This is a genomic window from Pectobacterium sp. 1950-15 (assembly GCF_037136835.1).
In the GTDB taxonomy this organism is placed as follows: domain Bacteria; phylum Pseudomonadota; class Gammaproteobacteria; order Enterobacterales; family Enterobacteriaceae; genus Pectobacterium.
Genome location: NZ_JBBBQR010000008.1, coordinates 1 through 57,671 on the forward strand (window position 1 = coordinate 1; position 57,671 = coordinate 57,671).

General features: G+C 53.1%; 47 protein-coding genes and 6 tRNA genes (1 of these 53 running past the window's edge). 41 read left to right on the forward strand and 12 right to left on the reverse strand.

The window, feature by feature from the left end:
- Positions 1–35 precede the first annotated feature (35 nt).
- The 6 genes from WCT94_RS10655 (at position 36) to yjfF (ending at position 5,265) form a co-directional block, all read left to right on the forward strand.
- Positions 36–112, forward strand: a tRNA-Asp gene (locus WCT94_RS10655).
- A gap of 8 nt (positions 113–120) precedes the next feature.
- A tRNA-Trp gene (locus WCT94_RS10660) sits at positions 121–196 on the forward strand.
- 441 nt (positions 197–637) lie between these two features.
- On the forward strand, positions 638–1,594 hold the full coding sequence (gene ytfQ / locus WCT94_RS10665) for a galactofuranose ABC transporter, galactofuranose-binding protein YtfQ (RefSeq protein WP_336869549.1): 957 nt from the start codon (positions 638–640) through the stop codon (positions 1,592–1,594).
- A 191-nt stretch (positions 1,595–1,785) separates the two neighbouring features.
- On the forward strand, positions 1,786–3,303 hold the full coding sequence (ytfR, locus tag WCT94_RS10670) for a galactofuranose ABC transporter, ATP-binding protein YtfR (RefSeq protein ID WP_336869550.1): 1,518 nt from the start codon (positions 1,786–1,788) through the stop codon (positions 3,301–3,303).
- On the forward strand, positions 3,293–4,303 hold the full coding sequence (ytfT, locus tag WCT94_RS10675; protein ID WP_336869551.1) for a galactofuranose ABC transporter, ATP-binding protein YtfT: 1,011 nt from the start codon (positions 3,293–3,295) through the stop codon (positions 4,301–4,303). Before ytfR ends, ytfT begins: the two co-directional genes overlap by 11 nt.
- Positions 4,303–5,265, forward strand: coding sequence for a galactofuranose ABC transporter, permease protein YjfF (gene yjfF, locus WCT94_RS10680; RefSeq protein ID WP_182100878.1), 963 nt, complete (start codon positions 4,303–4,305; stop codon positions 5,263–5,265). The genes ytfT and yjfF overlap by 1 nt, the downstream gene beginning before the upstream one ends.
- A gap of 20 nt (positions 5,266–5,285) precedes the next feature.
- Here the strand turns inward: yjfF and hdfR are convergent, their stop codons facing one another.
- Complete coding sequence (hdfR, locus tag WCT94_RS10685) at positions 5,286–6,113, reverse strand: HTH-type transcriptional regulator HdfR (protein WP_319849797.1); 828 nt, start codon at positions 6,111–6,113, stop codon at positions 5,286–5,288.
- 120 nt (positions 6,114–6,233) lie between these two features.
- On the opposite strand from hdfR, the gene WCT94_RS10690 reads away from it, so the two are divergent.
- On the forward strand, positions 6,234–6,572 hold the full coding sequence (locus tag WCT94_RS10690) for a DUF413 domain-containing protein (protein WP_180743829.1): 339 nt from the start codon (positions 6,234–6,236) through the stop codon (positions 6,570–6,572).
- Positions 6,573–6,628: 56 nt separating this feature from the next.
- Here WCT94_RS10690 and WCT94_RS10695 read toward each other — a convergent pair whose 3' ends face one another.
- Positions 6,629–8,155: a YifB family Mg chelatase-like AAA ATPase gene (locus WCT94_RS10695; RefSeq protein ID WP_336869552.1), complete on the reverse strand. Its 1,527-nt coding sequence runs from the start codon at positions 8,153–8,155 to the stop codon at positions 6,629–6,631.
- Between the two features lie 407 nt (positions 8,156–8,562).
- Here WCT94_RS10695 and ilvL point away from each other — a divergent pair, with 407 nt between their 5' ends.
- From ilvL to WCT94_RS10730, 7 genes are all read left to right on the forward strand, one after another.
- A complete protein-coding gene (ilvL, locus tag WCT94_RS10700; protein ID WP_071531109.1) occupies positions 8,563–8,661 on the forward strand; it encodes an ilv operon leader peptide in 99 nt (32 codons plus the stop codon).
- A gap of 140 nt (positions 8,662–8,801) precedes the next feature.
- Positions 8,802–10,448 (forward strand): acetolactate synthase 2 catalytic subunit, encoded by a 1,647-nt coding sequence (gene ilvG / locus WCT94_RS10705; RefSeq protein WP_336869553.1) that lies wholly within the window; start codon positions 8,802–8,804, stop codon positions 10,446–10,448.
- A gap of 57 nt (positions 10,449–10,505) precedes the next feature.
- Positions 10,506–10,766 carry an acetolactate synthase 2 small subunit gene (gene ilvM, locus WCT94_RS10710; RefSeq protein ID WP_010294673.1) on the forward strand — a complete coding sequence of 87 codons (261 nt, stop codon included), beginning with the start codon at positions 10,506–10,508 and terminating at the stop codon, positions 10,764–10,766.
- Between the two features lie 25 nt (positions 10,767–10,791).
- Positions 10,792–11,718 (forward strand): branched-chain amino acid transaminase, encoded by a 927-nt coding sequence (locus WCT94_RS10715; RefSeq protein ID WP_205566976.1) that lies wholly within the window; start codon positions 10,792–10,794, stop codon positions 11,716–11,718.
- Positions 11,719–11,787: 69 nt separating this feature from the next.
- Complete coding sequence (gene ilvD / locus WCT94_RS10720) at positions 11,788–13,638, forward strand: dihydroxy-acid dehydratase (RefSeq protein ID WP_205566977.1); 1,851 nt, start codon at positions 11,788–11,790, stop codon at positions 13,636–13,638.
- A gap of 5 nt (positions 13,639–13,643) precedes the next feature.
- A complete protein-coding gene (gene ilvA, locus WCT94_RS10725; protein WP_336869554.1) occupies positions 13,644–15,188 on the forward strand; it encodes a threonine ammonia-lyase, biosynthetic in 1,545 nt (514 codons plus the stop codon).
- A gap of 93 nt (positions 15,189–15,281) precedes the next feature.
- Entirely contained in the window at positions 15,282–16,025 is a 744-nt protein-coding gene (locus tag WCT94_RS10730) for a DUF2461 domain-containing protein (protein ID WP_336869555.1), read from the forward strand.
- Positions 16,026–16,037: 12 nt separating this feature from the next.
- On the opposite strand, the gene WCT94_RS10735 is transcribed toward WCT94_RS10730, so the two are convergent.
- Complete coding sequence (locus tag WCT94_RS10735) at positions 16,038–16,823, reverse strand: lysozyme inhibitor LprI family protein (RefSeq protein WP_336869556.1); 786 nt, start codon at positions 16,821–16,823, stop codon at positions 16,038–16,040.
- Entirely contained in the window at positions 16,820–17,710 is an 891-nt protein-coding gene (ilvY, locus tag WCT94_RS10740) for an HTH-type transcriptional activator IlvY (RefSeq protein ID WP_320743068.1), read from the reverse strand. The genes WCT94_RS10735 and ilvY overlap by 4 nt, the downstream gene beginning before the upstream one ends.
- 185 nt (positions 17,711–17,895) lie before the next feature.
- Between ilvY and ilvC the strand changes: the two genes are divergently transcribed.
- Positions 17,896–19,374, forward strand: coding sequence for a ketol-acid reductoisomerase (gene ilvC, locus WCT94_RS10745; RefSeq protein WP_010283900.1), 1,479 nt, complete (start codon positions 17,896–17,898; stop codon positions 19,372–19,374).
- A gap of 113 nt (positions 19,375–19,487) precedes the next feature.
- Here ilvC and putP read toward each other — a convergent pair whose 3' ends face one another.
- Positions 19,488–20,972 (reverse strand): sodium/proline symporter PutP, encoded by a 1,485-nt coding sequence (gene putP, locus WCT94_RS10750; RefSeq protein ID WP_336869557.1) that lies wholly within the window; start codon positions 20,970–20,972, stop codon positions 19,488–19,490.
- Positions 20,973–21,168: 196 nt separating this feature from the next.
- On the opposite strand from putP, the gene putA reads away from it, so the two are divergent.
- Positions 21,169–25,137 (forward strand): trifunctional transcriptional regulator/proline dehydrogenase/L-glutamate gamma-semialdehyde dehydrogenase, encoded by a 3,969-nt coding sequence (putA, locus tag WCT94_RS10755; RefSeq protein ID WP_336869558.1) that lies wholly within the window; start codon positions 21,169–21,171, stop codon positions 25,135–25,137.
- A gap of 82 nt (positions 25,138–25,219) precedes the next feature.
- Here putA and ppiC read toward each other — a convergent pair whose 3' ends face one another.
- Complete coding sequence (gene ppiC / locus WCT94_RS10760) at positions 25,220–25,501, reverse strand: peptidylprolyl isomerase PpiC (protein WP_015842110.1); 282 nt, start codon at positions 25,499–25,501, stop codon at positions 25,220–25,222.
- A 160-nt stretch (positions 25,502–25,661) separates the two neighbouring features.
- Between ppiC and rep the strand changes: the two genes are divergently transcribed.
- Entirely contained in the window at positions 25,662–27,689 is a 2,028-nt protein-coding gene (gene rep / locus WCT94_RS10765; RefSeq protein ID WP_336869559.1) for a DNA helicase Rep, read from the forward strand.
- Between the two features lie 11 nt (positions 27,690–27,700).
- Here the strand turns inward: rep and ppx are convergent, their stop codons facing one another.
- Positions 27,701–29,197 (reverse strand): exopolyphosphatase, encoded by a 1,497-nt coding sequence (gene ppx, locus WCT94_RS10770; protein ID WP_336869560.1) that lies wholly within the window; start codon positions 29,195–29,197, stop codon positions 27,701–27,703.
- Between the two features lie 6 nt (positions 29,198–29,203).
- On the reverse strand, positions 29,204–30,496 hold the full coding sequence (gene rhlB / locus WCT94_RS10775; RefSeq protein WP_319849811.1) for an ATP-dependent RNA helicase RhlB: 1,293 nt from the start codon (positions 30,494–30,496) through the stop codon (positions 29,204–29,206).
- A 118-nt stretch (positions 30,497–30,614) separates the two neighbouring features.
- Here rhlB and trxA point away from each other — a divergent pair, with 118 nt between their 5' ends.
- The 18 genes from trxA to WCT94_RS10865 all read left to right on the forward strand — a co-directional run bounded on the left by trxA (position 30,615) and on the right by WCT94_RS10865 (position 47,598).
- The gene (gene trxA / locus WCT94_RS10780; protein ID WP_010283883.1) at positions 30,615–30,941 is read left to right on the forward strand and encodes a thioredoxin TrxA; all 327 of its coding nucleotides are present in this window, start codon (positions 30,615–30,617) and stop codon (positions 30,939–30,941) included.
- A gap of 495 nt (positions 30,942–31,436) precedes the next feature.
- Positions 31,437–32,696 carry a transcription termination factor Rho gene (gene rho / locus WCT94_RS10785; protein ID WP_043881843.1) on the forward strand — a complete coding sequence of 420 codons (1,260 nt, stop codon included), beginning with the start codon at positions 31,437–31,439 and terminating at the stop codon, positions 32,694–32,696.
- Positions 32,697–32,902: 206 nt separating this feature from the next.
- On the forward strand, positions 32,903–34,000 hold the full coding sequence (gene wecA / locus WCT94_RS10790; protein ID WP_336869561.1) for a UDP-N-acetylglucosamine--undecaprenyl-phosphate N-acetylglucosaminephosphotransferase: 1,098 nt from the start codon (positions 32,903–32,905) through the stop codon (positions 33,998–34,000).
- Positions 34,001–34,021: 21 nt separating this feature from the next.
- Positions 34,022–35,068 carry an ECA polysaccharide chain length modulation protein gene (gene wzzE, locus WCT94_RS10795; RefSeq protein WP_336869562.1) on the forward strand — a complete coding sequence of 349 codons (1,047 nt, stop codon included), beginning with the start codon at positions 34,022–34,024 and terminating at the stop codon, positions 35,066–35,068.
- A gap of 70 nt (positions 35,069–35,138) precedes the next feature.
- A complete protein-coding gene (gene wecB, locus WCT94_RS10800; RefSeq protein WP_336869563.1) occupies positions 35,139–36,263 on the forward strand; it encodes a non-hydrolyzing UDP-N-acetylglucosamine 2-epimerase in 1,125 nt (374 codons plus the stop codon).
- 293 nt (positions 36,264–36,556) lie between these two features.
- Positions 36,557–37,819: a UDP-N-acetyl-D-mannosamine dehydrogenase gene (gene wecC / locus WCT94_RS10805; protein WP_336869564.1), complete on the forward strand. Its 1,263-nt coding sequence runs from the start codon at positions 36,557–36,559 to the stop codon at positions 37,817–37,819.
- The gene (gene rffG, locus WCT94_RS10810; protein ID WP_336869565.1) at positions 37,810–38,883 is read left to right on the forward strand and encodes a dTDP-glucose 4,6-dehydratase; all 1,074 of its coding nucleotides are present in this window, start codon (positions 37,810–37,812) and stop codon (positions 38,881–38,883) included. Before wecC ends, rffG begins: the two co-directional genes overlap by 10 nt.
- A 42-nt stretch (positions 38,884–38,925) precedes the next feature.
- Complete coding sequence (gene wecD / locus WCT94_RS10815) at positions 38,926–39,657, forward strand: dTDP-4-amino-4,6-dideoxy-D-galactose acyltransferase (protein ID WP_336869566.1); 732 nt, start codon at positions 38,926–38,928, stop codon at positions 39,655–39,657.
- A 4-nt stretch (positions 39,658–39,661) separates the two neighbouring features.
- Positions 39,662–40,792, forward strand: a complete 1,131-nt coding sequence (rffA, locus tag WCT94_RS10820; RefSeq protein ID WP_336869567.1) for a dTDP-4-amino-4,6-dideoxygalactose transaminase — start codon at positions 39,662–39,664, stop codon at positions 40,790–40,792.
- Position 40,793: 1 nt separating this feature from the next.
- On the forward strand, positions 40,794–42,044 hold the full coding sequence (wzxE, locus tag WCT94_RS10825) for a lipid III flippase WzxE (protein WP_336869568.1): 1,251 nt from the start codon (positions 40,794–40,796) through the stop codon (positions 42,042–42,044).
- Complete coding sequence (locus tag WCT94_RS10830; RefSeq protein ID WP_336869569.1) at positions 42,041–43,126, forward strand: TDP-N-acetylfucosamine:lipid II N-acetylfucosaminyltransferase; 1,086 nt, start codon at positions 42,041–42,043, stop codon at positions 43,124–43,126. Before wzxE ends, WCT94_RS10830 begins: the two co-directional genes overlap by 4 nt.
- Positions 43,123–44,511 carry an ECA oligosaccharide polymerase gene (gene wzyE, locus WCT94_RS10835; RefSeq protein WP_336869570.1) on the forward strand — a complete coding sequence of 463 codons (1,389 nt, stop codon included), beginning with the start codon at positions 43,123–43,125 and terminating at the stop codon, positions 44,509–44,511. The genes WCT94_RS10830 and wzyE overlap by 4 nt, the downstream gene beginning before the upstream one ends.
- Complete coding sequence (wecG, locus tag WCT94_RS10840) at positions 44,511–45,260, forward strand: lipopolysaccharide N-acetylmannosaminouronosyltransferase (protein ID WP_336869571.1); 750 nt, start codon at positions 44,511–44,513, stop codon at positions 45,258–45,260. The genes wzyE and wecG overlap by 1 nt, the downstream gene beginning before the upstream one ends.
- A 285-nt stretch (positions 45,261–45,545) precedes the next feature.
- Positions 45,546–46,937: a bifunctional threonine/serine APC transporter ThrP gene (gene thrP, locus WCT94_RS10845; RefSeq protein ID WP_336869572.1), complete on the forward strand. Its 1,392-nt coding sequence runs from the start codon at positions 45,546–45,548 to the stop codon at positions 46,935–46,937.
- A gap of 139 nt (positions 46,938–47,076) precedes the next feature.
- A tRNA-Arg gene (locus WCT94_RS10850) sits at positions 47,077–47,153 on the forward strand.
- 121 nt (positions 47,154–47,274) lie between these two features.
- Positions 47,275–47,350, forward strand: a tRNA-His gene (locus tag WCT94_RS10855).
- Positions 47,351–47,392: 42 nt separating this feature from the next.
- A tRNA-Leu gene (locus tag WCT94_RS10860) sits at positions 47,393–47,479 on the forward strand.
- A gap of 42 nt (positions 47,480–47,521) precedes the next feature.
- Positions 47,522–47,598 (forward strand) — tRNA-Pro (locus tag WCT94_RS10865).
- A 122-nt stretch (positions 47,599–47,720) separates the two neighbouring features.
- Here the strand turns inward: WCT94_RS10865 and WCT94_RS10870 are convergent.
- Positions 47,721–49,028 carry a histidine-type phosphatase gene (locus WCT94_RS10870; RefSeq protein WP_336869573.1) on the reverse strand — a complete coding sequence of 436 codons (1,308 nt, stop codon included), beginning with the start codon at positions 49,026–49,028 and terminating at the stop codon, positions 47,721–47,723.
- Positions 49,029–49,275: 247 nt separating this feature from the next.
- On the opposite strand from WCT94_RS10870, the gene purB reads away from it, so the two are divergent.
- The 6 genes from purB (at position 49,276) to WCT94_RS10900 (ending at position 54,795) form a co-directional block, all read left to right on the forward strand.
- A complete protein-coding gene (purB, locus tag WCT94_RS10875) occupies positions 49,276–50,640 on the forward strand; it encodes an adenylosuccinate lyase (protein WP_336869574.1) in 1,365 nt (454 codons plus the stop codon).
- Positions 50,641–50,649: 9 nt separating this feature from the next.
- A complete protein-coding gene (locus WCT94_RS10880; RefSeq protein WP_336869575.1) occupies positions 50,650–51,192 on the forward strand; it encodes a GNAT family N-acetyltransferase in 543 nt (180 codons plus the stop codon).
- Positions 51,189–51,980, forward strand: coding sequence for an amino acid ABC transporter substrate-binding protein (locus WCT94_RS10885; RefSeq protein WP_015842090.1), 792 nt, complete (start codon positions 51,189–51,191; stop codon positions 51,978–51,980). Before WCT94_RS10880 ends, WCT94_RS10885 begins: the two co-directional genes overlap by 4 nt.
- Before the next feature lie 137 nt (positions 51,981–52,117).
- Positions 52,118–52,789 carry an amino acid ABC transporter permease gene (locus WCT94_RS10890; RefSeq protein WP_043882002.1) on the forward strand — a complete coding sequence of 224 codons (672 nt, stop codon included), beginning with the start codon at positions 52,118–52,120 and terminating at the stop codon, positions 52,787–52,789.
- A 9-nt stretch (positions 52,790–52,798) separates the two neighbouring features.
- Positions 52,799–53,560 carry an amino acid ABC transporter ATP-binding protein gene (locus WCT94_RS10895; RefSeq protein ID WP_180779369.1) on the forward strand — a complete coding sequence of 254 codons (762 nt, stop codon included), beginning with the start codon at positions 52,799–52,801 and terminating at the stop codon, positions 53,558–53,560.
- 77 nt (positions 53,561–53,637) lie between these two features.
- Positions 53,638–54,795 carry a M20 peptidase aminoacylase family protein gene (locus WCT94_RS10900; protein ID WP_336869576.1) on the forward strand — a complete coding sequence of 386 codons (1,158 nt, stop codon included), beginning with the start codon at positions 53,638–53,640 and terminating at the stop codon, positions 54,793–54,795.
- 54 nt (positions 54,796–54,849) lie between these two features.
- Here WCT94_RS10900 and WCT94_RS10905 read toward each other — a convergent pair whose 3' ends face one another.
- The 3 genes from WCT94_RS10905 to WCT94_RS10915 all read right to left on the reverse strand — a co-directional run.
- The gene (locus WCT94_RS10905) at positions 54,850–55,611 is read right to left on the reverse strand and encodes an amino acid ABC transporter ATP-binding protein (RefSeq protein WP_241007259.1); all 762 of its coding nucleotides are present in this window, start codon (positions 55,609–55,611) and stop codon (positions 54,850–54,852) included.
- A gap of 126 nt (positions 55,612–55,737) precedes the next feature.
- Positions 55,738–56,847 carry an amino acid ABC transporter permease gene (locus tag WCT94_RS10910; RefSeq protein ID WP_336869577.1) on the reverse strand — a complete coding sequence of 370 codons (1,110 nt, stop codon included), beginning with the start codon at positions 56,845–56,847 and terminating at the stop codon, positions 55,738–55,740.
- 10 nt (positions 56,848–56,857) lie between these two features.
- Positions 56,858–57,671: the 3' portion of an amino acid ABC transporter permease gene (locus WCT94_RS10915; protein WP_336869578.1), read on the reverse strand. It continues 410 nt past the right edge of the window; only the last 814 of its 1,224 coding nucleotides appear in the window; the start codon falls outside the window, past its right edge — the gene reads right to left on this strand; its stop codon occupies positions 56,858–56,860.

The window sequence follows — 57,671 nt, forward strand, 5'->3', positions numbered from 1 at the left end:
CCCAGAGTAATCTGGTGGTTGTAGAGAAATTCGGTGGAGCGGTAGTTCAGTTGGTTAGAATACCTGCCTGTCACGCAGGGGGTCGCGGGTTCGAGCCCCGTCCGTTCCGCCACCCTATTTAGGGGCGTAGTTCAATTGGTAGAGCACCGGTCTCCAAAACCGGGTGTTGGGAGTTCGAGTCTCTCCGCCCCTGCCAAATAAAAACCCTTCACATTATTGTGAAGGGTTTTTTTTGATCTGTATTTTATGCTCGATCCTGTCTCGCACCCTTCTTCTTGATTTCCCCGTTATTTCCCGTCTTTAGATCCCGAATTAATCTAACGTATTGTTATTTAATAGATAAAATTCTTTGATGTTCCTCTGTCAGATCGTGTCGATTTAGCTGTAAATATGCACAAAATCACCGTAATACCAGGTTGTGAACTTGCTCATCCACCTTGTTCGATATTTGAACTAAAACTATCTACAACCTGAGTGAAGGATAAATCGTTTTCCATAGCGATCCTTCGGGTTGCATTCACTTGTTAGTGATATCTGCCAACATCACATCGGTAGCGCTATAGCAGAAATTTGTAGCGCTATGCTGTACCTGAAATCTGACTAAGTAGCTGTAAGACTACACAGAAGGAGTTTAAGTATGTACAGACGTTTACTGGTAGCTGTTGCTGTAAGCACGGCGTTATGTGGTGCCGTACAGGCAAAACCCTTAACTGTTGGGTTTTCCCAGATTGGTTCAGAATCAGGATGGCGCTCTGCAGAAACCAAAGTATCAAAGCAGGAAGCCGAGAAGCGTGGAATAACGTTAAAAATAGCGGATGCTCAGCAGAAACAGGAGAACCAGATTAAGGCCGTGCGCTCCTTTATCGCACAGGGGGTCGATGCCATATTTATTGCTCCGGTCGTCGCAACAGGATGGGCACCAGTCTTACAGGAAGCCAAGGAAGCAAAAATTCCAGTGTTTCTGCTTGATAGAACGATTGAGGTAAGCGATCCATCGTTGTACACCGCTGCTATTGCTTCTGATAGCGTCTATGAAGGAAAGGTGGCAGGAGAATGGCTCGTGAAAGAGGCTGCTGGCAAACCTTGTAATGTTGTTGAACTACAGGGAACGGTTGGGGCTAGCGTCGCGATAAATCGCAAGAAAGGATTTGCTGAAGGCATAGCTTCAGATCCGCAGATAAAAATTATTCGCTCACAGTCAGGAGACTTTACTCGTAGCAAGGGTAAAGAGGTCATGGAAAGCTTCATTAAAGCCGAGCAGAATGGAAAAAATATCTGTGCGGTTTATGCACATAATGATGACATGGCTATAGGCGCTATTCAGGCAATTAAAGAAGCAGGTTTGAAACCGGGTTCACAGATAAAAGTTGTCTCCATTGATGGCGTCCCTGATATTTTCAAAGCCATGATGAATGGTGAAGCTAATGCTACCGTTGAATTAACGCCTAATATGGCAGGGCCAGCTTTTGATGCCTTATTAGCGATGAGGAAGGATGGCAAAAAGCCTGAAAAATTCATTCAAACCGAATCACGTTTATTACTGCCTGATACGGCAAAACAGGAATATGAAACCAAGAAAGATCTCGGTTATTGATATTTATATTATGGATTCATCGTTGATATAAACTTTGCCAAATACCTGGCAGAAATATGAATATGGAAAAGTGGGTTTGCTATGTTTTCTGCACCGTTAAACTACGGAACAGTGAATATTGCCAGCCTACTTATCCATAATATTGCTCAGGTATGACGTAGCCTTGTTTCGTTGTCGCATAGGTGATGCTGATGGAAACGACACGGTTGTTAGATATTCGGGGCATGAGCGTTGAGTTTCCGGGGGTAAAAGCATTAGAACAGGTGGACTTCACGCTTAATCGCGGCGAAATAGTGGCGCTATTAGGGGAGAATGGTGCAGGGAAATCAACCTTAATTAAGGCGTTGACTGGCGTTTATCACCGCTCGTCTGGTGATATTATCCTTGATGGCATGGCGATTAATCCTGTTAATACTGCGCACGCTCAGTCATTGGGTATCGGAACCGTATATCAAGAGGTCAATTTATTACCGAATCTGTCCGTTGCGGCAAATTTATTCATTGGCCGAGAGCCCACACGTTGGGGCATCGTTGATCAACATAAAATCCTGCGTCAGGCCGAAGCGATCTTATTGAATTATGGGTTGGCGATTGATGTTAGCCATCCACTTGGCAATTACTCCATTGCAGTACAGCAAATTGTCGCGATTGCCAGAGCCATCGATCTTTCCGCTAAAGTTTTAATTCTTGATGAACCCACCGCAAGCCTTGATGCAAAAGAAGTTGAGATGCTACTGGATATATTGCGGAAATTGCGCGATCGCGGAATTGGCATGATATTCGTCACGCATTTTTTGGATCAGGTTTATCGCATTAGCGACCGAATTACCGTTTTGCGTAATGGACGATTAGTGGGGACATTGCCGGTCGAGGAATTACCGCGTATCGAATTAGTCCAAATGATGCTGGGACACAGTTTTGATGAAACGTTACTGAAGCGGGGTGAACACAGTGACGTTGCGGGTGACCCCATTGTGCACTTCAAACACTATGGTCGACGTGGTTCGATCAATGACTTCGAGCTTTCCGTTCGTCCAGGAGAAATTGTTGGCCTTGCCGGTCTACTGGGTTCCGGCCGGACAGAAACCGCGCAGCTGATATTTGGCATTAACGTGCCTGATGCCGGAGAAGCTAGAGTTGATGGAAAACAAGTCAGCATTCGTACGCCGCGTGCAGCAGGGAAACTGGGTTTTGGTTATTGTCCTGAGGATCGCAAAACTGACGGCATTGTCGGTGCGGCAACGGTACGAGAGAATATCATTCTGGCGCTTCAGGCGCAGCGAGGCTGGCTGAAACCCATTTCCTTGCGTGAGCAAACCCGTATCGCTGAAAAATTTATCAACCTGTTAGGGATTCGTACGCCCAGTCCAGAGCAGGAAATTCAATATCTATCGGGCGGCAATCAGCAAAAAGTCCTGCTATCGCGCTGGTTGGCAACAGAGCCACGCTTCTTGATTCTGGATGAGCCAACGCGAGGAATCGATGTCGGTGCACATGCTGAAATCATTCGCCTAATCGAAAAACTGTGTGAACAGGGGATGGCGTTACTCGTGATCTCTTCTGAGCTGGAAGAACTGACCGGTTATGCCGATCGCATTATTGTGCTGCGTGACAGACAGCACGTTGCGCATCTTGAACATAGTGAGATCTCGGTTGCCGCAGTGATGCAGGCTATCGCAGTACAAGCGGGAGCGGCCGATGACAGATAATAACGTCAAACCTGCCAAAAAAGTGCGCCTAACGTTTACCAAGGGCGTGCCACAGCTTCTGGCGCTGGTCGCTATTCTGTTGATTGATAGCATGGTCGCGCCAAACTTCTTCTCTCTCCACATTCAGGATGGACGTTTGTTCGGTAGCCTTATCGACATCCTTAACCGTGGGGCACCCGTTGCGTTGCTGGCATTAGGCATGACGTTGGTGATTGCTACCGGCGGTATCGACTTATCGGTTGGCGCAGTTATGGCGATCGCAGGAGCGACGGCGGCAACGCTGACTGCGGCTGGTCATCCACTCCCTTCTGTGCTGCTGACTGCGTTATTGGTTGGCGCACTGTGCGGGTTGTGGAACGGTTTTCTGGTTGCGGTGCTACAGATTCAGCCGATTGTTGCGACGTTAATGCTAATGGTTGCCGGGCGCGGCATCGCTCAGTTGATTACCGAAGGTCAGATTATTACCTTTGATAACGCCGGGTTGGCTAAGTTGGGTAACGGGAGCCTGTTCTATCTGCCTATGCCGGTGATTATTGCCTGCGCGGTGTTGTTGGCGCTGTGGGTTATGACGCGTAAAACGGCGCTTGGGCTATTTATCGAGTCAGTCGGTATTAATCTGCGATCGGCTCGCAACGCTGGTGTGAGTACGAAGCTGGTATTAATCGCGGCTTATGTCATATGCGGTGTGTGTGCCGCCGTAGCGGGCGTTATTGTAACGGCGGATATCCGTGGTGCGGACGCGAATAATGCGGGCCTCTGGTTGGAATTAGACGCGATTCTGGCCGTTGTGATCGGTGGCGGTTCGCTACTCGGCGGTCGTTTTAATTTGCTGCTCTCTGTCGCCGGGGCATTAATTATTCAGAGTATGAATACCGGCATCCTGCTTTCGGGCTATCGACCGGAATTCAATCTGGTTCTGAAGGCACTCGTCGTTCTGCTGGTTTTGGTTATGCAATCTCCGCGTATTTCGCTGCATCACCTGTTCAGGAGGAAAACATAATGCTGAAACGCCACTTCCCCCTGTTGATGACGATTCTGGTATTTATTGCAGGTTATTTATTCTGTCTTAGCCAGTTTCCTGGCTTTGCTTCGACGCGCGTTTTTTTTGATTTACTGACGGATAATGCGTTTCTGGGGATCGTGGCGGTTGGGATGACGTTTGTCATTCTATCTGGCGGGATCGATCTTTCCGTAGGGTCAGTCATTGCGTTTACCGGCGTGTTATTGGCCAAATTGATCGGGACATATGGAATCGATCCTTTCTTTGCATTCGCCATCGCGCTGGTGATGGGAGCCATGTTTGGCGGGGTGATGGGATGGATTATCGATACGCTCAAATTGCCCGCATTTATTATCACGCTGGCGGGGATGTTCTTTGTTCGAGGGATGAGCTTCATTGTCTCACAGGAGTCGATACCCATCGATCATCCGGTCTATAGCCAACTGGCGGGTTTAGCATGGCGCATGCCTGATGGAGGACGCTTTACCTTTCTGGCGCTGATTATGCTGATTGTCGTGCTGCTGGGGATTGTGATGGCGCATCGTACCCGTTTTGGTAACCGTGTTTATGCGATTGGCGGAAACAGCTATTCTGCGGAGCTGATGGGCGTGCCCGTCAGGCGGACGACGATTCAGATATACATGCTTTCCAGTACATTAGCAGTGCTGTCGGGCATTGTTTTTTCGCTCTATACCTCGGCGGGCTATGCTCTGGCGGCAAGCGGCGTGGAATTGGACGCCATCGCGGCCGTTGTCATCGGCGGTACGCTACTGACCGGTGGTGTTGGAACCGTATTGGGAACGCTATTTGGCGTACTGATTCAGGGCCTGATTCAAACGTATATCACGTTTGATGGCACCTTAAGTTCATGGTGGACAAAAATCGTCATTGGTTTCCTGCTTTTTGCTTTCATTGGGTTACAGAAAGCGTTAAGCACTTTCTGGTTAGCCAGACGTGCTTAAGAGCCTATGAGCTGGATGGATCATGCATTCATTAAAATAGGTGTTTTCAGCAATTGACGAATCATCGTCTGCTGATCGCTGTTTTGTAACCAAACGGCATAAAACGGGCGCACGACGGGCTGGCTATCGCCGACTATCCGCAGATTGGAATAGGTTTGTAACCAATGACTGGGTAAAAATGCGCAACCGCCAGTTGTTTCAAGAAGTTGGCGGGTCAAATGGGCCGATGTGGTTGTCAAAACGGGAAGCTGATCGCTGGCTAAGAGGCGATGTTCCTGCTGATGAAAGTCTGCGCCCCACTCCAATTTTATATAGGGCAACTCCTGTCCGGGCGGATGCGCTTCTGCCGCGAACAGCGAAAGGGAAAAATTTCCCAGCAACTGGCTCGCCAATTCCTCCATTTTGGGTTGTTCGGTGGTAATGAACAGATCCAATTGACGCTCATGGAGTTGCTTTACCAGCGAATGACGTAAGGCAATGCGTGCTTCTAGCTGCAGCAACGGGCGCTGTTGGTACAGCGATTGTAGCCAGGGCGTCAGATAGGCTTCCCACAGCGAAGCGGTAGCCCCCACTGAAAGCAGGCTGTGCTGTTGCGAGCGTGCGACCTCTTTTTTGGCGATCTGCCAGGTACCGATAAGGCTTTCCGCATAGGGCAGAAGCCGTTCTCCTGCGGGGGTCAGGCGTATATTGTTCCGATGGCGTGTGAACAGGTTAGCACCAAGCTGTGTCTCTAGCTGACGAATCCGAAAACTCACCGCTGACTGCGTCAGATACAGGGATTCGGCAGCACGGCCAAAGTGTCTTGTCCTGCTGACTTCCAGAAAGGTTTTTAGTAATTCGGTATCCACGCCCATCTCCAAAAAAATTTTGTCGTAATGATTTAAATGTTTTGTTTTACACAATGTCAAGCCTATCTAATACTCCGCGCCATAAACAACACGACCATAGAAGAATTAGGAGCGTGTAAGATGGCAGAAAGCTTCTCTACCACTCATCGTTTTTTTGATAACAAGTTCTACCCGCGTGGTTTTTCCCGACATGGCGACTTTACGATTAAAGAAGCACAACTGTTGGAGCGCCACGGTTACGCGTTTAACGAGCTGGATTTGGGCAAACGTGAACCAGTGACTGAGGAAGAAACATCGTTTGTTGCCATGTGTCGCGGCGAACGTAAAGCGGAAACGGAACTGGAAAAAATCTGGACCAAGTATCTGGAACGTGTCCGTCGCCCTAAACGCTTCCATACCTTATCTGGCGGTAAGCCACAGATGGATGCGGTGGAAGAATACACGGAAAGCGATGATTAATTAAGAATGGGGCGTTAGCCCCATTTTCTTTTGCGGTGAAGGCATCTAACGCTTCGCTATTCAAGGCTTCTGTGGAGCTGAATGAGCAATCGATCCATACTGCGATAGCTCAGTGCTTCGGCAAGATGTTTTCTCTCTATGCTGTCCCGATCGCCGAGGTCTGCGATTGTGCGTGCGACTTTCAATATCCGGTGCCAGGCGCGTACGGATAAGCCAAGTTTGTTCATCACTTCTTCCAGATAAGCCGCATCAGGCGCTTCTAACGCACAGTGTTGTTCTATTTCGCGTGAGGTGAGCAGCGCGTTGATTTTATTTGCCCGCTTCAGCTGTATCTGCCGTGCGATCAGCACGCGCTCGCGAATTGTTGCGCTGCTTTCCCCCTGATGACGTTGCTGAGATAAAACCCCTGGTGGTAGCAAAGGAACTTCGATAGAAAGGTCAAAGCGATCCAAAAAGGGACCGGAAAGTTTGCTGAGATAGCGCAGTATTTGTTGTGCTGGTAAGCGGTTATGGATGCCCTGATAGTGGCCTGATGGGCTGGGATTCATTGCGGCGACGAGCTGCACGCGTGCCGGGTAGCACACTTTGGCGCGCGTGCGGGAAATGATAATTTCACCGGACTCCAGAGGCTCTCGTAGAGAATCCAGGACGCGTCGCTCAAACTCCGGTAATTCATCCAGAAACAGCACGCCGTTGTGGGCGAGTGAAATTTCCCCCGGTTTAGGCAACGACCCTCCACCCACGAGCGCCGCCATGGAAGAACTATGGTGAGGCGCTCTGAATGGCCTGGCTCGCCAGCGCGTCATGGTGGCATCAATGTTGATGAGGCTATTGATGGCGGCGCTTTCCAGCGCTTCTTCGTCGCTTAATGGCGGCATCAGATTGCCTAGTCGGCTCGCCAGCATGGTTTTTCCTGTTCCCGGCGGCCCCAGCAATAGCAGATTGTGGCCGCCAGCGGCTGCGATTTCCAACGCGCGTTTAGCCTGTTCCTGACCGATGATATCCTTCAGGTCGAGTGCATCTTCTTCTGATTGCGGAGCCGGTACGATGTCGGAGCAACTGAGCAATTCCTCTTCTCCGCTAAGAAAAGCACACACGTCTAACAAATGCCCGGCCATGAGCGCTTCACCCTGCGGTATCAGCGTCATCTCCCGTTTATTGTCATCTGGCAGGATAAGCTGGCGGCCTGACTTGATGGCCTCTAGGGCAGCAGGAATCGCGCCATTGACGCCGCGTAGCGTGCCAGACAGGCCGAGTTCGCCAAGAAACTCGTAGCGGCTTAGCTTTTCCCCATCGATTTGTTCTGATGCCGCCAGAATTGCCAGAGCAATCGGCAGGTCGTAGCGTCCCCCTTCTTTCGGCAGATCTGCAGGGGCGAGGTTGACCGTGATGCGCTTGGCTGGAAAGGCAAACCCACAATTGATGAGTGCGCTGCGCACGCGATCGCGCGCTTCTTTGACGGTAGTTTCTGGTAAGCCTACCAGCGTCAGAGCCGGTAGCCCGCTGCTGATATGAACTTCGATGTAAACGTCCGGCGCTTGTACGCCAATCATTGCCCGAGTATAGGTAACTGCCAATGACATGCTATTTCCCCTTTGCTGATGGTTTGCATCATGTCTGGTTGGGGAGAAGAAGTAGAGTCCGCCATCATCAGCCTGCGCGACAGCGTCATAAAATAATGCTCTGTTTCAGCAATGAAGAAAATTTGTGCGCAACGCATCGCAATTATGTCGGGTGAACCGACCGCTTTACGTTATCCGACGATCGATAACGTTCGTATTCATTTGCTATGTTTCTCGCGCAATGCTCATTTTTACACCAACGAGAGAAAATAATTTGGTGCGTGTCTACCTTATGATTACGTTGTATTTTTTCCCGCATCATAGGTAATTCTTACCAAGAACGATGAAAAAAAATTGTTGTCACGCCATGTCTGACTGTGATAACTCTGTAGGCATTCGTTCGACAGAAGATTAATGAACAACCTATTATGAAAGCCCTATCCCTAGTGATTAGCCTAGTCGTGATTAGCGTGGTGGTGATTATTATCCCACCGTGCGGGGCTGCACTTGGACGAAGAATGGCTTAGAAATCAAGGCCTAATTCAAGAAAACCCCCGCACCGAAAGGTCGGGGGTTTTTTGTTGGGCGTAATCTACAACGGAAAGGAACAGAAAATGAACATCAGCATAAAATTCTGTTATTCCCATAAGATGTCGGGGAAATAACTATGAATGGAGCACAGTGGGTGGTACAAGCGTTGCGAGCGCAGGGAGTGGACACCGTTTTTGGGTATCCGGGTGGCGCGATAATGCCCGTCTATGATGCACTTTATGACGGCGGCGTTAAACACCTGCTGTGTCGCCACGAGCAAGGCGCGGTGATGGCGGCGATTGGGTATGCCCGTTCCACAGGTAATGTGGGCGTTTGCATTGCGACGTCTGGCCCAGGTGCAACGAACCTGATCACCGGTTTGGCCGATGCGCTACTGGATTCTGTCCCTGTAGTGGCGATCACCGGGCAGGTCGGGTCGGCGCTGATTGGTACCGATGCTTTCCAGGAGATCGACGTGTTGGGGCTGTCTCTGGCCTGTACGAAACACAGCTTCTTGGTTGAGTCTCTCGAATCACTGCCGGAAGTGATGGCAGAAGCGTTCGCGATTGCCAACAGCGGCCGCCCAGGCCCTGTTCTGGTCGATATTCCTAAAGATATTCAGCTGGCGATGGGAGATTTCACCCCGAACTTTGCGCCTGTTGCTAACGATGTTGATTTCCCCGAGCAAGATATTGCGCAGGCATATGCCCTGTTGGCGAAAGCACAAAAACCGGTGCTGTACGTTGGCGGCGGGGTTGGCATGGCGAATGCGGTTCCGGCACTGCGCGAATTCCTGAGTGTAACGGATATCCCTTCCGTTTCGACGCTGAAAGGCTTGGGTGTCGTGGATGCCAATCATCCCTATTACCTCGGTATGATTGGTATGCACGGCACGAAGGCGGCGAACCTGATTGTGCAAGAGTGCGATCTGTTAATCGCAGTCGGGGCGCGTTTTGATGACCGCGTGACCGGCAAGCTGAATGCCTTTGCGCCTCATGCCAGCGTTATTCACATGGATATTGACCCAGCGGAGCTGAGCAAATTGCGCCATGCCAATGTGGCGTTGCAAGGCGATCTGAAGTCGATATTACCGGCGCTACAACAGCCGCTGAACGTCAGCGCGTGGCGCCAGCAGGCGACCATGATGAAAGCGGAATACCCGTGGCGTTATGATCATCCCGGTCAGGCGATTTATGCGCCTGCACTGCTGAGAACGATCTCTGAACGAATGGATGCGGACACTGTGGTGACGACCGATGTGGGCCAGCACCAGATGTGGGCTGCGCAGCATATGACGTTCAGCCGTCCTGAGAATTTCATCACTTCCAGCGGTCTCGGCACAATGGGCTTCGGCGTGCCAGCGGCGGTGGGCGCGCAGGTTGCGCGCCCGGACGATATGGTTATCTGCATTTCTGGCGACGGTTCTTTCATGATGAACGTTCAGGAGCTGGGCACTATCAAACGAAAACGGCTGCCGTTGAAAATCGTGCTGCTGGATAACCAACGGTTGGGCATGGTACGTCAGTGGCAGCAGTTATTCTTTGATGAACGCTATAGTGAAACCGACCTCTCCGATAACCCTGATTTCCTGACTCTGGCAAGCGCATTTGATATCCCCGGCCAGCGTATCACCCGTAAAGATCAAATTGATGTCGCGCTGGATGCCCTGTTTAACAGCGAAGGACCCTATTTACTGCACGTCTCGATCGATGAATACGAAAACGTCTGGCCGCTGGTTCCGCCGGGTGCGGGTAACGAAACGATGCTTGATAAAACCGAATAGGCTCGACAACACCCAATAATGGCCGACTTACACAGAATAAGTGCTGGAGACAACAGAATGACACATCATCAACTTTCGATTCAGGCACGCTTTCGTCCCGAGGTTCTGGAGCGTGTATTGCGTGTTACCCGCCATCGCGGTTTCAAAGTTTGCGCGATGAATATGGTGCAAACCACCAATGCCGATCACATTAATATTGAACTGACCGTTGCCAGCCATCGCTCGGTGGATTTATTGTCAACACAACTAAGTAAGCTGTTGGATATTGCCTGCGTTGACATTCAACCGATGACGACATCACAGCAGATCAGCGCCTAACGCATAAAGAGTAAGGAAAAAAAGAATGACAAAAAAAGCGGATTACATTTGGTTTAATGGTGAGATGGTTCCATGGGCTGAAGCAAAAGTACACGTGATGTCACACGCCTTGCATTATGGTACCTCCGTGTTTGAGGGCGTTCGTTGCTACAATTCACACAAGGGGCCAGTAGTTTTTCGTCACCGCGAGCACATGCAGCGCCTGCGTGATTCGGCAAAAATTTACCGTATGCCGGTCGAGCAAAGCGTGGATGAACTGATGGAAGCCTGCCGTGAAACGCTGCGTAAAAATAACCTGACCAGCGCGTATATCCGTCCGCTGGTGTTTATTGGCGATGTGGGGATGGGTGTGAATCCACCAGACGGTTATAAAACCGACGTGATCATCGCGGCGTTCCCGTGGGGGGCGTATCTGGGTGAAGAAGCGCTGGAAGCGGGCATTGATGCCATGGTGTCGTCCTGGAATCGCGCCGCGGCGAATACCATTCCAACCGCCGCTAAAGCGGGTGGCAATTATCTGTCCTCCCTGCTGGTGGGCAGTGAAGCACGCCGCCACGGCTATCAGGAAGGGATCGCGCTGGATGTCCACGGCTATGTTTCTGAAGGTGCAGGCGAGAACCTGTTTGAAGTGAAGGACGGTATTATCTTCACGCCGCCGTTTACCTCTTCGGCGCTGCCGGGCATTACGCGTGATGCCATCATCAAGCTGGCGAAGGACGCGGGATATGAAGTGCGTGAGCAGGTGCTGTCCCGCGAGTCACTGTATCTGGCGGATGAAGTGTTCATGTCTGGCACGGCAGCGGAAATTACCCCAGTGCGCAGCGTAGACGGTATTCAGGTCGGCATCGGCAAACGCGGCCCGGTCACCAAAGCCCTGCAACAGGCGTTCTTTGGCCTCTTCACGGGTGAAACCGAAGATAAATGGGGCTGGTTGGATCCGGTAAATCAGTAATCAATCAAGATAATCAGGCGGTGATACGTTCCATCATCGCCCAATTCGTAATTTTTGGAGTAATAGAGCATGCCTAAGTACCGTTCAGCCACCACCACGCACGGCCGTAATATGGCCGGCGCCCGAGCCTTGTGGCGCGCCACCGGGATGACCGACAATGATTTTGGTAAACCCATTATCGCCGTGGTCAACTCCTTCACCCAATTCGTGCCCGGCCATGTGCACTTGCGCGATTTGGGTAAACTGGTTGCCGAGCAAATCGAAGCGTCTGGTGGTGTCGCGAAAGAATTTAACACGATCGCAGTGGACGACGGCATCGCCATGGGTCACGGCGGTATGCTCTATTCTCTGCCTTCCCGTGAACTGATTGCCGACTCGGTGGAATACATGGTGAATGCCCACTGCGCGGATGCGATGGTGTGTATCTCCAACTGTGACAAAATCACCCCGGGGATGTTGATGGCGTCGCTGCGCCTGAATATCCCGGTGATTTTCGTGTCTGGTGGCCCGATGGAAGCGGGGAAAACCAAGCTATCCGATCAGATCATCAAGCTGGATCTGGTGGATGCGATGATTCAGGGCGCAGACCCGAAAGTGTCTGATGAACAGAGCGAGCAGGTGGAGCGTTCTGCCTGTCCGACCTGTGGTTCCTGTTCCGGTATGTTTACCGCTAACTCCATGAACTGCCTGACCGAAGCGCTGGGTCTGTCTCAGCCGGGCAACGGCTCGCTGCTGGCGACACATGCCGACCGTAAGCAGCTGTTCCTGAACGCGGGCGAACGGATTGTCGGTCTGGCGAAGCGTTACTACGAGCAGGATGATGAGAGCGTGCTGCCTCGCAACATCGCCAATAAAGCCGCATTTGAAAACGCCATGATTCTGGATATCGCGATGGGCGGTTCCACCAATACCGTTCTGCATCTGTTAGCCGCGGCGCAGGAAGGTGAAGTGGACTTCACCATGACCGATATCGACAGGCTGTCACGTCAGGTTCCGCACCTGTGTAAGGTGGCGCCGAGTACGCAGAAATACCACATGGAAGACGTACACCGTGCGGGCGGCGTGATCGGTATTCTGGGCGAGCTGGACAGAGCGGGTTTGCTGAACCGTGAAGTGAACAACGTGCTGGGCAAAACGCTGCCGGAAACGCTGGAAGCCTACGATGTCATGCTGACGCAGGATGAGAGTGTGAAAAGCATGTATTCCGCTGGCCCGGCAGGTATCCGCACCACGCAGGCGTTCTCGCAGGATTGTCGCTGGGACTCACTGGATACCGATCGTCAGGAAGGCTGTATTCGTTCCCGCGAATTTGCCTACAGTCAGGACGGCGGTCTGGCCGTGCTGTACGGCAATCTGGCAGAGAATGGCTGTATCGTGAAAACCGCAGGCGTGGATGAAGGTAGCCTGGTTTTCCGCGGTCCGGCAAAAGTTTATGAAAGTCAGGATGATGCGGTAGCCGCTATTCTGGGTGGTAAAGTTGTGGCGGGCGATGTGGTTGTGATTCGCTACGAAGGGCCGAAAGGTGGGCCGGGCATGCAGGAAATGCTGTATCCGACCACCTACCTGAAATCGATGGGGCTGGGTAAAAGCTGTGCGCTGATCACTGATGGCCGCTTCTCCGGTGGTACTTCGGGTCTGTCTATCGGCCACGCGTCTCCTGAAGCGGCCAGCGGCGGCACCATTGCCCTGGTACAGGACGGTGACACCATCGCGATTGATATTCCGAACCGCAGCATTGCGCTGGTTCTGGATGACAAAGAGTTAGCGAGCCGCCGCGACGCGGAAGAGGCGAGAGGCGAACAGGCCTGGACGCCGCACAATCGTGAACGTCAGGTTTCTTTTGCGCTGCGTGCGTACGCCAGCCTGGCAACCAGCGCGGATAAAGGCGCTGTGCGGGATAAAAGCAAGCTGGGAGGCTAATGCTGATGGCTGTGTCACAACCTCTTCCTGCCGCGCCGGGAGGCGCGGAGTATCTGCGGGCGATCTTGCGCTCGCCGGTGTATGAAGTCACGCAGGTCACGCCGCTGGAGAAGATGGAGAAGATCTCTTCGCGGCTGGGTAATGTCATTCTGGTAAAACGTGAAGACCGACACGCGGTACACAGCTTCAAGCTGCGCGGCGCGTACGCGATGATGGCGGGGCTGAGCGATGAACAAAAATCCCACGGTGTGATAACGGCGTCAGCCGGTAATCATGCGCAGGGCGTAGCGCTCTCCTCCACCAAGTTGGGGATTAAATCGCTGATTGTGATGCCAGTGGCGACGGCCGACATTAAAGTGGATGCGGTACGTGGTTTTGGCGGCGAAGTGCTGCTATACGGCGCTAACTTTGATGAAGCCAAGGCAAAGGCCATTGAGCTGTCGCAGCAGCAGAAAATGACGTTTCTGCCGCCATTCGATCACCCGGCAGTGATTGCGGGTCAAGGCACGCTGGCGCTGGAATTGCTACAGCAGGATGCCCATTTGGATCGCGTGTTTGTGCCCGTCGGCGGCGGCGGTCTGGCGGCAGGTGTTGCCGTACTGATCAAACAACTGATGCCGCAGATTCAGGTGATCGGCGTGGAAGCGGAAGATTCCGCCTGTCTGCGTGCGGCGCTGGATGCCGGGCAACCGGTCGATCTGCCGCGTGTCGGGCTGTTTGCCGAAGGCGTCGCGGTGAAGCGCATCGGCGATGAAACGTTCCGCCTGTGTCGGGAATATCTGGATGATGTGATTACCGTCGACAGCGATGCTATCTGTGCCGCAGTGAAAGATCTGTTCGAAGATGTGCGTGCGATTGCTGAACCGTCCGGCGCGCTGGCGCTGGCGGGGATGAAAAAGTACATCCAGCAGCATCAGATTCAGGGTGAGCGTCTGGCGCATATTCTGTCCGGTGCGAACGTTAACTTCCACGGGTTACGCTACGTTTCCGAACGTTGCGAGCTGGGCGAACAGCGTGAAGCCTTGCTGGCAGTGACGATCCCCGAGCAGCAGGGCAGCTTCCTGAAGTTTTGCCAACTGTTGGGCGGCCGTTCCGTTACCGAGTTCAACTATCGCTATGCGGATGCCAAAGACGCCTGCATTTTTGTTGGCGTGCGCCTGACGCGTGGTTATGCGGAGCGGCAGGAGATCATCGCTGAGCTGTCTGCGGACGGTTATGAAGTGGTGGATTTGTCCGACGATGAAATGGCGAAGCTGCACGTTCGCTACATGGTCGGCGGACGACCTTCCAAACCGCTACAGGAACGGCTTTATAGCTTTGAGTTTCCAGAATCGCCGGGTGCGTTACTGAAATTCCTGCATACGCTGGGGACGCACTGGAACATTTCGCTGTTCCATTACCGCAGCCATGGCACGGATTTCGGCCGCGTGCTGGCCGCGTTCGAACTGGAGGAAGGCGATCGGGAATTCGAGCAGCACCTACAGGCGCTCGGCTATGAATGTCACGACGAAACCAATAACCCGGCGTTCCGCTTCTTTTTAGCGGGCTAAGCGCTGAGTTTTCCCTTAACGCCGCCGATGGTGTTTCACCGTCGGCGGCGTTATCTTTATGTCATCTGATAGCAACAGAGATGGCATTTCTTTATGGCAACGCAATTCACGGGTTTTTCTCAAGCGGGTTTAACGTTTCTTCAGCAGGTTCGTCAGTACAACGATAAAGCGTGGTTTGACGAGCATCGTGCGGTTTACGATGAGCAACTGGTTGCGCCGTTCCGCATGCTGGTGGATGAGCTCAGTCTGACGATGTTGCAGATTGACGACCATTTTGAAACGCGTCCCGCTATCGGTAAGACCCTCTCCCGTATTCATCGCGATACGCGTTTTTCTCACGATAAATCACGCTACCGCAGCCATATGTGGCTCACGTTCAAGCGGACACGCAAAGACTGGACGGATGCACCGGTGTACTTCTTTGAAATCACGCCGGATACCTGGCGTTACGGGCTGGGCTATTACAGTGCGACGCGCAATACGATGGATTTGTTCCGTCAGACGCTGCGCGGTAATCCGTCGCAGTTTCTTGAAGTAGCGAGCTGTCTGGGAGACACCTTCACTCTGGAAGGGGACAGCTACAAACGCCCGCTGATTAAAGATCAGGAACCGGAATTAGCTGACTGGTATAACCGCAAATCGTTTGCCGCGATATCTACCCGACAGGATATGGAAGCGCTGTTTTCTGGCGATCTGGTGACGGTGTTAGCTCACGGATTTACCCAGCTTGAGCCGCTCTATCATTACCTGATGAATGTCGAAACGATGAAAAAAGCCGCGCAGGAAACAGAGTCCGATACGCGGGCCTTTTCGGCGGATAAGTGGTTTGAACGCTAGCGCCAGAGATAGCTAGCGTTGCGGGGTTTTATCGCGCTCCAGCAACGTGTTAAACAGGTAACCTTCTTCCCGATTGCTGCCGAAGGTGGCGATTTGCAGATGATCATCGTCAATGCAGGTGAGCAGTATTTTCACCTGCTGACCGAAGCTGCTTTCACCTTTGCCAATGGCTTGCGTATCGCTCATCTGCCGGGCGGTGAAGTCTGAATCATCCAGCTTGTTACCGTAGCGAAATGCAATGGATGCGCCGCCTTCAATCTTGCCGCGCTGATTGGTCATGGTCAGGCTAACTGCATGATAGGGCGCTTTCTGGTCATACATTTCCCGAAAATACTCCCCCAGATCGCGATATTCCTCGGGGGAAAGCCCCGACATCACATACTCATAGCTGAATGAGCCGTGGAAACAGGATGTGCTTTTCACCGGTGTAATGGGCGAAGGGAGTGCGTGTTGCGCGATGTCATTTAGATAGCGCAGCCGGTTTAACTGCTGCTGGTAGCGTTGGCGCAAGCAGTCTTCGTCTTTGCATTGATCGCGCGTGGTCAGCCAACTGCGTTGAAACTGGTTGAGCGTTTTTTCCCACGGCGCGCTGTTGCCGTACGCGGTCAGGAACGCGCGAGAGGCCTTCCAGGCCTGCGCCAGTTCTTCGTCCAACTGCCCGAGTAGCGGGCTGGCGCAAATCAGTTTTTCCTGCACCGAGGCAGCGTTGTCGCAGGGAAAGCTGGCGGCTTGCGTATCGTGGCTGAAAGCGGCGAACATCACCCCAATGGCGATGGCTGTCGTGAAGGCGATCTTCATGGTGTGTCCTGTAATATGTCCCAAAAGGCGGCAATCAGCGGTTCGCTAAGCCGTTTTTTCTGTACGCAAACGCCGAGTTCAAGTGGTTCCATTACCTGTTCGACGAGGACGGAAACGCGGTTGCGTACCGGCTCCGGGCTGTTCTCCAGCACGACGTTGGGAATCAATGCGATACCACAACCCAGCGCGACCATCGATACCATCGCTTCATGCCCGGAGATGGTAGCGTAAATCTGCGGATTGGCGATGTGATTGCGGCGGAACCATTGATCGATGCGTTTACGCACCGGGCCGTGTTCCGGCAGGATGAAGGGAATCTGCGACCAATCTGGGTTCGCCTGACGCACCAGCGATTGCACAGGGCAAGGGAGCGCTGGGATGATCAAGGCCAGAGGCAGTTTATCGAGCGGTATGAAATCAACGCTGACAGGCAGGGCCTCCGGGCGTCCTGCAATCCCCAAATCCCCATCATTCGACTGAATTTTTTCCACGGCATCGGCAGCGTCGCCGGTCGTCAGTTTAATTTCCACCAGCGGGTGCAGCGCCCGGAAGCGATCCAGAATCGGCGGCAGGTGGCTGTAGGCGGCGGTAACGGAACAGAAAATCCTCAGTTCTCCGCTTAATGACGGCCCGTGCTGGTCTATCGTGTGGCGTAGCTGCTGGTATTGCAGCAGCGTTTGCTGAGCGAACAGCTTCAGGTGCTCTCCGGCATCGGTGAGCTGCACGGTGCGGTTATCGCGCAGAAACAGCGTCTGTCCTAAATCCTCTTCCATCCGCTGTATTTGCCGTGACAGCGTGGACGGACTGATATGCATCGCTTTGGCGGTACGGCCAAAGTGTCGGCTTTCCGCCAGATGCAGGAATAATTTGAGATCACGTAAATCCATGCGACGCAGGCCCCGTTTTTTATCTTGCTGCCGTTTTTTATCTTGCAAATAGTGCAATATGACGTTGCTAATATATCAATTTAAGCAACGCAATTCCTGTCATATGATGGGGTCATAGTGAATTCCCGTCTGGCGGGAATCCTTTCTCGAATAATAGACAAACAAAACCGTATACGGAGCACGACATGGCTAACTATTTCAACACATTAAACCTGCGTCAGCAGCTGGATCAATTGGGCAAGTGCCGCTTTATGGGGCGTGATGAATTTGCCGATGAGGCGAGCTACCTGAAAGGGAAAAAAGTGGTGATCGTCGGCTGTGGTGCTCAGGGCCTGAACCAGGGTCTGAACATGCGTGATTCCGGTCTGGATATCGCTTATGCCCTGCGTGCTGAAGCGATTGCAGAAAAACGTGCATCATGGCGCAAAGCGACCGAAAACGGCTTCACCGTTGGCACCTACGAAGATCTGATCCCGCAGGCTGACCTGGTGGTTAACCTGACGCCAGACAAACAGCACTCAGCAGTAGTTCAGGCGGTACAGCCGCTGATGAAACAGGGCGCTGCGCTGGGCTATTCTCACGGCTTCAACATCGTTGAAGTGGGTGAGCAAATCCGTAAAGACATCACCGTTGTGATGGTGGCGCCGAAGTGTCCGGGTACGGAAGTTCGTGAAGAATACAAACGTGGTTTCGGCGTACCAACGCTGATCGCGGTTCACCCGGAAAACGATCCGAAAGGCGAAGGCATGGCAATCGCCAAGGCTTGGGCTGCGGCAACCGGTGGTCACCGTGCTGGCGTTCTGCAATCTTCATTCGTTGCGGAAGTGAAATCTGACCTGATGGGTGAGCAGACCATTCTGTGCGGTATGTTGCAGGCGGGTTCTCTGCTGAGCTTCGACAAACTGGTTGCTGAAGGCACCGATCCGGCTTACGCAGAAAAACTGATTCAGTTCGGCTGGGAAACCATCACCGAAGCGCTGAAGCAGGGCGGGATTACGCTGATGATGGATCGCCTGTCCAACCCGGCAAAACTGCGTGCTTATGCGCTGTCTGAGCAGTTGAAAGGCATCATGGCGCCACTGTTCCAGAAACACATGGATGACATCATCTCCGGTGAATTCTCCAGCGGCATGATGGCTGACTGGGCGAACGATGACGTGAAACTGCTGACCTGGCGTGAAGAGACCGGTAAAACGGCATTCGAAAACGCACCGCAGTTCGACGGTAAAATCGCTGAGCAGGAATATTTTGATAACGGCGTGCTGATGGTTGCGATGGTGAAAGCGGGCGTTGAGCTGGCGTTTGAAACCATGGTGAGCTCCGGCATCATCGAAGAGTCCGCTTACTACGAATCACTGCATGAGCTGCCTCTGATCGCCAACACCATCGCACGTAAGCGTCTGTATGAAATGAACGTGGTTATCTCTGATACCGCAGAATACGGTAACTACCTGTTCGCTAACGCCGCCGTTCCATTGCTGAAAGATGCGTTCATGGCATCCCTGCAGCCGGGCGATCTGGGCAAAGCGGTAGCGGGTACCGAAGTGGACAACGCACAGCTGCGTGATGTTAACGAAGCTATCCGTAACCACCCAATCGAAACCGTAGGCCACACGCTGCGCGGTTACATGAAAGACATGAAGCGTATCGCCGTTGCGGGTTAATTTCCGTCGGTGATCGAAATAGAAGAGGGCACAGCATTGGCTGTGCCCTCTTTTTTATCAACAAACGCTTTTATCGCTGGGCTTTTGTAGCAATAGCAAACGTATGTGTTTTATCAAACGGACTTATATTTTGCTTCCGCCTGATTGAAGCGATCGGTAATCGCTTTTGAGGGCGCTTTACCCAGCAGGCTGACGATAAAAATGGTCAGGCTGTTGAAGATGAAACCTGGGATAATTTCATACAGGCCCAGCCAGGCGTAGTGTTCCCAGATCAGCACGGTTGTTGCGCCCACGATCATGCCGAACAGGGCACCGTTGCGCGTCATGCGCGGCCACAGCAGGGAAATCAAAATCACCGGTCCGAATGCAGCACCGAACCCAGCCCAGGCATAGCTCACCAGACCCAGCACGCGGTTTTCAGGATTAAGCGCCAGCGCGATAGCGATGATAGCCACTAACAGCACCATGGCGCGGCCCACCCACACCAGCTCTTGCTGGCTGGCGTTTTTGCGTAGGAAGGGTTTGTATAAATCTTCGGTGATGGCGCTGGAGCACACCAGCAGCTGGCAGCTTAGCGTACTCATTACGGCGGCCAGAATCGCAGACAGCAGCACCCCGGCAATCCACGGATTGAACAGTAGCATGGATAGCTCGATAAAGACGCGTTCGCTGTTTTGCGTCACGTTGCCTGCCTGATCTGGGTTGTTGTGGAAGTAAGCAATGCCGAAGAAGCCTACCGTCACGGCACCGGCCAGACAAAGAATCATCCAGGTCATACTGATACGGCGTGCGCTGTGGATCGTGTGGTGTGAATCGGCGGCCATAAAACGTGCCAGAATATGCGGCTGACCGAAATAGCCCAGACCCCAGCCCATCAGCGAGAGGATAGCGACAAAATTCAGCCCTCTGAACATATCCAGATTGGCCGGGTTTTTCGCTTCAATCACCATCAGTGAGCTATCAATTCCTCCAAGAGACAGGATGACGATCACCGGGGTCAGGATCAGGGCGAAAATCATCAGGCTCGCCTGAACGGTGTCTGTCCAGCTCACGGCCAGAAAGCCGCCGATGAAGGTATAGGCAATGGTGGCTGCTGCTCCGGCCCACAACGCGGTGCCATAACTCATACCGAAGGTGCTTTCAAACAGGCGCGCTCCAGCTACTACGCCGGATGCACAATAGATCGTGAAGAAAATCAGGATCACTAACGCGGAAATCACACGTAATAATTTGCTGTTATCTTCAAAGCGATGGGTGAAATAGTCAGGCAGGGTGAGTGCGTTGTGGTTTACCTCAGTGTGTACGCGCAGGCGTCCGGCGACCCATTTCCAGTTCAGGTACGCGCCTAACGTCAGGCCGATCGCGATCCAGCTTTTAGAAATCCCGGCAATGAAAATAGCGCCCGGTAATCCCATGAGCAGCCAGCCGCTCATATCGGAAGCGCCAGCCGACAGTGCGGTCACCACGCTTCCCATCCGGCGTCCACCCAGAATGTAATCGCCAAAGTTATTCGTCGCGCGATAGGCAAACAGGCCGATGAGAACCATCCCGAAAATATACAACAGAAACGTCACCAGCATAGGTGTGCTTATTGTCATTCAACTCTCCACATTCTTTTTCGTGCCGCTGTTACGGCGACGCTGTGTTTTATTGTCATCACTCAGGCCGGAACGAGGCCTGAAGGTGATAAGGGGCTGCAACCGCTCCATTTGTTAACAAGGTTGCACAAAGTTGCAACATGGTCGATATTGACGTTTTCCCGATGTGCATCTTCTAATGATAGGAGTGGACGCTATGGGCTTTATCACGATGGGTGTAAAACTCGATGAGGAAACGCGCGAACGCATCAAGGCTGCAGCACAGCGTATTGATCGCACACCGCACTGGCTGATCAAACAGGCTATTTTCCATTACCTCGAACGCCTCGAAAGTGGCCTCGACACTCCTGAAACACCGCAATGGGCGAACGTCAGCCACATTGAAGCGGAAGAGATTATGCCGCAATCTCGGGAAGAAGAAACCCACCAACCTTTTCTTGATTTCGCCGAGCATGTTCTTCCCCAGTCCGTTATCCGCGCTGCCATTACTTCTGTTTACCGCCGTCCCGAAAGTGAACTGGTTCCTATCTTGCTCGAACAAGCAAGACTTACCGATAAAATGTCGCAGTTAACGCAGAAATTGGCTTATCAACTGGCAGAGAAATTACGCGGTCAGAAAGCTGGAAATGGGCGTGCGGGCATTGTGCAAGGGCTACTACAGGAATTCTCACTTTCTTCTCAGGAGGGGGTGGCGCTGATGTGCTTAGCCGAAGCGCTGCTGCGTATTCCTGATAAATCTACGCGCGATGCGCTGATCCGCGACAAGATCAGTCGGGGAAATTGGCAGGCGCATCTTGGTCATAGCCCGTCGCTCTTTGTGAATGCTGCAACCTGGGGGCTGCTGTTTACCGGAAAGCTGGTGGCGACACACAACGAAGTGAACCTCTCGAATTCGCTGAACCGCATCATCGGGAAAAGCGGTGAGCCGCTTGTCCGCAAAGGTGTCGATATGGCTATGCGGCTGATGGGAGAACAGTTTGTTACTGGCGAAACCATCGGTGAAGCGCTGGCGAATGCCCGTGAGCGAGAGGAAAAAGGCTTCCGCTACTCTTACGATATGTTAGGTGAAGCGGCGCTGACGGAGCATGATGCTGCCGCGTATCTGGCGGCCTATCAGCAGGCGATCCACGCTATCGGCAAAGCCTCGAACGGGCGCGGGATTTACGAAGGGCCGGGCATCTCCATCAAGCTATCGGCGCTGCATCCACGCTATAGCCGGACGCAGTATGACCGTGTAATGGAAGAACTCTACCCGCGTTTGCTGACGCTGACGCTGCTGGCGCGTCAGTACGACATCGGGATCAATATTGACGCGGAGGAAGCCGATCGACTGGAGATCTCACTCGATCTGCTGGAAAAACTCTGCATGGAACCGCAACTGGCGGGGTGGAACGGCATTGGGTTTGTCATTCAGGCTTATCAGAAACGCTGCCCGTATGTGATCGACGCGCTGATTGAGCTGGCACAGCGTAGCCGTCGGCGGTTGATGATTCGTCTGGTGAAAGGCGCGTACTGGGATAGCGAAATCAAGCGGGCACAGGTTGACGGACTGGAAGGCTACCCTGTCTATACGCGCAAGGTCTATACCGATGTGTCGTATCTGGCGTGCGCTCGCAAGCTGCTGGCCGTACCGAATCTGATTTACCCGCAGTTCGCCACGCACAATGCGCAGACGTTAAGCGCGATCTACCACATGGCGGGCAACAATTACTATCCCGGTCAGTATGAGTTTCAGTGTCTGCACGGCATGGGGGAACCGCTCTATGATCAGGTGGTGGGGACGGTTGCGGACGGCAAACTGAACCGCCCGTGTCGTATTTATGCCCCGGTTGGAACCCATGAAACGCTGCTGGCTTATCTGGTGCGGCGCCTGCTGGAAAACGGCGCGAATACCTCGTTTGTTAACCGCATTGCGGATACCTCAATGGCGCTGGAAACGCTGATTGCCGATCCGATTAGCGGCGTAGAGGCGCTGGCAAAAGTGGAATGGATTATGGGGGCACCACATCCCCGCATTCCCCTGCCGCGCCAGTTGTATGGCCAGGCGCGGCAAAATTCGAGCGGGCTGGATCTCTCGAATGAGCACCGGCTGGCCTCGCTGTCCAGCGCGCTGTTGAACCACGCGACACAGCCGTGGTATGCCGCACCGATGATTGAGGGAGAAAGCGACGCGAACGAAGAAAAGCCCGTGGTGAATCCCGCCGATATGCACGATGTCGTGGGCTATGTTCTCGATGCCTCGGTGGCGGATGTTGAGCAGGCGGTAGACGCGGCGGTACATGCCGGTCCCATCTGGTTTGCGACACCGCCCGCAGAACGGGCTGCGATATTGAATCAGGCCGCCTCGCTGATGGAACGTCAGTTGCAAAGCCTGCTGGGGCTGCTGGTACGGGAAGCCGGGAAATCTTTCAGTAACGCGATTGCGGAAGTACGGGAAGCGGTGGATTTCTTGCGCTATTACGCGGGGCAGGTTCGGGATTCCTTCACCAATGATACCCATCGTCCGCTAGGGCCGGTGGTTTGCATCAGCCCGTGGAATTTCCCGCTGGCGATCTTCACCGGTCAAATTTCTGCTGCACTGGCAGCAGGAAACAGCGTGCTGGCGAAACCGGCTGAACAGACGCCGCTGATTGCGGCACAGGCGGTGCGTATTTTACATGAGGCAGGCATTCCTCAGGACGTGCTGCAACTGCTGCCCGGGCAGGGAGAGACGATTGGTGCTGCGTTGGTCAACGATGAGCGGGTACGCGGTGTGGTGTTTACCGGGTCGACGGCCGTTGCCAAAACGCTACAACGCAGCATTGCTGGCAGGCTTGATCCACAGGGACGTGTGACGCCGCTGATTGCCGAAACGGGCGGCCTGAATGCGATGATTGTCGATTCCTCTGCGCTGACGGAGCAGGTGGTGAATGACGTGGTTGCCTCTGCGTTCGACAGCGCCGGACAGCGTTGCTCCGCGCTGCGTCTTTTGTGTCTGCAAGAGGATATTGCGGATCGCACGCTGGATATGCTGCGTGGCGCGATGGCGGAGTGTCGAATGGGGAACCCTGAACGCTTATCGACCGACATCGGCCCGCTGATTGATGTGGAAGCGAAAGAGAACGTAGAACGGCATATTCAGACGATGCGGGCGAAAGGCCATACTGTATTTCAGGCTGCGCATCCGCAGGATGAGGAAACATGGCGGCACGGGTCGTTTGTGAAACCGACGCTGATCGAGCTGGGCAAGATAGACGAGCTGAAAAAAGAAGTTTTTGGTCCAGTTTTACACGTTGTTCGCTATCAAAGCCAGCAGTTGGATACCGTGATTGAGCAAATCAACGCGGCGGGATACGGCCTGACGTTGGGCGTGCATACCCGCATTGATGAAACCATCCTGCGGGTGACGGGCAAGGCGAGGGTGGGCAACCAATATGTGAACCGCAATATGGTCGGCGCTGTTGTCGGGGTTCAGCCGTTTGGCGGTGAAGGCTTATCGGGAACCGGGCCAAAGGCCGGCGGGCCGCTTTATCTGTATCGCTTGTTGGCACATCGGCCGGATGAGGTGCTCGCGAAAGGGTTCACGCAGCAGGATCGTGAGCAGGCTCCCGATGTTTCTGCCCGAGCGTCGCTGCTGGCGGGGCTATTGGCGCTGGAAGCGTGGGCGATTGCTGGTGAACGTCACGAACTGGCGACGCAGTGCCAGCGTTACAGAGAATATAGCGTCAGCGGGATAACGCGACTGTTGCCGGGCCCGACAGGGGAAAGCAATACCTATACGCTGCTGCCGCGTGAACGGGTTTTATGTCTGGCAGATACAGAGGAAGACCGCTTGATTCAGACGGCGGCGGTGCTGGCAACCGGCGGGCAGTTGCTGTGGCCGGAAGGTGAACAGGAGAAAATGCTCTATGAACGGTTACCTGCGGGGGTGCAGCTACATATTCAGTTCACATCTGACTGGCAGCAGCCCGATGTATCTTTTCATGGCGTCATTTATCACGGGGATGCCGATCGGCTACGGCAACTGAGTAAAACGCTTGCAGAGCGCGACGGCCCGATTATCCTGCCGCTGGGCTATGCGCAGGGCGATACCCACGTTCAGCTCGAGCGTCTGCTGACCGAACGTTCCCTGAGTATTAATACTGCTGCAGCGGGCGGTAATGCCAGCCTGATGACGATAGGCTAAGAAAAAAAGCGCGCCAAACCAGAAGGTCGGCGCGCTTTTTCTATTTGTGTGCGTCGGTGTAATGACTTAGTTGCGGTACAACTTAATTGCGATACAACACCTTGATTACATGGTAACCAAACTGGGTTTTCACCGGACCAAACGGTTTCAGCAATTCGCAGGAAAACACGGCCTTATCGAACGCTGGCACCATGTCGCCTTTACGAAATTCACCTAAATCACCGCCGTTGCGTTTTGACGGGCAGGTCGAGTGTTTTTGCGCCAGTTTCTGGAAGTCTGCGCCTTTTTCCAGTTGAGCAAGAATGTCGTTAGCCTGCTGTTCGGTGTCCACCAGGATGTGCAGAGCTGCTGCGGTATTTGCCATGTTGTTACCTTTTTTGCAAAAGAGATTCCTGCGCGCAATGTAACATTTGCAACGCAAGATGTGGACTGCGACGTGCTTTCCTTAATAACAAATCCCTGGTCAAGATCGATACGGCTTTCTGCTACAATCGCCTTCCGTTTTATGAGTGAGCAAGATCGTTATGCGCTTAAACCCCAGCCAACAACACGCCGTCGAATTCGTCACCGGACCTTGTCTGGTACTGGCGGGCGCAGGTTCAGGCAAAACCCGCGTGATCACCAACAAGATTGCGCACCTGATCCGCCAGTGTGGCTATCAGGCTCGACATATTGCTGCCGTGACGTTTACCAACAAAGCGGCCCGTGAGATGAAGGAGCGCGTAGCGCAAACGCTGGGGCGCAAAGAAACGCGCGGGTTGATGATTGCGACCTTCCATACGCTGGGGCTGGAGATCATCAAACGTGAATACGCCGCATTGGGGATGAAATCCAACTTCTCGCTGTTCGACGATCAAGATCAGATGGCGCTGCTGAAAGAACTGACGGAGCAGTGGCTGGAAAATGATAAGGTTTTGCTGCAGCAACTGATCTCGACGATCTCAAATTGGAAAAACGATCTGATCGATCCTGCGGGGGCGGCAGCGATGGCGCGTTCCGAACGCGACAAGCTGTTTGTGCACTGCTACTCGCTCTATCATGAGCATCTTCGCGCCTGTAACGTGCTGGATTTCGACGATCTGATTTTGCTGCCCACGCTGCTGCTGAAGCAAAACGCTGAGGTACGCGAACGTTGGCAGAACCGCTTGCGTTACCTGCTGGTGGATGAATACCAGGACACCAACACCAGCCAGTATGAGCTGGTTAAGCTGCTAGTCGGCACCCGCGCGCGTTTCACCGTCGTAGGAGATGACGATCAGTCTATTTACTCCTGGCGCGGGGCGCGTCCACAGAATCTGGTACTGCTACAGCAGGATTTCCCCACGCTTGACGTGATCAAGCTGGAACAAAACTACCGCTCATCCGGGCGTATTCTGAAAGCGGCCAATATTCTCATCGCCAATAACCCGCACGTCTTTGAAAAACGGCTGTTCTCGGAGCTGGGTTACGGCGATGAACTCAAAGTGATTACTGCCAATAACGAAGATCACGAAGCGGAACGGGTCGTTGGTGAGCTGATTGCCCATCACTTTATTAAAAAGACTCAGTATGGTGACTATGCCATTTTGTATCGTGGTAACCATCAGTCGCGCCTGTTTGAAAAAATGCTGATGCAGAACCGTATTCCGTATCGCATTTCCGGCGGCACGTCCTTTTTCTCTCGTCCTGAAATCAAAGATTTGCTGGCTTATCTGCGCGTTCTGACCAACCCGGATGATGACAGCGCGTTCTTACGCATTGTGAACACGCCCAAACGTGAGATCGGCCCGGCGACGATGAAGAAGCTGGGTGAGTGGGCGGGACAACGCAATAAAGGCCTGTTCAGCGCGAGTTTTGATCTGGGGTTGAGCCAGTCGCTGACCGGACGTGGGCTGGAATCCCTGCAACGATTTACCCAGTGGCTGGCGGAAATCGCCCGTCTGGCTGAGCGTGAACCAGTAGCCGCCGTGCGCGACCTGATTCATGGGTTGGACTACGAAAGCTGGCTATATGAAACCTCGCCCAGCCCAAAAGCGGCGGAAATGCGGATGAAGAACGTCAATCAGCTATTTAGCTGGATGACGGAAATGCTGGAGGGCTCCGAATTGGATGAGCCCATGACGCTGACGCAGGTGGTGACGCGCTTCACGCTGCGAGACATGATGGAACGTGGAGAAAGTGAAGAGGAGCTGGATCAGGTACAACTGATGACGCTGCATGCGTCCAAAGGTCTGGAGTTTCCGTACGTCTTTTTGGTCGGGATGGAAGAGGGACTACTGCCGCACCAAAGCAGCATTGATGAAGACAACGTTGATGAAGAGCGTCGTTTAGCGTACGTGGGGATTACGCGCGCACAGCGTGAACTCATCTTCACGCTGTGCAAAGAGCGCCGCCAGTATGGTGAATTAGTTCGCCCTGAGCCGAGCCGTTTCCTGCTGGAATTGCCGCAGGATGATGTCGTGTGGGAAACCGAAAGGAAAGTGGTCAGCGCACAAGAGCGGATGCAGAAAGGTCAGGCGAACGTTGCCAACATCCGGGCGATGTTGGCGAAAGCAAAAGGGGAAGGGGAGTAAGCTTTCCCCCGTTAAGCTGGGGTTTCTTCCAGCATCAGCGGCCAGTGTACGTAGCTCTGCCAGCGACTTTCCTGTTCCAGCATTTCTGCCCGTAATGGATGCTGTGCCAGCCAGCCCGCAGGCAAAATCAAACGCAGCGTTTCGCCTTCTACGCGTAATCGTACGGCTGGCAGCGTGTCATCGCGGCGGCGGCTGGCAAAAATAATCGCCAGGCGCAACAGGCGGCACAGGCGCTGCGCCTGATTGACCGGCAGCGCGTTCTGCTGACTCAGCGGCATTAAATCGACAGGGTTAATCTGGTTTTGCAGGAGTGTGGCTAACAGTTTCTTCTGGGCGGGCGTAAAGCCGGGGAGATCGCTATGGCGAATCAAATAGGCTGCATGCTGGGGCGACTGGCGAAAATCGATGCTCAAACCGATTTCGTGTACCAGACAGGCGCTGCGCAGTAATTCGCGACATCGGTTATCTAACTGCCAGTCACGGGCAACCTGTTGCAGAAAGTTGTCCGCCAGCGTACTGACGCGTTTAGCCTGTTCGGCATCCAGCAGGTAGCGGCGTTGCAGCGTCGCCAATGTGCGGTGACGGATGTCCTGATCGACAGGCAGATGCAACATGCCATAGACCAGCCCTTCACGCAGCGCCCCACCAGCCAGCGTCATCGTTTTGATGTCGAGTTCCTGGAAGATTGCCAGTAGGATGGCTAATCCGCTGGGGAAAACCAGCGCGCGTTCCAGCGTCAGGCCTTCAATTTCCAACTCTTCCAGTTTATCGCACTGAATCGCATGATCTTTAAGCTGCCTGAGCTTCGGCAGGGTAATGTATTCATCCATTCCCTGCGCGACCATGATTTCTTGCAGTGCTTGTACTGTGCCGGAGGCGCCGACACAGATTTGCCAACCCTGCTCGCGCAGAGAGGCGGCAACGGGGCGCAGCATTTCACGCGCCGCTTGTTCTGCGCGTTCAAAATTACCGGCTTCCAGATTGCGATCGCTGAAATAGCGATCCAGCCACGTGACGCATCCCATCGGGAGGCTGATCAACTGGGTCGTTTTTGCGCCAACCCCCGTAGCCAGTTCGGTGCTGCCACCGCCGATATCCACGACCAGACGCGCATCCGGGCCGCCCGTCGTATGTGCTACGCCTTGATAAATCAGGCGTGCTTCTTCTTCACCGCTGATAACCTGAATCGGCAAGCCCAGAATTTCCTGGGCCCGTTGCAGAAACTCGTCAGCGTTCGTTGCCAGCCGCAGGGTGGCGGTCGCGACGACGCGCACCTGATCCTGCGGGATGTCCTGCAACCGTTCGGAGAACAGCTGTAGACACTGCCAGCCGCGCTGCATCGCGTCCTGCGAGAGCCGATTCTGTTTATCCAGCCCTGCCGCAAGGCGGACTTTACGCTTTATTTTCGCCAGCGTTTGAATGCTGCCTGCGGTTTCCCGGGTGACCAGCATATGAAAGCTGTTCGAGCCGAGATCGATGGCAGCGTAAAGTGAAGAAGAGCTCAGCATCGACGGTTAATCCGCTCGTTTACGGTTATTACGAGGCGCTCCACTGCGGCGCGGCGCATTGCTATGTCGGCGCGGGCCATTATTGGAACGCGGTGGGCGCGCTAAACGCTTCGGCGCGGGTAAATCATTCATCAGCGCGTCGCTGTTGTATTTGCTGACCGGAATGTTGTGACCGATATAGGTCTCGATCGCCGGGAGATTCAGCGCATATTCTTCACAGGCCAGGCTGATAGAATTTCCGCTTTGTCCCGCACGGCCAGTACGGCCAATACGGTGAACGTAGTCTTCGCAGTCATCCGGCAGGTCGTAGTTGAAAACGTGGGTCACGGAAGGAATATGTAAGCCGCGCGCTGCAACGTCCGTTGCCACCAGAATATCCAGATTACCCTGGGTAAATTCTTCCAGAATACGCAGACGTTTTTTCTGTGCGACGTCGCCCGTCAGTAGCCCAACGCGATGACCGTCGGCAGCCAGATGGCCCCAGATGTCTTCGCAGCGATGCTTGGTATTTGCGAAGATAATGCAGCGGTCCGGCCACTCTTCTTCCAGCAGTGTCTGGAGCAGGCGCATTTTTTCTTCGTTAGACGGATAAAACAGTTCTTCTTTAATGCGATGGCCGGTTTTCTGCTCCGGTTCAACTTCCACGTACTCTGCGTTATTCATTTGTTCAAACGCGAGTTCACGCACCCGATAGGAGAGCGTAGCGGAAAAGAGCATGTTCAGACGCTGTGCCGCTGGCGGCATACGGCGGAACAGCCAGCGAATATCTTTGATGAAGCCGAGATCGTACATACGGTCCGCTTCGTCCAGCACGACGACCTGAATTGCGCCCAGGTTGATATGGTTCTGTTTGGCGTAATCGATCAGGCGACCGGTGGTACCGATCAGAATATCAACGCCGTTTTCCAGCACCTTAAGCTGCTTGTCGTAACCGTCTCCACCGTAGGCTAAACCCAGTTTTAACCCGGTAAGGTGAGACAGCGCTTCTGCGTCAGAGTGAATCTGGACAGCCAGTTCACGCGTTGGTGCCATAATTAAGGCACGGGGTTGATTGGTTTGACGCTCTGCGTTTGCAGGGTGTGAAAGCAAATAATGGAAAGTAGACGCGAGAAAAGCCAGCGTCTTGCCGGTACCGGTTTGCGCCTGACCTGCAACATCACGCCCTGACAGAGCCAATGGCAGAGCTAACGCCTGAATAGGCGTACAGTTATGAAACCCTTTGCTTTCAAGAGCTTCAATAACCTGCGGGTGCAGGGCGAAGTCGGAAAACTTCTGTTCAGTTAAGTGTGTTTTGCTCATAGTGTGGTAGAATATCAGCTAACTATTGCTTTACGAAAGCGTATCCGGTGAAATAAAGTCAAGCCGTTGTTGGTTAATGCTACACCAACACGGTAGAAATAATCCTGCGGAGTAAAATATGAGCGATAAAATAATTCACCTGACTGATGACAGCTTCGGCACGAAAGTACTGCAAGCTGAGGGCGCTATCTTGGTTGATTTCTGGGCTGAGTGGTGCGGTCCTTGCAAAATGATCGCTCCTATCCTGGATGAAATCGCCGAAGAGTTTGAAGGCAAACTGACGGTTACCAAACTGAACATTGATGAAAACCCGGCTACTGCGCCGAAATATGGTATCCGTGGTATCCCCACTCTGCTGCTGTTTAAAAACGGCGAAGTCGCTGCGACAAAAGTCGGCGCACTGTCCAAAGGGCAACTGAAAGAGTTCCTGACGGCGAATCTGTAATTAGCTTGATACCCTAAAAAGGGTGTCGCCGGCGGGCGCAATCGGGCAATATGCAATTCTCATATTGACTGCTTGCCGCTCGTCGGGAAGCGTGCTAGATTCTTCATTACTGCATATCGTACTTGCCTATGTTTAAGCCCTTAGGCTTAAGCCTGAAAGTTAGAGTCTAAAGCATTATTCTGTGTCGAAATCGAAAAATCGTTGTTTTACAAAGTAGTTTTCTACAACACGGTTGTGATCCGATTTGGGCAGTCTACTACTAGTTTTATAATACTTGGTTTTATGTGTCTTCGATCTCCTGCCGTTGATTTATGCGGATATCGTTTATGCGGATATCGTTTATGCGGATGTTGTTTTGCGCGGATGTAATGCGCTTCAGGTGTGAAACCAGACAGGAATCCGGTGGTTGAAGGCTGTTATAGAGGCACGGATGACCCTGCCATACCATTCACGTTAATAGTTCGAGATTTACCCCGAGTTAAAGAACCCACCACTATGAATCTTACCGAATTAAAGAATACGCCAGTTTCTGAGTTAATTGCTCTTGGCGAAAATATGGGACTGGAAAACCAGGCCCGCATGCGTAAACAGGATATTATCTTCGCTATTCTGAAACAGCATGCCAAAAGCGGCGAGGATATTTTCGGCGATGGTGTGCTGGAGATATTGCAGGATGGCTTCGGCTTTCTTCGCTCCGCAGACAGCTCCTACCTCGCAGGCCCCGATGATATCTACGTTTCTCCCAGCCAAATCCGCCGTTTTAACCTCCGCACTGGTGACACTATTTCTGGCAAGATTCGTCCGCCGAAAGAAGGTGAACGCTACTTTGCGCTGCTGAAAGTTAACGAAGTCAACTACGACAAACCTGAAAACGCCCGCAACAAGATCCTGTTCGAAAACCTCACGCCACTGCATGCAAACTCTCGTCTGCGTATGGAACGCGGTAACGGGTCGACAGAAGATCTGACGGCGCGCGTGCTGGATCTGGCTTCGCCGATTGGCCGTGGTCAACGTGGTCTGATTGTTGCCCCGCCTAAAGCAGGTAAAACCATGCTGCTGCAGAACATTGCGCAGAGCATTGCTTACAACCATCCTGACTGCGTGCTGATGGTACTGCTGATTGACGAACGTCCGGAAGAAGTTACCGAGATGCAGCGTCTGGTGAAAGGTGAGGTGGTTGCGTCAACGTTTGATGAACCCGCTTCCCGTCACGTTCAGGTTGCCGAAATGGTGATCGAAAAAGCGAAGCGTCTGGTTGAGCATAAGAAAGACGTTATCATCCTGCTGGACTCCATTACCCGTCTGGCGCGTGCCTACAACACCGTTGTTCCGGCTTCGGGCAAAGTGTTGACTGGTGGTGTGGATGCCAACGCCCTGCATCGTCCGAAGCGTTTCTTCGGTGCGGCGCGTAACGTTGAGGAAGGCGGTAGCCTGACCATCATCGCCACTGCGCTGGTTGATACCGGTTCCAAGATGGACGAAGTGATTTACGAAGAGTTTAAAGGTACAGGTAATATGGAACTGCACCTGGCGCGTAAAATCGCAGAAAAACGCGTCTTCCCGGCGATTGACTACAACCGCTCCGGTACGCGTAAAGAAGAATTGCTTACCACCTCTGAAGAATTGCAGAAGATGTGGATTCTACGCAAGATCATCCACCCAATGGGCGAGATCGATGCGATGGAATTCCTGATCAACAAGTTGGCGATGACGAAAACCAACGATGAATTCTTCGATATGATGAAACGTTCATAAATCCGGGCGTTCATCCATTACGGATAACTCGGGGAACGCCACGCTGGGTCGTGGCGTTTTTTTATCCCCTAATTGATCGAATGTGAAGAGGCTTTCTACTGGGAAGTCGCGGTTATCACTCAATTTGTACTGGCGATCAACGTGGGCGATAGGATATAAGGCGTAAACCGAGTCTATACTGAACAGCTACAGCGCAGCTGTTAACGGTGAACTTACTCACTATGAGTACCGAATTACTATTTATTTTCTTATTTTCTCTGGGCTTTCTTTTTTTTGCTCGCAGCATCGCGGGTAAAATAGGACTTGTCGATCGTCCCAACTACCGTAAACGTCATCGGGGTCTTGTGCCTCTGGTTGGCGGCATCTCTGTGTATGCGGGTATCTGCTTTACCTACTTTATTACCGACCAATATATCCCCAACTTCCGTCTTTACCTGCTGTGCGCGGGCGTGCTGGTGTTTGTCGGCATGCTGGACGATCGTTTTGATGTCAGTGTGAAAATTCGTGCCGTTGTGCAGGCGTTTGTCGCGGTGGTGATGATGGCCTTTGCCGGCTTGACGCTACACAATCTGGGACACATTTTCGGTCCATGGCAAATGGCGCTGGGCCCGTTTGGCTATCTGGTCACGCTGTTTGCCGTTTGGGCAGCGATTAATGCGTTCAATATGGTGGACGGCATCGATGGGTTGCTCGGCGGCTTGTCCAGTGTCTCGTTTGGGGCGATGGGAATTTTGCTGTATCTGAGCGGCCATACGAATCTGGCATTGTGGTGTTTTGCCATGATCGCGGCGACGCTGCCTTATATTCTGCTTAATCTCGGTATCTTTGGACGACGCTACAAGGTCTTCATGGGGGATGCGGGCAGCACGATGATTGGTTTCACGGCTATCTGGATCCTGATTCAAACGACACAAGGCCCACAGCATCCGATTAATCCGGTAACGGCATTGTGGATCATCGCTATCCCGCTGATTGATATGATCGCCATTATGTATCGGCGCTTACGCAAAGGGATGAGCCCGTTCTCACCTGACCGACAGCACATTCACCATTTAATGATGCGGGCGGGGTTTTCTTCCCGCCAGGCATTTGTGCTGATTACGCTTGCTGCGGCCTTGCTGGCTACAGTCGGCGTGTTGGGAGAATATTTCTTTTTTATACCCGAATGGTTTATGTTGGCATTATTCTTGCTTGCATTTCTACTGTATGGCTACTGCCTGAAACGAGCATGGCGGGTCGCCCGTTTTATCAAGCGAATCAAACGCCGTATGCGGCATACCGATGAGCAAAAGCAGTCATCCTGACCAAATAATTTTGGGGAAGTAATGAAATCAGAGAATTTGTCTACCGGGAATGCGTTGATTGATAACGAACTGGATATCCGTGGTTTATTTCGTCTGCTGTGGCAGGGAAAGGTGTGGCCGATAGCGTTCGGCCTGCTTTTTGCCGTAGTGGCATTAGGCTATTCCTATCTTGTTAAACAGGAGTGGAGCGCGACAGCGATTACCGACAAGCCGACGGTCAATATGCTGGGAGGGTATTATTCGCAGCAGCAATTCCTGCGTAACCTCGACGCCCGGTCTTTTTCCACTCCTCAGCCAGAGCAGCCGTCTATTTCGGCTGATGCTTATGATGAATTCATCATGCAATTAGCGGCTTACGATACCCGTCGCGATTTCTGGCTGCAGACTGACTATTACAAGCAGCGTCTGGAAGGCGACGCGAAAGCGGATGCCGCTCTATTGGATGAAATGGTCAGCAATATTCAGTTTATGCCGCGTGACGATGGCAAAAAAACCAATGATTCCGTGAAGCTGGTGGCGGAAACTTCTGCGGATTCCAACACATTGCTTCGTCAGTATGTGGCTTTTGCCAGCCAGCGTGCCGCCAACCACCTGAATGAAGAGATCAAGGGGGCCTGGGCTGCCAGAACCATTTTCATGAAGTCGCAGATCAAACGTCAGGAAGCGGTGGCAAAAGCGATTTACGATCGCGAGGTCCGCAGCGTTGAACTGGCGCTGAAAATCGCCCAGCAGCAAGGTATTAGCCGTAGCCAGACGGATACGCCAGCAGACGAAATCCCCGCATCGGAAATGTTCCTGCTCGGCAGGCCGATGCTTCAAGCCCGACTGGAGACGTTACAGACCAGCGGCCCACATTACGAACTGGATTACGATCAAAATCGCGCGATGTTAGCGACGCTGAACGTTGGTCCAACGCTTGAGGCCAGTTTCCAGACGTATCGTTATTTGCGGACGCCGGAAGAACCGGTGAAGCGTGACAGCCCACGCCGGGCATTCCTGATGGTGATGTGGGGTGCGATTGGTGCGCTCGTTGGTGCCGGTGTTGCCTTGGCTCGCCGTCCGCGCTAACCAACCAGCTTGCTAATGTGTGTTGGGCGCTCGCGAGCGTCTGCGTCTAACCTGATTAAAGAGATTCAATGTGAAAGTACTGACTGTTTTCGGCACCCGGCCGGAAGCCATTAAAATGGCGCCGCTGGTTCATGCTCTGGCTCAGGATGGAGCCTTTGAATCGAAAATTTGCGTAACAGCCCAGCATCGGGAGATGCTGGATCAGGTGCTGCGTTTGTTCGATATTACGCCGGACTACGATCTGGATATTATGCGACCGGGGCAGGGGCTTAGTGAGATATCCTGCCGGATTTTATCGGGGCTTGAACCTGTCATGGCAGAGTTCAAGCCGGATCTGGTGTTGGTACACGGTGACACCACGACGACGCTGGCAACCAGTCTCGCGGCCTTTTATCAGCGTATTCCTGTCGGCCACGTAGAAGCGGGATTGCGTACCGGCAATCTGTATTCGCCTTGGCCGGAAGAGGCTAACCGTAAACTGACTGGGCATCTGGCGATGTACCATTTCGCCCCGACGGAAAATTCCCGTCAGAATTTACTGCGTGAGCACCTGTCTGAACGGCATATTTTTGTGACCGGTAATACGGTGATCGATGCGCTGTTCTGGGTGCGTGACCGTATCCTTGGAGATGCCACGCTACGCCGTAGCCTTGATGAAAAATATGCCTTTTTAGACGACAACAAGAAGCTGATTCTGGTTACCGGACACCGACGCGAGAGTTTTGGCGGTGGCTTTGAACGCATTTGTAGCGCGCTGGCGGATATCGCCCGTCGCCACCCTGAAGTGCAGATTGTGTATCCGGTTCATCTGAATCCTAATGTTAGTGAACCCGTTAATCGAATCCTGAGCGGCATTGATAACGTGATGCTGATTGCGCCGCAGGACTATCTGCCTTTCGTGTATTTAATGAATCGTTCTTACATGATTTTGACCGACTCTGGCGGCATTCAGGAAGAAGCGCCGTCGTTAGGCAAGCCCGTATTGGTGATGCGTGATACGACAGAGCGGCCGGAGGCGGTTGAAGCGGGCACGGTTAAACTGGTGGGAACAGATGTGGCCAGCATTGTCGAGGCGGTATCGATGCTGCTAACGGATGACGAGGCGTATCAGGCAATGAGCCGCGCCCACAATCCCTATGGCGATGGTCAGGCCTGTCAACGCATTGTTGAGGCGTTAAAAAATCATAGGCAATGATTTTTAGCGCTGCTTTTCCAGCGACCCGAAGGGAGTCGGGCAGGGATAGCCCGACATAAAAAATCGCTAAGTGTATTTTCGGGCTGAGAATAGCTGATTGACAGTGTGTAAACGGAGATAATGGGATAGAAGAGTAAAGCGTTTGCGCCATGGATGGCGCAATCCGAGCGTACAGGGATGTATTCACAGCGTCTTTACGATCTATCCATTATCTCCGCTCAATGCATCCATCAGCGCTCGAAAATTGAACGTCGCCTTGCGACGGCCCGACATAAAAATTATCAGGTGACACTATGAGCTTTACTACCATTTCCGTAATAGGTTTGGGCTACATCGGTTTACCCACCGCCGCGGCGTTTGCGTCGCGCCAGAAAAAAGTCATCGGTATCGATGTGAACAAACTGGCGGTAGAAACCATTAATCGCGGCGAAATCCATATCGTCGAGCCCGATCTGGATGCGTTGGTCAAAGTGGCAGTGGAAAATGGTTACCTTCAGGCGCTGACAAAGCCTGTGCCAGCCGACGCTTTCCTGATCGCCGTTCCTACCCCATTCAAAGGCGATCACGAACCCGATCTGGCTTACGTTCAGGCTGCGGCAGCGTCCATTGCGCCTGTTCTGAAGAAAGGCGATCTGGTGATTCTGGAATCGACATCCCCCGTAGGTGCAACCGAGCAAATGGCTGAATGGCTAGCCGATGCGCGTGCAGACTTGACGTTTCCGCAGCAGGTGGGGGAAACGGCGGACATCAATATTGCCTATTGTCCTGAACGCGTGCTGCCCGGCCAGGTTGTGGTTGAGCTGATTAAAAACGATCGCGTCATTGGCGGAATGACCCCGGTGTGCTCTGCGCGCGCCTGTGGGTTATATAAAATTTTCCTCGAGGGTGAGTGTGTGGTTACTAACTCCCGCACTGCCGAAATGTGCAAGCTGACGGAAAACAGCTTCCGCGATGTCAACATTGCTTTCGCCAATGAGCTCTCGCTGATTTGTGCCGAACAAAACATTAACGTATGGGAACTTATCCGATTGGCAAACCGCCATCCCCGCGTCAATATCCTGCAACCCGGCCCTGGCGTCGGCGGACACTGTATTGCGGTCGATCCCTGGTTTATTGTGGCGCAGAATCCGCAGCAGGCTCGGTTGATTCATACCGCCAGACTGGTGAACGATGGCAAGCCACTCTGGGTCGTAGATCGCGTTAAAGCGGCCGTGGCGGATTATCTGGCACAAACGGATAAACGCGCCAGCGAGGTCACGGTGGCCTGCTTTGGGCTGGCGTTTAAGCCCGACATTGACGATCTGCGCGAAAGCCCTGCGGTAGGGATTACGTCCATGATTGCACAATGGAATACCGGCGTGACGTTAGCCGTCGAACCGAATGTTAAACACCTGCCGTCCGTGTTGGCCGGGCAGGTGAAACTGGTCGATATTAGCAGTGCATTAAAAGAAGCCGATGTGCTGGTCATGTTGGTCGACCACCGTCAGTTTAAAGCGATTAATCCAGAAGATGTGAAACAACAGTGGGTGATTGATACCAAAGGAGTATGGCGTTGAAACGTATTTTAATTACAGGTGGTGCAGGGTTTATTGGTTCAGCGTTGGTCAGGTACATTCTGACAGAGACGCAGGACAGCGTCGTTATTGTCGATAAACTGACTTATGCAGGTAACCTGTCTTCTTTGGCTCCCGTTGCCGATAGCGAACGTTTCGCGTTCGAGCAGGTGGATATCTGCGATCGTGCTGAGCTGGACCGCGTTTTCAAGACCCACCAGCCCGCGCTGGTGATGCATTTAGCGGCAGAGAGCCACGTCGATCGCTCTATCGACGGCCCGGCGGCGTTTATCGAAACCAATATTGTCGGCACCTACACCATGCTGGAAGCGGCACGCCACTACTGGCAGAGCCTGGCTGATGCGGACAAGCGTGCGTTCCGTTTTCACCATATCTCTACTGATGAAGTGTTTGGCGATCTACACGGGACAGACGATCTGTTCACCGAGACGACGTCTTATGCGCCGAGCAGCCCTTATTCCGCATCGAAGGCATCCAGCGACCACCTCGTTCGCGCCTGGCTGCGTACCTACGGGTTCCCGACGATTATCACCAACTGCTCGAATAACTACGGCCCTTACCACTTCCCTGAGAAGCTGATTCCACTGGTGATCCTGAATGCGGTCGCGGGTAAACCGCTGCCGGTTTACGGTGACGGTGCGCAAATCCGCGACTGGCTGTTTGTCGAAGACCACGCTCGCGCATTGTACAAAGTGGTGACAGAAGGCGAAATCGGCGAAACGTACAACATCGGCGGCCATAACGAGCGCAAAAACATCGAAGTCGTGCAGACCATTTGTGCGCTGCTGGAAGAATTGGCGCCGAATAAACCCGCTGGTGTGGAACATTACCGCGATCTCATCACTTATGTGAAAGACCGCCCTGGTCACGACATGCGCTACGCGATCGATGCCGGGAAAATTGAACGTGAACTGGGCTGGCGTCCTGAAGAAACGTTTGAAACGGGCATGAGAAAAACCGTCAGTTGGTATCTGAATAACGAAAAATGGTGGCGCAGCGTGCAGGATGGTTCTTATGCCGGCGAACGTTTAGGGCTGAACGATTAAATCTGCGTCTGATGGCGGAAAAGGAAAAGAAGGAGCGAAATAATGACCCATCCGGTATCAGTAGGACAGGGAGAGATTCGCGCCACGGTTGAACCGCTGGGCTGGGAGAGTGAATTCTTCCAGATTGACAGCGGTAAGCTGAATTTTTCGCCGTCTGCGCCCGCGTTGGCGCCTGATGCGCTGAGCGCATTTACGCTGACGCAGGCCAAAATTGCGGCGGACAATCTGGTGTTGGCGGATGCGCTTGCCGATCTTGGTTTTCGATTGGTGGAAGGCGAAGTCGATCTCAGTTTGTCGCTGGAACGGCCTACCGTGGTTACGCCGCTACCGCGCTGGCGTGAAGCCGTGCCCGACGATATCCCGGCACTGAGGGACGCGGCATCTCGTGTTTTTGCGCTCAGCCGTTTTCGTTCTCCGTGGTACCAGCCGGAGGATAGCGGGCGTTTCTATGCGCAGTGGATTGAAAATGCCGTGCGCGGTACGTTCGACCACTGCTGTTTACTGGCGGAAGATGCCGCTGGCAATCCACAGGGATGGGTCACGCTACGCAGAGTGAATGAATCGGATGCTCGTATCGGACTACTGGGCGTTTGGCCTGGCGTTACGGTACGGGGCGTCGGTTCACAACTGATGGCGCTAGCGGAAACGTGGTGCCGACAACAAGGATTGATTCGTCTTCGCGTCGCGACGCAGGTTGGTAACGTGGCGGCGCTTCGTCTTTATCTTCGCCGTGGTGCCACGATTGAGAGCACGGCGTATTGGTTATACAGGTGATCACATGATTCCATTTAATGCGCCACCGGTTGTCGGTACGGAACTGGATTATATGCAGGCTGCCATGAGCAGCGGTAAGTTGTGCGGCGATGGTGGGTTTACCCGCCGTTGTCAGCAGTGGTTGGAACATTATTCCGGCAGTAAAAAAGTCCTGCTCACGCCGTCCTGCACGGCTTCGCTGGAGATGGCCGCTATCCTGCTGGATGTTAAGCCTGGTGATGAAGTGATCATGCCGAGCTATACCTTCGTTTCCACCGCTAACGCCTTTGTGCTGCGTGGTGCGAAAATCGTGTTTGTCGATATCCGCCCGGATACCATGAACATTGACGAGACGAAAATCGAAGCGGCCATTACGGAAAAGACGCGCATTATCGTGCCAGTTCACTACGCGGGCGTGGCCTGCGAGATGGACGCGATTATGGCGCTGGCGAAGAAATACGATTTATATGTCGTGGAAGATGCCGCGCAGGGCGTGATGTCCAGCTACAAAGGCCGCGTTTTGGGTTCCATTGGCCACATCGGCTGCTTCAGCTTTCATGAGACCAAGAACTACACCTCAGGCGGTGAGGGTGGTGCCACGCTGATTAATGACGCCAGACTGGTGGCGCGCGCGGAAATCATCCGTGAAAAAGGCACTAACCGTAGCCAGTTTTTCCGCGGACAGGTGGATAAATACACGTGGCGTGATATCGGTTCAAGCTACCTGATGGCGGATATTCAGGCTGCCTATCTCTGGGCACAGTTGGAAGCGGCACGGCCGATCAACGAGCGTCGTCTGAAACTGTGGCAGAACTACTATGCGGCATTCAAATCATTGGCCGACGCCGGGCGTATTACGCTGCCGACCGTGCCTGCCAATGGCATTCACAACGCGCACATGTTTTATATCAAACTGCGCGATCAGGACGACCGCAGTGCGTTTATCAATTACATGAAAGAAGCCGAAATCATGACGGTCTTTCATTATATCCCGCTGCACAGTTGCCCGGCTGGCCTGAACTTTGGTCATTTCTCCGGTGAAGATCGCTATACCACGCAGGAAAGCGAGCGGCTGGTGCGTTTACCGCTGTTCTATAACCTGTCAGACGTCAATCAGCGGACGGTCATCAATACCATTCTGAGCTTCTTCTCCTGATATGTCGTTGGCGAAAGCATCGATATGGACGGCTGGTTCCACGCTGATAAAAATCGGCGCGGGGCTGGTTGTCGTCAAACTGCTGGCGGTCACGTTTGGCCCCAGCGGTGTGGGAATGGCAGGGAATTTCCGCCAGTTGATTACGGTGCTGGGCGTGTTAGCCGGCGCAGGGATCTTCAACGGCGTCACTAAATACGTGGCGGAGTATCAGCAACAGCCGGAACGGCTGAGGCCGCTGCTCGGTACGTCAGTCACGCTGGTGCTGGGGTTCTCCACGCTGTTGGCGATACTCTTTCTGACCGCTGCCACGCCTATTGCCAATCTGCTATTTGGGCATGACGACTATCGCGATGTGGTGCGTGCGCTGGCGTTTATCCAAATGGGTATCGCCTACGCCAACCTGTTTCTGGCGATTCTCAAGGGCTATCGGGATGCGATAGGCAACGCGCTGGCGGTGATCGGCGGCAGCCTGATCGGGCTGGCGGCCTTTTGGCTCTGTCTGCAACTGGGCGGCTACGTTGGCGCTTTGGCAGGGCTGGCGCTGGTGCCCGCGTTGTTGGTGATTCCAGCGGGCATCATGTTGCTGCGACGTACGCCGCTGTCGCTGGCGTCGCTAAAACCGGCGTGGGATCGGGCGATTGCCGGGCAGTTGGGCAAGTTCACGCTGATGGCGTTGATGACTGCGGTGACGCTGCCCGTCGCGTATATCATGATGCGTAACTTGCTGGCAGCACATTACAGCTGGGATGAGGTGGGCATTTGGCAGGGCGTCAGCAGTATTTCCGATGCTTACCTGCAATTCATTACCGCCTCCTTTACCGTTTATCTGTTGCCGACCCTGTCGCGCCTGACGGATAAAGCCGCGTTATCGCAGGAAATTGTTCGTTCACTGAAATTTGTACTACCCGTCGTGGCGGGCGTCAGCTTTTGCGTGTGGCTGCTGCGAGATTTTGCCATCTGGCTGCTGTTCTCCAGCCAGTTTACGGCAATGAGAGATCTCTTCGTTTGGCAATTGGTAGGCGATGTAATGAAAGTGGGCGCTTACGTCTTTGGCTATCTGGTCATTGCGAAAGCGGCGCTGCGCTTTTATCTACTCACGGAAGTTAGCCAGTTCCTCCTGTTGACCGGTTTTTCCCATTGGCTAATTCCGCTGTATGGCGCACAAGGTGCGGCACAGGCCTATATGGCAACCTACCTGGTCTATTTTTTGCTTTGTTGTTGCGTATTCATTATTTACCGTAGGCGAGCATGACGACACTGATTCATGTATTGGGATCTGACATCCCGCATCATAACCAGACCGTTTTACGTTTTTTTAACGACGTACTGGCGACGGAACTCCCCGAACAGCAGATTCGGCACTTCATCGTGGCGTCCCGCGATGGCATTTCATCGGCTGATTTCCCCGCGTTGCGTATCGAAACCTGCGTGGATAAGAAAACGCTGGCCGAGGCCGTCATTGCCAGAGCGAAAGCGAACCGTAAGATGCACTTTTTCCTGCATGGGCAGTTTAACCCCACGCTGTGGCTGGTGCTGCTGAGCGGAAAAATCAAATCCGAGCAGGTTTACTGGCACGTGTGGGGAGCGGATTTGTATGAAGAAGCAAGCGGCCTGAAATATCGCCTGTTTTATTGGCTTCGGCGCATGGCGCAAAAGCGTGTTGGACACGTGTTTGCTACGCGTGGCGATCTGGCGTGGTATCAGCAGCGTTCGCCTCGCGTGCCGACGTCATTGCTGTACTTCCCAACGCGTATGCATCCAACGCTAACGGGCATACAGGTGGATAAACCGCTGGCAGGCCCGATGACGATTCTGGTCGGCAATTCTGGCGATCGCACGAATCGTCATCAGGAAGCGCTGCGGGCGATTCACAAACAGTTCGGGAAAAATGTGCGGGTGATTGTGCCAATGGGCTACCCCGCGAATAACGCATCCTACATCGCGCAGGTGGAAAAAGACGGTTTGGCGCTGTTCGGCGTAAAAAATTTCCAGCTGCTGAAAGACCAACTGGCGTTTGATGATTATCTCAACATGCTGCGCACCTGCGATTTGGGCTATTTTCTTTTCGACCGCCAGCAAGGTATCGGGACGCTATGTCTGTTGATTCAGTTTGGCGTGCCGTTCGTGATCAGTCGGCAAAATCCGTTCTGGCAGGATCTGACGGAACAGGAACTGCCCGTGCTGTTTTACGGTGACGAGCTGGATGAAGCGCTGGTGCGTGAGGCGCAGCGCCAACTGGCATCGGTCGATAAGCACCAAATCGCGTTCTTTAATCCCAATTATCTGCAGGGCTGGCGAGAGGCGCTGGCGTTGGCGACGGGAGAACCAACATGACGCTGGGGCAATTTGGTGGGCTGTTTGTCGTCTACCTGATGTCGGTCATCTTTATCCTGAGCCTGACCTGGATGGAGTTTCGGCGGGTGCGTTTTAATTTTAACGTGCTGTTTTCCCTGCTCTATTTATTGACGTTCTATTTTGGTTTTCCGTTTACCTGTGTGCTGGTGTTCCGGTTCGGCGTTGACGTCGTTCCGGTGCAGTTCCTGCTTCAGGCGATGCTGTCTGCGACGGCGTTCTATGCAATCTATTACGTCAGCTATAAGACGCGACTGCGCCAGAAAACCGCTGTGCCGCGTGCGCCACTTCTGACGGTGAATCGGGTTGAAGCCAATCTGACCTGGCTGTTGCTGGCGTTGATCGCGGTCGCCACCGTCGGTATTTTCTTTCTCAACAATGGCTTCTTGCTGTTTAAGCTGCGCTCTTACAGCCAGATCTTCTCCAGTGATGTGTCCGGCGTGGCGTTGAAACGCTTCTTCTACTTCTTCATTCCGGCGATGCTGGTGGTGTATTTCCTGCGTCAGACGCAGCGTGCGTGGCTGATGTTCCTCATCGGTACCGTTGCATTTGGGATGCTGACCTACGTGATTGTCGGCGGAACGCGTGCGAATCTGATCATCGCCTTCGCGCTGTTTCTGTTCATTGGCATTGTGCGCGGCTGGATTACGCTGTGGATGCTGGTTGCAGCAGGCGCATTCGGGGTTGTCGGGATGTTCTGGCTGGCGCTGAAGCGCTATGGGCTGGACGTCAGTGGTGATTACGCCTTTTATACCTTCCTCTATTTAACCCGTGATACCTTTTCGCCCTGGGAAAATCTGGCGCTGCTGTGGCAGAACTACGACAAGATTGAATTTCAGGGGTTGGCACCGATTGCCCGTGATTTCTATGTTTTCATTCCCTCCTGGCTATGGCCGGACCGTCCGAATCTGGTGTTGAACAGTGCGAACTATTTCACTTGGGAAGTGTTGAATAACCACTCCGGGCTGGCGATATCTCCCACGCTGCTAGGGTCACTGGTAGTGATGGGCGGCGTGCTGTTTATCCCGCTCGGCGCAATTGCAGTCGGGTTAGTGATCAAGTGGTTCGACTGGGTGTACGAGTTAGGGAAGAACGACAGCAATCGCTATAAGGCTGCTATTTTGCAGGCGTTCTGCTTTGGGGCGGTGTTCAATATTATTGTGCTGACGCGTGAAGGCGTCGATTCTTTTGTTTCACGCGTGGTTTTTTTCTGTCTGGTATTTGGCCTGTGCCTGCTGGTTGCCAAGCTGCTCTACTGGTTACTGGAAAGCGCTGGGCTCATCCGGCAGCGTCTGATGCGTATGCGTGCGACGCCGCTGGTGCCGACATCCAATACCGTACCGGATCCTGTGATAAAGGAGCAGTGATGACAGCGTTAAAAACCACAGAGACAATTCCTCTGTATACCATTCGGGATTTGCCCATTCACGGTTTCCGCAATATGGCGCAGTTCGTTGATTACCTGTTTGCAGGAGAACGGGTTGAAACGGGCACACTTGTTGCGATTAACGCTGAGAAAGTGCTTACGGCAGAGAAAGATGTGGCTCTGCGTACGCTGCTCGATCGTGCAGAGTATAAGTATGCGGACGGCATTAGCATTGTGCGCTCCATTCGGCGCAAATACCCGCAGGCTGACGTCACGCGGATTGCGGGCGCCGACCTGTGGGAAGCGCTAATGGAACGGGCAGGTAGAGAGGGAACGCCGGTTTTTCTGGTGGGCGGTAAACCTGATGTGCTGGCACAAACGGAAGTGAAGCTGCGCGCACAGTGGAACGTCAATATTGTCGGTAGTCAGGATGGCTATTTTGCGCCAGAGCAGCGCGATGCGTTGTTTGAGCGTATTCGTGCCAGCGGTGCGCAGATTGTTACCGTCGCGATGGGGTCGCCGCGACAGGAAATTCTGATGCGCGATTGTCGTCACCACTATCCTGACGCCTTGTATATGGGTGTGGGGGGAACGTATGACGTCTTTACCGGGCATGTGAAGCGCGCTCCGCTGGTGTGGCAAAACTTAGGGTTGGAGTGGCTGTATCGCTTGCTGTCCCAGCCGAGTCGTATTTTTCGGCAGTTTAAGCTGTTGAAGTATGTTGCTTATTACTACAGCGGTCGCCTGTAGCCTCCTGAATTGGCGCGTTGAACGCGCCAACCTTTCTCTGCAATATATCGCTCTGTTTTTTTATTCCTATTCGATTTTAATTGTCTGTTTGCCAGCCAATCGGAAATACAGAATTCTATCTTTGGCGTATTCGTCATCCCTGATGTGTTATTCACACTCACATTACGGTATTTTCATGGCCGCTGATTTGAGGCAAGGGCACATTCTTTCTACTCGATCGCATTTCTGAATAAGAACAATAACCGGCAGCAGTCGGGATAAGCACAACATAAAGACAGAGGATATATGGCAGAAGATGTAAAGCAGGAAAAACTCCATCGGGGGTTAGAAGCCCGACATATTGAGTTGATTGCGCTGGGTGGCACGATCGGCGTCGGGCTATTTATGGGCGCGGCCAGCGCGTTGAAATGGGCTGGGCCATCAGTATTGCTGGCTTATATTGTCGCAGGGATCTTCGTTTTCTTCATCATGCGCTCAATGGGCGAAATGCTGTATCTGGAGCCGGTCGCGGGATCGTTTGCCGTCTACGCGCATAAATACATGAATCCCTTTTTCGGTTATCTCACCGCATGGGGTTATTGGTTTATGTGGATGGCGGTTGGGATTTCGGAAATTACCGCCATTGGCGTCTATGTGCAGTACTGGTTCCCCGATTTGCCGCAATGGATACCGGCTATTGCCGCAGTTGCGCTGGTGGCGGGTGCAAACCTTGCGGCAGTCAGGCTGTATGGCGAAATCGAATTCTGGTTCGCAATGATAAAAATCACCACCATCGTTGTGATGATTGTCGTCGGCGTCGGCATTATTTTCTTCGGCTTTGGTAACCACGGTCAGGCAACCGGATTCAGCAATCTGACCGAACACGGCGGTTTTCTGGCGGGCGGCTGGAAAGGTCTGCTGTTCGCACTCTGTCTGGTGGTGGCGTCTTATCAGGGCGTGGAGTTGGTAGGCATTACGGCGGGCGAGGCGAAAAACCCGCAGGTAACGCTGAAGCGAGCAATCAACAACATTCTGTGGCGCATCCTGATTTTCTATGTGGGCGCGATCTTTGTTATCGTCACGATTTTCCCCTGGAATGAAATCGGCACGTCTGGCAGCCCGTTTGTGCTGACGTTTGCGAAAATTGGTATTACGGCGGCGGCAGGCATCATCAACTTTGTGGTACTGACGGCTGCGCTGTCCGGCTGTAACAGCGGCATGTATAGCTGTGGACGTATGCTGTATTCGTTGGCCAACAATCGCCAGCTTCCTGCCTGGTTAGGTAAAGTAACGGCCAGCGGCGTACCGGCTGCGGGCGTCATGATTTCGATTCTGTGCCTGATGGCCGGGTCGGTGCTGAATTACATTATCCCTAACCCGGAAAAAGTGTTTGTTTATGTCTATAGCGCGAGCGTACTGCCGGGCATGGTGCCGTGGTTTGTGGTGTTGATTAGCCAACTGCGTTTTCGTGAACAGCATCGTGCCGCGCTGGCCGCCCATCCGTTTAAATCGATATTGTTCCCGTGGGTAAACTACCTGACGATGGCATTTTTGCTGTGTGTGCTGGTGGGAATGTACATCAATATCGATACGCGGATGTCTTTACTGGTCGGTGTCGCGTTTTTAGCCGTGGTCAGCCTATGTTATTTCGCTCTGGGACTGGGTAAAAAAACGTCGCTGGCAGAGGGTAAATCGTAGTGTTTTGGGGCGGGAAGGGCGTAACTGTATGTTATTTAGCTTGGAATGGACAAATCATAATCAAACGCATCATTTCGATAAAAAAGCACTAGACAGTCAGTCGCTAAGCCCGTAATATCCCGCCCCGCAACGGCGCTAAGCGCCCGTAGCTCAGCTGGATAGAGCGCTGCCCTCCGGAGGCAGAGGTCTCAGGTTCGAATCCTGTCGGGCGCACCATTATATTTTTATGAAGTATGTTGTGTGCAAGAGCTGCGGTGGTACACTTTTCTTCGCAAAGAAAGTATCCCGTAAAAAGGAAGTACCGCGTAATAAGTAGTTGATGTAAAGTGTGGTGATGGTGGCTATAGCTCAGTTGGTAGAGCCCTGGATTGTGATTCCAGTTGTCGTGGGTTCGAGTCCCATTAGCCACCCCAGATTTTGCAGCTATAGTAGTTGATTGACAGTTTGTGAGTTATGCGAAGGTGGCGGAATTGGTAGACGCGCTAGCTTCAGGTGTTAGTGTTCTTACGGACGTGAGGGTTCAAGTCCCTCTCTTCGCACCACACAAACGAGAACATCAGTGATGTTCAAAAAAGCAGTACATTCGGCGAGTAGCGCAGCTTGGTAGCGCAACTGGTTTGGGACCAGTGGGTCGGAGGTTCGAATCCTCTCTCGCCGACCAATTACAAAAAAAAGCACATCGAAAGATGTGCTTTTTTTTTCGTCTGCGATTTGTCTTCTTGCGAAAATCTTGTCGGATTCGTTAACCCGACAAGACGTTGTTGTTCCCTGCGATATCGTGCGTTACAGCGCGTAATGCACAGGTGCCAATGCGCTGCTATCGATACTTTTTCGCATTGATTTCAAAGCGGTATCGAAAGGGCATAGCATGCCTTTTTCCGTCTGCTGGCAGCCCTGAGAGGTCAATTCTTCTCTCAGTAGCGTTTGCTGGCCGCTCAGTGGCGTCAGAGAACGGATCTGATCCAGCGATTGTGCTTGGAAATAGATACGCAAAAAGCGCTGCTGAGTGGTGGTGTCACGCCAGCGTTCGAATACCAGACTACCCGCGGGTGGAATGTTATCGGCGGTATCGTCGGGTAATTGCCAATGAAACTGCAACATCGTGCGTAGGTAGGCGATGTTGGTGTCATGGGCGACATACAGCAAGTAAGGGGCTGCTGGCGGCTCCCCTTGTGCGGTGTCTTGCTCTTCCTGCGTCCCTTGTGCCAGAGCCTGTGCGATTTGCTGCATGAATAGCGAACCTCCGCGCTGTGCGATATAGGGAACGTCATTGGTGAAATCGTATTTAGCCGTCATCGGGGCCATTAGTGGAGTGAGATCCTGCACGTTGCGGACGTGACCAAACGCGACCTGCGCCTGTGGCAGATTCTCGCTGTACTCCAGCAGGAAAACCTCGCTCATATTTGCCAGCGTATTCAGACCGCTGATAGAAATCGAACCGTCTTTATCCTGTTTTATCGCCCACGGTTTATCAAACACCGGGCACGGATTATCCGCTTTGCATACGATCTGCTTCAACTGTTCGACGCTGGGCTGAAGCTGCTGGTAGGCGATATTGAGATCGCCTCCCATCGCTTTCAGTACCTCGGCCTTGGCCCGTTCGGGGTCAAGCGTGCCAATCCCCATTTTATCCCCGTGGAACAGTGGGTCCTGTTTTTCATCCTCAACGGCATGTGTCGCAACGCCACAGCCGGGAAACATGCCATCCACGTAGGCCTGTGCGGTTGCACGGGTGCGTTGTAACGGGCTGGCGAGCACATAAATCTGCTGTTCTGTGGGACAACCTGAAGCGAACAGGTGCTGTTGGCGATAATACTCGCCCTCATCGCGCCCTTTTAGCACGGTGGCAGCATAGCCGTGTCCGGTTAATTCACCGTCGCGCGTGACCCACTGCGGCCACTCTCGTGCCGTGCCGGACTCCAGCGTCGTCGTGTTGGATTCTGTTGGAGGGCGTACGCCATGACGGCTGACTTCAACCACCTTTTCCAACTGGTAGCGATCCTGAGCCTGGGCCTGAGTAGAGAATGCTGAAACAATGATCATGGTAATCAATAAGGTACGGGGCATACGCGATGTCGTGTGGGAAAGCATGATAATCCTTCGTCAGCGGTCATTCGGATAAGGAATTTCATTGTAGGAAGCGGAAGGTGACAAATGGGCTTTTTCGCTCGGCAGAGAGTGTTAGCGAACATTTCTACATGCATAGTTTGCAATCAAACTTTTTGATCTAAGATAGATCCCAAAGGTATAAAGCGCATAATTTCCGCATGTTATATTTTTAAAAATTAAAAAGACGACATAAATCCCGCCTGATAAATCCAACACTAACGAGTTAATTATGGCATCACATCTTATTGATTTTCTTCTTATAGGGAATAATTTTGGCACGCCTGAAATGCGCGGCGTCTGGTCCGAGCATAATCGCCTGACTAAACAGGTCGAAGTCGAAGTTGCCCTGGCGCTTGCCGAGGGTGAACTGGGTGTCATTCCGCTGGATGCGGCAAAAACCATTGCAGAAAACGCTGATGCAAGCGCGCTTAACGTTGAAGAGATTGCAAAAGATGCGGCACGCATGAAGCACTCTCTGATGCCGACGATTGCCGCGATTCAGAAACAGTGCGGCGCTGCGGGTGAGTTTATTCACTACGGTGTTACCACACAGGACATCGTTGATACCGCGACAGTGTTACAGCTGAAACAATCTTTTGATATTGTTGTAAGAGATACACAACTGCTGGCCGTTGAGCTGAAGCGTCTGGCGAAGAAATATCAACACACGCTGATGGCGGGCCGTACCCACGGTATGCAGGCGCTGCCCACCACGTTTGGCTTCAAACTGGCCGTCTGGTTGGATGAATTTATCCGTCACCTCGAGCGTCTGAGTGAAATCAAGGAACGTGTTCTCGTCGGCAACATCAACGGTGCCATCTGCACCTATGCTTCTTTTGGCGAACAAGGGCCGGAAATCGAGCGTCTGACGTTGGATAAACTGGGGCTGAATACGCCGAATATCGGTTGGCAGTCTGCCCGCGATCGCTTCTCCGAATACGCCTCAGTCGCGGTGCTGATCAGCGGTACGCTGGGTAAAATCGGCAACGAACTGTACAACCTGATGCGCACCGAGATTAACGAAATTGAAGAGCCGTTCTCCGAAGGGAAAATCGGTTCAACCACCATGCCGCATAAACGTAACCCTGCCGCATTGGAAGGGCTGGCGAGCCTGACTGCACCGCTGTTCAAGAGCGCCGCGCTGATTCATGAATCCATGAAAGTTGAGCACGAGCGTGATGCGATGAGCTGGCGTGCGGAGTGGATTGCGTTGCCGGAAATCAATATCTATCTGTCTGCTCAGCTTCAGAACGCGCTTGGCATCCTGCGTGGGATGTCCGTCAACGAGAAGCAAATGCTGGCGAACCTCGATCTGCAAAATGGCCTGCTTTTGTCCGAGAAAGTCATGTTCGAGATTGGTAAACGCCTTGGTAAGCAAACTGCTCACCATCTGGTTTACGAATGCTCAATGCAGGCATTCGAGCAAAATCAGTCCTTTAAATCGGTGCTGCTGGCTCATCCGGTGCTTTCTGAGCAGGTGACCGCCGCCGATCTGGACGAATGGCTGAATCCGGCTAACTACGTTGGCAGTGCGCCGCAGAAGGTTGATGACGTGATTCGTTATGCGGATAACTCCGGCCTGCTGCCAGCATAAGGTGACATCATGAGTATCGTATTTCGTCAGGCTACGCTTGCGGATGATGAGACTTTTCTGGCGCTGGCGCTGGCGGCGTTTGAGCCGATTCGCCAGTTGGGCATCAATTTTTCCGCCGCCCATGCGGACATCGACATGGTGCGCACGCATATTGCCTCACACGGCGTTTATGTAATGGAAAAAGAGGGGGAGATGGTGTCGTCATTCACCATCCGCTATCCGTGGGGGCCGGAGCCAGGCCCGTTCGGTTTGCCCCATTTGGGCTGGTTTGCAACACACCCTGGCTATAAAAAGCAGGGGCTGGGTAAGCAAATGATGGGCTGGCTGGAAGAAGAAATTCTGATTAACCAGCTCAAAGCGCCTGCGGTGTCGCTTGGCACTGCGCAAAACCACCCGTGGCTGATTGAGATGTACAGAAATTATGGTTTCAAGGAAGTCGGGCAGACGAATCTGGGAAAAGGACACCTGACAATCTGGATGGAAAAAATCCTTGATAACCAATTGTATGACCAGTGGAAAGATAAAAACTCAAAAAGAGAGGCAGTAAAATGATGAAAAAAGTAACGTTGTCTGTTCTGGCGCTGACGACCGCCTTTCTTGTAGCCGGCTGTGATTCTGGGAAAAGCAGCGCCGAGCAGGAAAAAGTACTGAAAGTGGGTTCAACTGGCCAAAGTTATCCAAGTGGCTTCAAGCAAGATAACAAGCTGGTTGGGTTTGACGTTGAAGTGACGGAAGCCATTGCGAAAGATCTGAACTACAAAGTCGAGTGGGTCACCGCCGATTTCAGCGGCCTGATGGGGCAACTGGAAGCGAAAAAACTGGATACTGTGGCAAACGTGGTCGCAATTACTCCTGCGCGTCAGGAAAAATACAATTTTGCCCAGCCGTACAGCTTCTACGGCAGCCAGATTGTGACGCACAAAGACAACGCGGACATTAATACGCTGGCCGACCTGAAAGGGAAGACCGTTGCCGGGGTTCTGGGTTCCAACCACGTCAACAACCTGAAAAAAGCGTTTGCCGACGGCAGCGTAAATATTCGTACCTATGAAACGCGCGATGGTGCGATGAACGACGCGCTGTCTAAGCGTGTTGAAGGCTATGTGAATTCACGTCCGATCCTGCTGGCGGAAATCAATAAGCGTAATCTGCCGTTCAAGCTGGTTGGTGAGCCGCTGGTGATTGAAGAAGTGAGCTTCCCGTTCCATAAGGACGAAAAAGGCGACGCGCTGCGTAAGCAGTTCGACGCCGAATTAACAAAAATGCGTGAAGATGGACGCCTGAAAGCGATCTCCGAAAAATATTTTGGCGAAGATATCACGGTATCACCGGCTAAATAACCTCGCGTTGTCATCTCGGCGGTGTCGTCATATCGCGTGATGATTCGTTATGCCGCCAGATGATTCGTTATATAGCCTAGTCATAACCCTGTTCCACCGGCGCAATATGGCCGGTGGAAGCATTAATGGTATTACTCATGAATATCGATCTTGCCTACCTGTTAAAGGTCTTTCCCCAGGTATTAATGTATTTGCCGACCACGCTATTCCTTGCCGTGGTTTCGATGTTTTTTGCTATGGTTCTCGGCCTTATCCTGGCGTTAGTCCGTGAAAGCAAGATCGTCGTGGTAGTAAAAATCGTCGAACTGTATATCTCGTTGTTCCGCGGCATTCCGTCGTTGGTTCAACTGTTTATCATCTACTTTGGCCTGCCGCAGCTGTTCCCCGGCTTATCCAATCTGGATGCCATGACGGCGGCGATTATCGGCTTTAGCCTGAAAACGTCCGCCTATATGGCAGAAATCTTCCGTGCGGGCCTGTCCTCGGTGGATTTCGGCCAGACGGAAGCGGGCCTGTCCATTGGTATGAGCAAAGCGCAGGTCTATCGCCGCATCGTGTTGCCTCAGGCCATGTTGAATGCGCTGCCTGCGACGGGAAATACCTTTATTTCCCTGATTAAAGATACCTCTGTGGCCTTTGCGCTGGGTGTCTCCGAACTGTTCGCGGAAGGCAAGATGATTGCCGCCGAATCTCTGCGTTTCTTTGAGACCTTCCTGGTTGTGGGTCTGATTTACTGGTTGGTGATCATTGTTTATTCCTGGCTGCAAAAACAGCTGGAGAAGAAACTGAATCACTCGCTACAGCGATAAGGGGCTGACATGATCAGTGTAAAGAATCTTTCTAAACGCTTTGGCGATCAGGTGGTGTTGGACAACATTAGTCTGAATATCGCGAAGGGCGAAGTCGTGGCGATTATCGGCCCATCTGGTTCGGGTAAATCCACGCTGCTGCGCTGTCTAAACCTGTTGGAAACGCCGGAGTCGGGCACGATTGAAATTGGCGACCAAACGCTGGATACGCGTCGTTATTCCTCTAAAGAAGCCTATGCGCTGCGCCGCCAGACGGCGATGGTGTTCCAGAGTTACAACCTGTTTAAGAACAAGACGGCGCTGGAGAACGTGACGGAAGCGCTGATTGTCGTGAAAAAAATGCCGAAGAAGCAGGCGGATGAAATCGGTCTGGCGCTGCTGGAGCAGGTTGGTCTGCTGCCGCAGGCGGCACAGTATCCGGTGACGCTATCCGGCGGGCAGCAGCAGCGCGTGAGTATTGCACGTGCGCTGGCGGTCGATCCGAAGGCAATTTTGTTCGATGAGCCGACTTCGGCGTTGGACCCGGAAAGGGTACACGAAGTGCTTCAGGTGATTCAGAAGCTGGCGAAAAACGACACCACGATGGTGATCGTGACCCACGAAATGCAGTTTGCGAAAGAAGTGGCTGACCGCGTGATCTTCATGGCGGACGGTCACATTGTTGAAGAAGGCCCGGCGGAGCAGGTGATTAGCTTCTCGGACAACCCGCAAACCCAGCGTTTCCTGCGTCAGTTGACCAAGTTGCCTGAGCCGCTTGAGTACGATATTTAACGCACACGTAGACACACCTGCACGCCTGAACAAGGCCGCCCTGCCAGACAGGGCACGATAATGTGGAGCAAGTATTAATGAGAACAGCACCTCAGCACGAGCCTCTGGCTCAGTTTATTCAGGCGTTTCGCCACGATTTACACCGTAACCCTGAGCTGTCGAATCAGGAGTTCGAGACCACGAAGAAGATTCGTGCGGTATTGGAAAAAGAGGGGATTCGCGTCCTCGATCTGCCGCTGAAAACCGGTCTGGTTGCCGAAGTGGGGGGCCTTCAGGATGGCCCGTTGGTCGTGGTGCGTTCGGACATTGACGCCCTGCCGATTGAAGAAGAGTCTGGCGTAGAATTTACGTCGCTCAATAAAGGGGTGATGCACGCCTGTGGTCATGATTTTCACTCTTCCGCTGCGCTGGGCGCGGCGATTCTGCTGAAAAAAATCGAGCCGGAGCTGAAAGGTACGGTGCGTATTTTATTCCAGGCGGCTGAAGAAACCGGGCTGGGCGCGCCAGAAGTTATTGCGGTTGGTGCGTTGGACAATGCGGTAGCGATTTTCGGTATCCACAACGATCCAACGCTGCCTGTTGGCGTCATCGGCGGGAAAGACGGCGCGTTGACGGCGGGCGTTGACCGTTTTGAGATCAAGATTGCGGCGAAAGGCTGCCATGCGGCGAAACCGCATGAAGGCAACGATCCGATTATCATTCTGGGCCAGTTGATTTCTGCTGTACAGACCATCATCAGCCGCACGGTGTCGTCTGACAACAACGCGGTAGTGTCGATTACTCAGGTTCATAGCGGCAGCACCTGGAACGTTATCCCGGATACCGCCTACGTTGAAGGTACGGTCAGAACGTTCAACCAGGACGCGCGTGATTTGATTGAACAGCGTTTCCGTCAGATCGTTTCAGGTATCGCCAGCACCTTTGGCGCAGAAATTGAGTTCCTGTGGCACGCAGGGCCACCATCGGTGATCAACACGCCAGAGTGGGTTGAGTTTGCGCTGAATGTGGCAAGTGACGAAGGGTTTGAAGCACGCCGCGTGGAAGCCAGCCCGATTGGTGAAGATTTCGCATTCTATCAGCAGAAACTGCCGGGTACGTTCATGATGGTCGGCTCCGGCGGACCGTATGCGCTGCACCACCCGAAATTCCGCGTTGACGATCGCGCCCTGTTCCCGACCGCGCACTATCTGTATCAGATGGCGAAGCAGAGTCTGGAACAGCTTTCCTCTCGCTAAGCCCTGTTAAAGCATGTTATCCGCGTCGGTTTTCCGGCGCGGATATTTTCTGTCTTAATGACTTAAAATCTGATCCAGGAACTGGCGCGTTCTCGGATGTGAAGGCGTGTTGAAGAAGTCTTGCGGTGGAGCGGATTCAACGATGCTGCCGTCAGCCATCAGAATTACCTTGTCTGCCACCGTTTTGGCAAAGCCCATCTCATGGGTAACGACGATCATCGTCATACCGGATTCTGCCAAATCGAGCATCACATCCAGCACCTCTTTAATCATCTCTGGATCCAATGCCGAAGTGGGCTCGTCAAACAGCATGATTTCCGGCTGCATGCACAGCGCCCGGGCAATGGCCACACGCTGCTGCTGGCCGCCAGAGAGCTGTAGCGGGAACTTATGCGCCTGATTGGCGATATGTACCTTTTCCAGATAGTGCATCGCTAAATCGATGGCCTCCTGCTTTTTACGCTGCTTGACCAGCGTCGGGCCAATCGTCAGGTTATCCAGCACGCTCAGGTGGGGAAACAAGTTGAACTGCTGGAACAGCATACCGATGCCGGAGCGTACGCGGTTGATGTTCTTGATGTTGTCATTGACCTCAATGCCATTTACGCGGATGTGCCCATCGTGGTGCTCTTCCAGTCGGTTAATACAGCGGATGAGCGTGGATTTGCCGGAGCCGGAAGGGCCGCAAATCACCACACGCTCACCTTTCTGCACGTTCAGCGTCACGTTATTCAGTGCCTGAAACGCGCCGTACCATTTGCTGACGGCGTCGATCTCAATGATGACGTTGCTGTCTGCCATTACATGGTTTGTCATTGACGTGTCTGTAACTAAAGTCTCTGTAACTACAGTCTTTGTAACTACAGTCTTTGTAACTACAGTGTCTGCGGCTAAGTTCATGATAACCAGGCTCCTGTCGGTGTTTTCATCAACGGCTATCGCTTAACCGTGATACGTTTCTGGGTTACGGCTGGCATCGATGCGCTTTTCTACCCACAGCGCGTAGCGTGAGAGCAAGAAGCCAAATAGCAGATAGATAGCCGAGATGAAAATATAGGTTTCAATGTAATAGCGCCGCCATAGCGGGTCTTGCATCACTGAACTGGTGGCGGTGAGGATATCGAACAGCCCGATAATGATGACGAACGAGGTGTTCTTCATAGCGGCGATAACATGGTTGGTCATGGCAGGCAGGCAGATACGCAGCGCCTGCGGCAGGACGATTTTGGTCGTCGTGTGCCAATAACCGAGATTGAGCGCCATCGCCGCTTCGTATTGCCCGCGTGGTACGGACTGCAAACCGCCGCGAATCACCTCAGCCTGATAGCAGGCGAAAAACAGCGCGATACCAATGATGATGCGCAGCAGCTTGTTGATTTCCATACCGGCGGGCAGGAACAGCGGGAATACGTTAACGGCGACGAACAGGATCGTGATGAGCGGTACGCCGCGCAAACCTTCGATAAAAATAACCGACAGACCGCGTAGAAAAGGCAGCGGTGAGCGACGCCCCAGCGCCAGCAGAACTGAAACCGGCATACCGATGACGACGGTGCCGCTAAACAGCAGAATCGTCAGCGGCAGACCGCCCCATTCACTGGAAGGCACGTAAGATAAGCCAAACACGCCGCCGGACATCAGGATGGCGATGCTGACTACCGCGACGAGCCACAGCGGTAAGAGGATACGCGAGTGCCAGAAGCGCGGCATCAGCGACAGGCCAAGTGCCAAAAACCAGATTCCCATCGCCAGCACCAGCCGCCAGTGTTCATCGTAAGGATAAAGACCAAACAGAATAGGGCGATGTTTTTCCACGATCACCGCCCAGCACGCACCTGCGGCGGCACGACAGATGTCCGGGTCAGCGGTGTACCACACGGCATCGAGAATGCCCCAGTGCAGCAGTTTATTGCCGACGTTCCACATTAGCACTGCCAGTAACAGTGTAAGCACCGTTTGAGGCACGCTGCTGAATAGATGGCGGCGCAGCCACAGCAGCGGCGTACGCAGTTGGCTGGGAACGGCGGAGAGTGACAGGGCCGGAAATAACATACGGTGCTCCTCAGCGCTCTTTGATAGCGACGACGCGGTTAAATAGGTTCATCAGCAGCGATGTCACGATGCTGACCGTCAGGTAAACCACCATCATGATGGCTATCACTTCGAGCGCCTGGCCGGTCTGGTTCATCAGCGTATTGCTGATGTTTGCCAGTTCCGGGTAACCGACCACGACCGCGATCGAGCTGTTTTTTGATAGGCTGACATACTGGCTGGTCAGCGGTGGAACGATAACGCGCATGGCCTGTGGGATAATGATGTGGCGCATCATGTGCCACGGCGAAAAAGACAGCGCGCGTGCCGCTTCCAACTGGCCTTTGGGGATAGACTGAATCCCCGCCCGCACGATTTCTGCGATAAACGCGGAGGAATAGAGCGCAATGCCGAGCAGCAGCGCTGTAAATTCAGGGCTGACGGTAAAGCCGCCGCGAAAGTTAAAGCCGCGCAAGATCGGGCGATCGAGCTCTGCCGGTGCGCCGGAAAGCCACCAGACCAGCAGCGGTAGCCCGATAAGGGTTGCCAGCGTCAAACGACCTGTCGGCAGAGAGCGCCCGCGACTTTCCCGAACATAGCGCGCTACGCGGGTCAGGATCAGGCTAATCAGTACGGCGGCGAGCAGGGCGACTCCCGCCCACAGCCAGCCGTGGTGTGCGGCGGGAACGGCAAAAGACAGCCCGCGATTGGTCAGGAATCCCAGATTACCCAGTTCGATAGCATCCCGCGGTGAGGGCAAATTGCGGATCACCACTGACCAGAAAATCACCTGCAAGATCACCGGAATATTGCGCATCATCTCGATGTATCCTCCCGCGAGCCGC

Bases quoted from the DNA above. Each gene is read 5' to 3' on its own strand.
- ytfQ (WP_336869549.1), top strand. From the start codon at position 638: ATGTACAGACGTTTACTGGTAGCTGTTGCTGTAAGCACGGCGTTATGT.
- ytfR (WP_336869550.1), top strand. From the start codon at position 1,786: ATGGAAACGACACGGTTGTTAGATATTCGGGGCATGAGCGTTGAGTTT.
- ytfT (WP_336869551.1), top strand. From the start codon at position 3,293: ATGACAGATAATAACGTCAAACCTGCCAAAAAAGTGCGCCTAACGTTT.
- yjfF (WP_182100878.1), top strand. From the start codon at position 4,303: ATGCTGAAACGCCACTTCCCCCTGTTGATGACGATTCTGGTATTTATT.
- WCT94_RS10690 (WP_180743829.1), top strand. From the start codon at position 6,234: ATGGCAGAAAGCTTCTCTACCACTCATCGTTTTTTTGATAACAAGTTC.
- WCT94_RS10695 (WP_336869552.1), bottom strand. From the start codon at position 8,155: ATGTCATTGGCAGTTACCTATACTCGGGCAATGATTGGCGTACAAGCG.
- ilvL (WP_071531109.1), top strand. From the start codon at position 8,563: ATGAAAGCCCTATCCCTAGTGATTAGCCTAGTCGTGATTAGCGTGGTG.
- ilvG (WP_336869553.1), top strand. From the start codon at position 8,802: ATGAATGGAGCACAGTGGGTGGTACAAGCGTTGCGAGCGCAGGGAGTG.
- ilvM (WP_010294673.1), top strand. From the start codon at position 10,506: ATGACACATCATCAACTTTCGATTCAGGCACGCTTTCGTCCCGAGGTT.
- WCT94_RS10715 (WP_205566976.1), top strand. From the start codon at position 10,792: ATGACAAAAAAAGCGGATTACATTTGGTTTAATGGTGAGATGGTTCCA.
- ilvD (WP_205566977.1), top strand. From the start codon at position 11,788: ATGCCTAAGTACCGTTCAGCCACCACCACGCACGGCCGTAATATGGCC.
- ilvA (WP_336869554.1), top strand. From the start codon at position 13,644: ATGGCTGTGTCACAACCTCTTCCTGCCGCGCCGGGAGGCGCGGAGTAT.
- WCT94_RS10730 (WP_336869555.1), top strand. From the start codon at position 15,282: ATGGCAACGCAATTCACGGGTTTTTCTCAAGCGGGTTTAACGTTTCTT.
- WCT94_RS10735 (WP_336869556.1), bottom strand. From the start codon at position 16,823: ATGAAGATCGCCTTCACGACAGCCATCGCCATTGGGGTGATGTTCGCC.
- ilvY (WP_320743068.1), bottom strand. From the start codon at position 17,710: ATGGATTTACGTGATCTCAAATTATTCCTGCATCTGGCGGAAAGCCGA.
- ilvC (WP_010283900.1), top strand. From the start codon at position 17,896: ATGGCTAACTATTTCAACACATTAAACCTGCGTCAGCAGCTGGATCAA.
- putP (WP_336869557.1), bottom strand. From the start codon at position 20,972: ATGACAATAAGCACACCTATGCTGGTGACGTTTCTGTTGTATATTTTC.
- putA (WP_336869558.1), top strand. From the start codon at position 21,169: ATGGGCTTTATCACGATGGGTGTAAAACTCGATGAGGAAACGCGCGAA.
- ppiC (WP_015842110.1), bottom strand. From the start codon at position 25,501: ATGGCAAATACCGCAGCAGCTCTGCACATCCTGGTGGACACCGAACAG.
- rep (WP_336869559.1), top strand. From the start codon at position 25,662: ATGCGCTTAAACCCCAGCCAACAACACGCCGTCGAATTCGTCACCGGA.
- ppx (WP_336869560.1), bottom strand. From the start codon at position 29,197: ATGCTGAGCTCTTCTTCACTTTACGCTGCCATCGATCTCGGCTCGAAC.
- rhlB (WP_319849811.1), bottom strand. From the start codon at position 30,496: ATGAGCAAAACACACTTAACTGAACAGAAGTTTTCCGACTTCGCCCTG.
- trxA (WP_010283883.1), top strand. From the start codon at position 30,615: ATGAGCGATAAAATAATTCACCTGACTGATGACAGCTTCGGCACGAAA.
- rho (WP_043881843.1), top strand. From the start codon at position 31,437: ATGAATCTTACCGAATTAAAGAATACGCCAGTTTCTGAGTTAATTGCT.
- wzzE (WP_336869562.1), top strand. From the start codon at position 34,022: ATGAAATCAGAGAATTTGTCTACCGGGAATGCGTTGATTGATAACGAA.
- wecC (WP_336869564.1), top strand. From the start codon at position 36,557: ATGAGCTTTACTACCATTTCCGTAATAGGTTTGGGCTACATCGGTTTA.
- rffG (WP_336869565.1), top strand. From the start codon at position 37,810: ATGGCGTTGAAACGTATTTTAATTACAGGTGGTGCAGGGTTTATTGGT.
- wecD (WP_336869566.1), top strand. From the start codon at position 38,926: ATGACCCATCCGGTATCAGTAGGACAGGGAGAGATTCGCGCCACGGTT.
- rffA (WP_336869567.1), top strand. From the start codon at position 39,662: ATGATTCCATTTAATGCGCCACCGGTTGTCGGTACGGAACTGGATTAT.
- wzxE (WP_336869568.1), top strand. From the start codon at position 40,794: ATGTCGTTGGCGAAAGCATCGATATGGACGGCTGGTTCCACGCTGATA.
- WCT94_RS10830 (WP_336869569.1), top strand. From the start codon at position 42,041: ATGACGACACTGATTCATGTATTGGGATCTGACATCCCGCATCATAAC.
- wzyE (WP_336869570.1), top strand. From the start codon at position 43,123: ATGACGCTGGGGCAATTTGGTGGGCTGTTTGTCGTCTACCTGATGTCG.
- wecG (WP_336869571.1), top strand. From the start codon at position 44,511: ATGACAGCGTTAAAAACCACAGAGACAATTCCTCTGTATACCATTCGG.
- thrP (WP_336869572.1), top strand. From the start codon at position 45,546: ATGGCAGAAGATGTAAAGCAGGAAAAACTCCATCGGGGGTTAGAAGCC.
- WCT94_RS10870 (WP_336869573.1), bottom strand. From the start codon at position 49,028: ATGCTTTCCCACACGACATCGCGTATGCCCCGTACCTTATTGATTACC.
- purB (WP_336869574.1), top strand. From the start codon at position 49,276: ATGGCATCACATCTTATTGATTTTCTTCTTATAGGGAATAATTTTGGC.
- WCT94_RS10880 (WP_336869575.1), top strand. From the start codon at position 50,650: ATGAGTATCGTATTTCGTCAGGCTACGCTTGCGGATGATGAGACTTTT.
- WCT94_RS10885 (WP_015842090.1), top strand. From the start codon at position 51,189: ATGATGAAAAAAGTAACGTTGTCTGTTCTGGCGCTGACGACCGCCTTT.
- WCT94_RS10890 (WP_043882002.1), top strand. From the start codon at position 52,118: ATGAATATCGATCTTGCCTACCTGTTAAAGGTCTTTCCCCAGGTATTA.
- WCT94_RS10895 (WP_180779369.1), top strand. From the start codon at position 52,799: ATGATCAGTGTAAAGAATCTTTCTAAACGCTTTGGCGATCAGGTGGTG.
- WCT94_RS10900 (WP_336869576.1), top strand. From the start codon at position 53,638: ATGAGAACAGCACCTCAGCACGAGCCTCTGGCTCAGTTTATTCAGGCG.
- WCT94_RS10905 (WP_241007259.1), bottom strand. From the start codon at position 55,611: ATGACAAACCATGTAATGGCAGACAGCAACGTCATCATTGAGATCGAC.
- WCT94_RS10910 (WP_336869577.1), bottom strand. From the start codon at position 56,847: ATGTTATTTCCGGCCCTGTCACTCTCCGCCGTTCCCAGCCAACTGCGT.